The organism is Stenotrophomonas sp. NPDC077461, from assembly GCF_049545475.1.
Taxonomy (GTDB): Bacteria; Pseudomonadota; Gammaproteobacteria; order Xanthomonadales; family Xanthomonadaceae; genus Stenotrophomonas; species Stenotrophomonas nematodicola.
The window spans coordinates 57,311-112,294 of record NZ_JBMWDO010000010.1 but is presented as its reverse complement, the minus strand read 5'-3'; the positions used below and the strand labels follow the sequence as shown (position 1 = coordinate 112,294).

Sequence of the window (54,984 nt, the reverse complement as noted above, 5' to 3'; positions counted from 1 at the left end):
CGCGCCACCAGCCGCAGCACCGACAGTGCCACCAGCGTCAGCGCCACATCCACCAGGCTGTAGACCCCGTCGAACAGGATGGCCTGCGATCCCACCAGCAGGCCACCGCCGAAGCCGACGGCGCTGACGGCCATCGTCATCCCGATGGAGAGTTTGAGGACCCGCTGCTCGCGTGCTGTATCCATCGCTTGCCGAGGGTCCGTCGCGCGGGCGTCAGACCTTCAGCACCTCCACCTTGTAGCTCGGCGTATCACCGTCACGATCGATGATAAGCCCGTGCACGTCCGACTCGAAGCCCGGGAATCGCGCATTCTGTTCGCGGGCGATGCGCAGCGACTGGATGATCGGCTCGTCGGTGGCACCGAAACGCTCACCCGGCATGATCGTCGGGATGCCCGGCGGGTACGGCACCAGCATGGTGCCGGCGATGCGGCCGCTGATCGCCTCGATATCGACCCGCTCGATCTGCCCGCGCACCAGGTGGTCGTAGGCCTCGGCCGGCGTCAGCACCGGCTCGGGCAGGTCCACGTACATCTCGCGCATCACCTGTGGCACGGCGAACTCGCCATTGAAGGCATGCAACGCCTGGCACAGGTCGCGCAGTCCCCAGCCCGCGTACGCCTGCGGGTAGTCGGCGACCAACTGCGGCAGGGCGCGGCTGAGCGGCGCATTGCTGTCGTAGAGCTCCTTGAACGCCATCAGTTCGGTCACCAGCGTGCTCCACTTGCCCTTGGTGATGCCCATCGAGAACAGGAACAGCACCGAGTACAGGTTGGTCTTCTCCACCGTAATGCCGCGCGTCCACAGGAACTTGCTCAGCACCGCGGCCGGAATGCCGCGCTGCCCCATTTCGCCGTCCATCGACAACCCGGGGGTCAGCAACGTCACCTTGATCGGGTCGATCAGCACATAGTCCTCGACCAGGCCATCGAAGCCGTGCCAGTGCGCGCCAGGCTGCAGATACCACTCCTCGCGCTTGGCCACCATCGGCGCCGGGGCGTCGCCCTTGGCCAACGAACGCTCCAGCTTGTCCGGCTGCCACACACTGAACCACCAGTCGTCGCGACCGAGGTCTTCTCGCACGTGCAGCATGGCGCGCCGGAAGGCGATGGCCTCATCGTGCATTTCCTGCACCAGGGACTCGCCGGCCGCCCCTTCCATCATCTTCGAGGCCACGTCGCATGCGGCAATCACCCCGTAATGCGGGCTGGTGGTGGTGTGCATCATGAACGCTTCGTTGAAGCGCTCGGCGTCGAGTTCGCGGCTGGCCGCATTGCGGACATGGATCATTGACGCCTGTGAGAAGGCAGCCAGCAGCTTGTGCGTGGAATGCGTGGTGAAAATGATCGCATCCTGCTCGCGCGGCTTGCCCTTGGCCATGCCGTAATGGTTCTCGTAGAACGGATGGAACGCCGCATAGGCGTACCAGGCCTCATCGAAATGCAGGAAGTCCACCGCGCTGCCGATCTCCTCGGCAATCTTCTCGGCGTTGTAGCACAGCCCGTCGTAGGTGGAATTGGTAACCACCGCGATGCGCGGCTTGGAGCCGGCCTTGTAGGCCTTGCTCGCCAGCGGGTTGGCGGCAATCGACTGCTGCAGCGCTTCAGGCGTGAACTGGTCCAGGCTGATCGGCCCGATGATGCCGTGCGCATTGCGGCTGGGGGTGAAATAGACCGGGATGCCACCGGTCATGATCAGCGAGTGCAGCAACGACTTGTGGCAGTTGCGGTCCACGAACACCACGTCGCCCCGGCCAACGGTACCGTGCCAGACGATCTTGTTCGCGGTAGAGGTGCCATTGGTGACGAAGAACGTGTGGTCGGCGCCGAAGTTGCGCGCGGCCTCGTTCTCTGCGGCCTTGATCGGGCCGCTGTGATCGAGCAGCGAACCCAGTTCGGGAACCGAGATCGACAGATCGCTGCGCAGGGTGTTCTCACCATAGAACTGGTGGAAGGCCCGACCCACCGGCGACTTGGTGAAGGCCACGCCACCGGCATGGCCTGGCGTGTGCCAGGAGTAGTTCGACTCGGCGGCGTGGTGGATCAGCGCCTTGAAGAACGGCGGCAGCAGATTCTGCATGTAATCTTCGGCCGCGCGCATCACCTGCCGCGAGATGAAGCTCTTGGTGTCCTCGAACAGGAACACGTAGCCGTGCACATACTTGAGCAGCTTGCTGGGTACCTTCTCGATGGTGCGCCGCTCGCCATACAGGAACACCGGCAGGTTGCCGCGCCGCGCGCTCTGCTCGCGCAGGAAGCCGAGCAGCCGCTGGAACTGCTCGGGCTTGTCCTCGGTACCGTCAATGGAAATCAGCACCGCCGAAGCGGCCACATACGTGCGCGCACCGGCCTGTGCATCGGCCAGGGTCAGGCCGCACAGCACGCGCTGGTCGTTCTTGCGCAGCTCGTCAACCAGCGCGCGGATCAGGATGCCACCGATGCGTGGAGACTCGTAATCGTCGTCGATGACGATGATGGGGTAATCAAGCGACTTGAAGTACACAGGCATTCTCCTGGGGCAATGTCACGAAATCCTGGGGTTGCTCACCGCGTCCAGCGCCGGCAGCTGGCCGCGCTGGCGGCGGCGCTCCTCGCTGAAGAACGGATAGAACACGGTGATGAACAGCACGAACAGGAAGGCGTACTGCACGATGCTGCCCGACGAGCCGAAGATCGCCCACAGGCAGTACACGACGGTAATGCTGGTCAGCGCCCAGAACGCGCCGGTATGGACCAGCGTGTGCGAGCGCTCGACCACGAAATAGCAGGCCACGCAGGAATAGATGTAAGGCAGCAGGGTCAGCACGACGGCAGCGGAGGTGATCACATCGAACTGTGCCGATGCGGTGGCCGAAGTGGAGGTCACCAGCACCGCCAGGGTCATCAGCACTGCCACGATCAGCACGCCCTTGACCGGTACGTCATCCTTGTTGGTCCGGCTGAAGATACGGGGGAACAGGCCATCGTCCGATGCCGCCTTTGCGCTCTGCGCGGTCAGCAGGATCCAACCGCCGAGCGAACCGGCCGCGCCGATGAAGGCGCACAGGCTCACCGCCGCACCGCCCCACCCGCCCACCGCGTTGGCTGCGGCCAGCGCGAACGGCGCGTCGGACACCTGCAGTTCGCCGTTGGGCACCATGCCCATGATCACCGACGAGCTGGCGATATAGGCCACCGCCGCCAGGAACACGCCGGCCAGCGTGGCGCGGGCAACGTTCTTTTCCGGGTTCTCCACCACGCCGGCGGTGACCGACGCCGACTCCACGCCGATGAACGCCCACAGCGTCAACGCCGCCGCGCTGGACACCGCGCCGAAGTTGGACTCACCCGACACATTGTAGGCGCCCTTGAAAATGGCCGGATCGAAGAAGAACCAGCCGAAGATCGCGATGCCCAGAATCGGCACCAGCGCGAAACTGGTGGTCACGGTCTGCAACCGGCTGACAAAGGACGGCCCGATCACGTTGGCAAAGCTCAGCGCCCACACCAGTGCGAGTACCGCGATGCAACGCGGCAACGGCTCGGACAGGATCGGGAAGAAATAGCTGAAGTAGCCTACCGCCGCAATCGGAATGGCCACATTGCCGATCCAGTTGGCAAACCAGTAGATGGTGTTGGTCTGGAAGCCCATGTACGGGCCGAACCAGTCGCGCGCGTAGGCGTACGGACCGCCGGCCTTGGGCGCCAGCTTGCCGAGTTTGGCGAACACGAACGCCAGCAGCAGCGCGCCGGCGGTGGTGATCAGCCAGCCCCAGATCGACGCCGTGCCGATCTTGGCCAGGCTGGAGGGCAGCAGGAACACCCCCGAACCCATCATGTTGCCGGCCACCAGGAAGGTGGCGCCGACCACCCCGATTTTCTTCGCTTCTGCCATGACGGTTTCTCCTTTGCCAGGCATGGGCCCGGTCGCGCCGGGCATGAGGGTTTACTTGATGAAGTTGTATTGCAGGCTGCCCTGCAGCCGCACCGTGTCCGCGCGTTGTCCGTTCTGCTGTTCCAGTTGGCCGTACAGCAGCTCCATGCCCATCGTCCATGACGGAGCCGGGCTCCACAGCAGGTTGAAGACCCCGTAGCGGCTCTGCCGGAAGGCGTCGGCCGCCAGCGCGTCATTGCGACCGCTGGTGAGCTGGCCATAGATCAGGTTCGACCGCCACAGCGGGGTCCAGTAGTGCGTATAGCCGACGAAGCCGCCATAGAGCGACAGCGCCTCCAGGCGGCCATCGGCGGTGACCACGGCGTCCATGCCCGACCCGGTGAGGTCGGCGGTATAGCGTCCCAGGCCTTTGCCGCCCAATGCACCGAACAGCAGCAGATCCTGCTCGCCCACCGACGCCGATCCGCTCAACTGCACGCCACCGCCGAAACGACGCCCATCGCCGTCATCGCCGTCGTAGCCCAGGCTGCGCGCCACCGCGCCGAGCTGCAGATGGCCCCAGTCGCGCTCCATGCGGGCGGTGACGGTGACATCGGGCAGCCGGTCCACCGCCATCATCCCCTCTGCCGGCGCGCTGAGCTGTGTGTCCGGGTCTTCGGCGGCCACGGTCAGGGTATTGCCCTTGCCCATCGCGATGCTGTGGTGGATACCGGCTACCAGCAGATAGCCCGCGCCACCCGGCCCGGCGAAATCGAGGGTATCGGGCAGGCTGTCGGCGTCCATGAAGGTGGAATAGCCATACCCGGCGTAGGTGTTGCCCAGCTGGCCGTAGGCGTGGCGCAGCCGGAACTGGTAGCTGTCGCTGCTGCCGAAGAAGTCGTTCTCCAGGTAGAAGCGCAGATTGCCGTGCGTGGTGGGTCGCCGTGCTTCGAAGCTGAAACGGGTCTGCTTGGCGTGCAGCGTGAAGTTGGACACATCGCGGTGCGCGCTGCCCACCGGGATGGACGAGGTGACAAACTGTTCCTGGTCACCGGCCGCACGCGCATCGGCGATCGCATCCAGTTTGGCGTAGCCGCCAATGCGGATCAGCGTATCGGTGCCTGGTACCGCGAAGAAGCCTTTCAGATCGGGGTCCGTCGGTCCGGCCGCACTGTCCGGGCGCGAGGCGGCACTGGACGGATCGGCCACCGAATCGCGCTGCGGCAGAATCGCCTGCCCGCTGCCGGGGACATGCGTTGCGCCGCCGGTCGGCGCGGGCAACGAAGCCACCGTGCCTGCGTCAGGCACCACACGTGAGGATGTCACTGCGGCGGGGGCCGCCGGGGTCGGCGCCGACTCGATCGCATTCAGGCGCTTTTCCATCGCGTCCAGCGTCTGCCGCAGCGACCGGATCTCCTGGCGCAGCGTCTCGGCCGAATCCTGTGCGTGGGCCGGGACAGCCACCAGCGCGAGCGTACCTGCCAACGTCAACACACCCAGGCGCATTGCGTCCTCCATGAATCACAGACAGTGCTGCCCGTCGACGTCGCCAGGCGACGAAGCAGGGTCCGGCGCGGGATTCCCTCCTCATCCCGGATCGCGTGTCGCGTTCGGCACGAATGCCAGCGGCTTGAGTACCAGCCGCTGGGTGAGGAGCTCGTGAATGGTTGCCGACGCGTCGATGACAGTCGCGCCGTGCGACGCACAGCACGCAAAACGTCTGAGGAATACCGCATGCGCTACAGACTAGTGCGCGCCGGATTTTTTACCTTGATCCAGATCAACCGGCGCCGGCGATACCACGGCGCGGCGGTCCGGCGCGCCGGCATTGCACCGGCGCGCGATACGCAGTGGGCCTGGCGCGACTCAGCGCGGGCCCATCACCACGTCCATGTCCTGGCCCTGCGGCATGCCGGCACGACGCTGCAGCATGCCCTTGTCGTCCTTGAACAGAATGCCCGGCGTGCCCTGGAAACCCATCTCGATCATCAACACCTGGTTGGCATCGAGCTTGTTGGCCACCTCCGCGGTGAGATTCGCCGCTGGCTTGATGCCGCCCTGGTCAAATCGATGCTCGTTCTCCAGCAGCGCCGCACTTGGGTTCGGCGCGGTGAGGATCGCCGCCGCCTTGGCCGGGCTGTCCTCGCGGATCACGCCGACCATCACATGGCGCAGCTGCACCTTGCCACTGTCGACCCACGGCCGCGCCGCTTCCCAGAAGCGATGGCAGTACGGGCAGTTGGCGTCGCTGAAGGTGTACACCACCCGCGGCGCGTCGGCGCGGCCATCGCGCACCCAGGCGCTGGCATCGAGCTTGGCCCACTGCCGCGCGGACATCGGCGCGGCCACCAGACGCTCGACCGGCTCGGTACCGATATCCTTGCCCTGCGCGTCGAACAGGCTGCCGACCAGTACGTGCTTGCCATCGGCAGTGACGTACGCCGCGGCCGGCTGCTGCCCGCCGACCACCCCTGCGAACCCGCGCAGGCCACCGGGCGCGTCGAACTCGCCCATCACCTCGAAACCCTGCTGTTCGATGCTCTTGAGCACGGCCGGCCGCTCGCCCGTCTTGCCGGCGGTGGCGGTGGGTGCCTTCGGTGCCTGGGCCTGGCTGCAGCCGGACAGGCTCAACAGCAGCGCGGCGCTCAATACAGTACCCAGCGCAGGGAAGGATGTGGACAGCATGGCAACTCCCGGAATTGAAAGACAGAAGAACCCGCGCGGCTATCGCAGCCGCGCGAGCTTGGATTCCAGACTGGCGGCACTGAGTTCCCCCAGGTGCACCTCCTGCAGCCGCCCGTCACGATCGAAGAACAGGGTAGTCGGATACGCCTGTACATGCAGCGCCGCGGCAGCGTGCATGGGCTCGTCCAGCAGCACATTGTGCAGCGACAGCCTTTCGGCCGTGAGGAAGGCCTGAACCTCTTCAGCGGTCTCGCCCTGGTTGGCGAACACAAAGCGCAGGTCGGAATGGCGTTGCTGGGCACGGGCCAGCACCGGCATCTCGCGCCGGCACGGTCCGCACCAGGTGGCCCAGAGATTGACGATCGTCGGCTGCGCGTGTGCGCCGCCCAGCGTGTCGGGCACCCCGTCCAGACGGGTGAGTGCAAGTGTGGGCAGCGCGATGCGATCGCGCTGCAGCCAGCCACTGCCCAGCGACAGCGCGGCCCAGCACAGCACGCCGGCCAACGCGCCGGCCGCCACGGAGCGGCGCAGATGCGGCCAGCGCCGCAGGCGCCATGCGCCCCAGCCCAGGCCGACCAGGATGGCCACCCAAGGCAGGAACCCCCCATCACCCAGGCGCAACACAGCCCAGCCATCGTGGCGGTAGTCGGTCCAGTAGCGCAGGATGAACCCGAGTCGGCCGGCCAGCAGGCCGATCAGCAGCATGTCGAACAATACACTGCGCGGCGTGGGCGCCTTTTCTTTCGGCTCGGCACGCACCATGCGCGCCACCAGCATCGCCACACCCATCGCAACAAGCACCCACACCACCACCAACGGCACCGGGCCGACACTGCTTATCATCGTTTCGCTTTCGGTATCGGGCCTTCCCGCATGGTCCCAGCATGCACCGCTGCGATCAAGCCGCAGCGCCGCACGTCATGCCGCACGCATGCTCTCCACCGCGCGCACCGTAGTTGCCGCGGCACGCTCGCGACGCTGGCTGACGATCTGACGCCGATAGCGCGCCGGTGTCGTCCCGACGATGCGCAGGAACAGCCGTCGGAAGGCGCTCTGGTCTGAGTAGCCCACGTGGCAGGAGACTTCGTCGATCGCCCCGCCCGCCTGGAACAGCATCTGCGCTTTGGCGATGCGCAGCCGCTGGCAGTACTCGATGGGCCGCATCCCGGTCGCACGCAGGAAACGGCGCTGGAGGGTGCGCGGCTCCAATCCCGCCGAATCGCAGATGTCCTGCAAGCTCACTCCACGCGCAGCGATGCCGTGCAACCAGCGCTGCGCTTTAAGGATGCAGCGGTCGCCGTGCGCGAAGTTCGGGCTGAAGCGTTCCAGATCATCCTGCACGGTCCGCGGAATCACCAGTTGCAGCTGCTGGGACACAGACGACATCACGCTGTGCCCGTACACCCGGGCGAGCAGACGCAGGCTCAGGTACTTCCAGGCATCGGTGCCGGCGGCGGTGAGCAGGTCGCCATCGTCCACCAGCGTGCGCTCGCTCGGCAGCCAGCTGGGCACAACCGCCTTCAACGCGGCACAGCGGTCCAGGCTGGGCAGCCGCACCGGCCGCCCGGCCAGGACGCCGGCACGGGCCAGCAGCAGCGCGCCCTCCTCGCACCCGGCCAGCAGGCTGCCGGCGTCATGGCAGTCACGCAGCCATGCCAGCAGCGCCTCGCCGGCGACCGACATCGCCCAGCCCGGCTCGTTGCCGGGCAGCACCACGACCGCCGGCAATGCTTCGCCGAACAGTGTGGCACCGGCCATGCGCTGCATTCCGCCGCCGCGTGGGCACAGGGTCCAGCGGGTGACGAGCATGCGCGCGCCGGGCCGCCGACTGGCCGCCGCAACCCGGTTGGAGAGCTGCGCGAGCTCGGAAAGCACCGTCGCAGCGCCGCGGATGCTGCCGGCGTACTCGACCACGGCCACTTCCATCAGCGTTGGCGCAGCCGGCTTGCGCCGCGGCGGAAGGGAGTTCAACGAGGTGTTCATGCGACCTAGCTCCAGCAGCGTTACCCGTCATGGGGGGGGGCCGGGAGGCGCCTGCGCGCACGCCCGATCAACAGTTCGCTGGAGGTTACGGACGGCCTCGAGGGCCATCCATGAAACTAATTGCATCTTTGCAGCCAACCTTGCACAGGGCCGCCCAACGGCCAGACCCTTGACCCTCGACCCGGCTCCAGGGTTCACAATGAGGGCGATCTTCTTCCGAGGTGGTCATGAACATTGGACAGCTCGCGCGCCAGGCCGGCGTGCCCATCGACACCGTGCGCTACTACGAGCGGCAGCACCTGCTGCCGACCGCGCGCCGCAGCGCCGGGGGCTACCGGGTCTTCAGCGAAGACGATCTGACGCGGCTGCAGTTCATCCGTCGCGCCAAGGCGCTGGGTTTCAGCCTGGAGGAAATCGGCGAACTGCTGTCGCTCAGCGACCAGCATGGACAGGACATGGCGCAGGTCCGCAGTACCGCCGTGCAGAAACTGCAGGACATCCAACAGCGCATCGGCGAACTGCAGCGCATGCACGGTGCACTGAAGCAGCTGGTGGATGCGTGCCCCGGCCACGGCGAACGCGGCGAGTGCCCGATCCTGGCCGCGTTGACAGCACCGCACCGATAGCCACGCTGCCGTTGTGCACGACACAGGTCACGTATCGCGTTATCGACGCGGCCGCGTGAATGCAGTTGAGGCAATGGATGAGAAATTTCGTGCAGTTTTCTCTTGCCAATCGAAAACGCCGTCGCTATGATTTCGCTCCTCACGACGTGGGGCCATAGCTCAGCTGGGAGAGCGCCTGCATGGCATGCAGGAGGTCGGCGGTTCGATCCCGCCTGGCTCCACCACTTCAATCATTAGGCCGATTGAAGCAACGTGGGAAAAATTCGGTTTTCGTGCGTCCCCATCGTCTAGAGGCCTAGGACATCACCCTTTCACGGTGGCGACCGGGGTTCGAATCCCCGTGGGGACGCCAATTGAAACGCAGAACGCCCCGGTCTTGGCCGGGGCGTTTTGTTTGACACGGTCACTGTCCCGACCCGGTTTTTTTCAGGGTTGTGTCAGAGAAAAGACTTGGCGAATGCAACGCACACGCGTAGAATTCCGCCTCCAGCATCGTGGGGCCATAGCTCAGCTGGGAGAGCGCCTGCATGGCATGCAGGAGGTCGGCGGTTCGATCCCGCCTGGCTCCACCACTCCGGACATTAGGCCGTCAGGAGCGCTGAAAACATTGATGAGTTCATGCGTCCCCATCGTCTAGAGGCCTAGGACATCACCCTTTCACGGTGGCGACCGGGGTTCGAATCCCCGTGGGGACGCCACTCATCAACGAATACCGAGGCCCGGCACGCCGGGTCTTTTTATTCACCGCCCCCTGCGGGCTTCGAATGTGGTCTTCCACAAACGTGAACACGCAGGTATACTAGGCGGCTCGCGGTACAACGTGGGGCCATAGCTCAGCTGGGAGAGCGCCTGCATGGCATGCAGGAGGTCGGCGGTTCGATCCCGCCTGGCTCCACCACTTCTCCGGACACAGGCCGTCCGGCATAAGCAAAATCCGGTTCAACGCGTCCCCATCGTCTAGAGGCCTAGGACATCACCCTTTCACGGTGGCGACCGGGGTTCGAATCCCCGTGGGGACGCCAGCTTCAACAGACAGCCCTGACTTCGGTCGGGGCTTTTTGTTGGTGCCCCAGAAAAAGCTTCCCATCCAGCAAAAGCGCCGCTATGATAGGCGGCTAGCAGCATCAACGTGGGGCCATAGCTCAGCTGGGAGAGCGCCTGCATGGCATGCAGGAGGTCGGCGGTTCGATCCCGCCTGGCTCCACCACTTCTCCGGACACAGGCCGTCCGACAGAAGCAAAATCCGGTTCAACGCGTCCCCATCGTCTAGAGGCCTAGGACATCACCCTTTCACGGTGGCGACCGGGGTTCGAATCCCCGTGGGGACGCCAGCTTCAACAAACAGCCCTGACTCCGGTCGGGGCTTTTTGTTGGCGCTTCTTTCTCTGCGTGGTCAGCCCACCACCTTGGCCATGCCCACCGACTTCGGCGCGGTCTGGGCAAAACCGAACTGCGCGTACAGCCGATGCGCCTGGCCATCGGCGATCAGACTTACGTAAGCACCGACCGCGTTCGCGCGCAGCCAGACATCCAGCGCGCCCATCACCGCCTTGCCCAGTCCCTGCCCCTGGCGGTCGGGAACCACCGCAATGTCCACCACCTGCAGGAAGCAGCCGCGGTCGCCGACCAGCCTGCCCATCGCCACCAACCGTTCGCCGTGGCGGATGCTCACCCCGAACACCGTGTTGGGCAGGCCCAGCGTGGCTGCCTCCAGTGATTTGGGGCTCAGGCCGGCGAGCACGCGCAGCTGGCGGTACTCCTCGACAGTGGGCGGCACGGGGTAGAGCTGCAGGCTGGCAGGCAGGGGCATGGGGCTTTCTCGGAGTGAACGGGCCTGTAGCATGACGCAGGCCATGCGCACCCGGTGAGACCCACGCGTCCTATCCTGTTCCCCCTGCCCGCCGCCCCTGCCGCCATGTGCTACTCCGCCCAGATCCGTGCCGATTACACCAGGCTTGTCCGTGAGTACGGCGCGATCATGTCGCTGGAGGCGTTCGCGCAGCTCTATGCGCACGATCCTGGCAAGCCACGGCCCAAAACGCCCAAGGCGATGGATGACGGGTTCGCCGGCGCACGCACGCCGCAGGGGCAGGACATCGTGGCAAAGATCCAGCAGTGGCATGCCGAGGAAATGCGCGCACTCGACGAGGAGATCCGGCTGCAGTCCGCACGCCTGGCATCGGCTGAAAGCCAGCTCGCCGCACGCCCTTCGCAGAAGGCACGCAACGAACTACGTATCGCCGGCAACCGGATCGAGCGCGCGCAGGCGCGCCTGGACGACCTGCACCGCACCGGGCTGCTGCCGCGCGACAGCCGCATCTTTCCGGGCGTATACGCGCCGGTGATCGTTTCCGAGGGCGGCCAGCGCGTGATCAAGCCGATGCGCTACCAATGCCGGCTGCCGGATGTGCCGGCCCGCAACGACGTGCTCTACCCGGGCACCTACAATGCGCGCCGCGACAGCCTCGGTGGGTACTGGAAGCCCGCGTTCGGTCATCGACACGGCGTCGTGGTGGTGCAGTCGTTCTATGAGCACGTTCCGCGCCATGCACTCGAACACCGCGCGTTGGCACCTGGCGAGCGCGCGCAGAACGTGGTCCTGGAATTCCGCCCGCAGCCCGCACGCGACCTGCTGGTGGCCTGCCTGTGGTCGGAATGGGACGGGCCGGAAGGCCGGCTGCTGTCGTTCGCGGCGATCACCGACGAACCGCCGGTGGCGGTAGCCGCAGCCGGGCATGACCGCTGCATCGTGCCGATCCGCCCGGAACACCTGGACGCGTGGCTCAATCCTGACCCGGCCGATCTGGCCGCGCAGTACCGCATTCTCGACGACCGCGAACCGGTTGATCTTGTCTGTCAGGAAGCGGCCTGACACGCCCTCTGTCGCGGCATCAGCCGGCGACTGAATCGCCTTGGCGGGCACGCTCGAGTGCGGCCGTCAGTTCCGCGGTGAGATACGGCTTGCTGAGCACGACACCGCTGCGGAACGTCGCCGGCAGATGATCCGGCGCCATGCCGGTCGCCAGAACAAACGGAATGCCACGTGCGGAAAGTCCTTCGGCCACCGCCTCACTGGTTTCGTTGTTGGCCAGACGGTAATCGAGCAGCGCGACCTGCGGTGCGGTCTCGCCCAGGAGGTGCAATGCCTCGGACACCGAGGCCGCCAACCCCACGACGACCGCCCCGGACTGCACCAGCTGCATCTGCAGCAGGGCCGCACTCATCTCGTCGTTCTCCACCACCAGCACCCGTAGATCCTGCAGCGCGCTCATCCCCGGCTCCCTGTATGGTTCAGCGCGGTGATTATAGCGTCCCAACCCGATGAAGGCCGCCGTCACACTGAAGCGTTCAGGTCTCCCCACCGCCGCAGGTTTTGTATACACTACGCGGCCAGCCAGCCGAAGTGGCGGAATCGGTAGACGCAGCGGACTCAAAATCCGCCGCCCTTAAAAGCGTGTGGGTTCGAGTCCCACCTTCGGCACCAATGGAACGATACGCTCCGCAATCATCGGAGATGAAACCCCGCTTTGGCGGGGTTTTTCGTTTACGCCAGTCGACCCATGCAGCGGTGGCTGGGTGCACCCGGCAGCGCTGGACCCTGCTCTGGCGCGCACTTCGGCCGGCCCTGCGCCGGCACGATCTCACGCCAGGCGATGGCCAGCGCGCAGTCGTTCGGCCAGCGCCAGCATGGCCGCCCACATCCATCCCTGTTGCAACCGCGTACGCCCGTCCGTTGGATGCAGGCGTATCCCAGAGCCACGCGCAAGGGTGCAGCCGGTGCCGCCGCCCATCGCGCCTGCGCTCACACCAGGCGCAGTACCGGCTGGGCGCCCTGCATTGCCTGTCGCTGCGTCTGCGCCACTGCCGCATCCACTCGGAATCCGGCCACGGTCTGCAGCAACTGGGATGCCTGCTCCTCCATGCTGCGCGCCGCCGCCGACGCTTCCTCGACCAGCGCCGCATTCTGCTGGGTGCCTTCGTCGATATGCTCTACGGCACGGTTGATCTGCTGGATGCCCTCGCTCTGCTGCTGGGCGGCGGCGCTGATGTCGCTCATCAACGCGCTGACGCGCTTCACGTTGACCACGATGTCCGTCATCGTCCGTCCGGCGCTTTCGACCTGCGCGGTTCCCGCGCCGACCTTCTCCACCGAGTCGCCGATCAGTTGCTTGATCTCCTTGGCGGCGTCGGCCGAGCGCTGCGACAGCGAGCGGATCTCCGAGGCGACAACCGCGAAGCCACGGCCATGCTCGCCGGCACGCGCCGCCTCCACCGCTGCGTTGAGCGCCAGGATATTGGTCTGGAATGCGATGCCGTCGATGACTCCGATGATGTCGACGATGCGCCGCGAGGAGTCGTTGATCAGCGCCATCGTCGCCACCACTTCGTGCACCACGTGTCCGCCCTGGTCGGCGACATCGACCGCGCCGCTGGCAAGCACGCTGGCCTGGCGGGCGTTGTCGGCGGTGCGCTGCACGGTCGCGGTGAGCCCCTTCATCGACACCGCGGTTTCCTCCAGCGACGCCGCCTGCTGCTCGGTGCGCACCGACAGGTCGCTGTTGCCTTCGGCGATCTCGCTGGCACCGACCGCGATGGTGTCGGCCGCGAACTTGATCTGCCCGATGATCGAGGCCATCGCCTCGACCAGCGCGTTGATGCCCTCGCAGAGCTCGGCGATCGGGCCGCGCTTGTCGGTGGTCGGAATGTGGCCGGTAAGGTCCCCTCCCTGGGCCGCTGCCACCACTTCACGGGTCTGCGCCACCGCCAGCTCCAGGGCAAGACTGGCTTGCACCTGCGCGGTCACATCGGTGGCGTACTTGACCACTTTGAACGGCCGACCGTTCATGTCGAAGATCGGGTTGTACGACGCCTGGATCCACACCTCACGCCCATCGCGCCCCAGTCGCTTGTATTGGCCGGCGTCGAACTCGCCCCGCCCCAGCTTTTCCCAGAAGCGCTGGTACTCGGCACTCTGGCGGTAGGCGGGCTCGGCGAACATCGAATGGTGCTGGCCACGCACCTCCTCCAGGCGATAGCCCATCACCGCCAGGAAGTTGTCGTTGGCGGCAAGGATGCGTCCATCCATGCCAAACTCGATCACCGCCTGGGATTTGCTGATCGCCGCCAGTTGGCCGGCGAAATCGGCCGCCTGGAACTTCTGCGCGGTGATGTCGGTGGCAAATTTCACCACTTTGTAGGGCCGGCCATCGTTGTCGAACACGGGGTTGTAGGACGCCTGGATCCATATCTCCCGGCCGCCCTTGCCGACCCGGCGATACTGGCCGGCGTCGAACTCGCCGCGCCCCAGCTTGGCCCAGAACGCGCGGTACTCCTCGCTCTGCGCCTGCACCGGGTCGACGAACATCGCGTGGTGCCGCCCCTGGATCTCCGCCAGGGTGTAGCCCAGCGTCTGCAGGAAGTTGTCGTTGGCTTCCAGGATGGTGCCGTCAAGGTCGAACTCGATCACGGCATGCACGCGGTGCAGGGCCGCGACCTGCGCTTCCAGCGCCGCCTGGTGGCGTGCGGCCGCCCCGGCCCCCGCCTCGCCGGGGCTGCGGCGGGCGCGGAACAGGCCGCGCAGGGCGCGCCAGGGTGAATCGACGGCAGTGACCGACAGCGGTGCACGCACCGGCGTATGCAAGCCTGAAGTAAACATCGTATGACCTCGTGTCCGATAAGCGATGGCGACGCCGAACGGGATGTCCGGCGCGGGTGATCAGCTGGTTTGGGACGCACGAACATCGTCAGTTGAAATGACGCGACTTCCAGAGGCAGTGCACGACCGGAGCACGGTCGGGTGGATCTATCGATCAGACAGGCCGCCAGGTCCCCCTGCCACGCAGGGGGCAACTCCGACCGATATAGCGGCCCCTGGCAGGCAACCTTTAGGGCGGCCGATCAATCGATATGCAGGGCCGGCAGCGGCTTGGGCGGGAAGACCGGCCGATCCAGCCAGAGCCATCGCCAGGGCGGTCACGTCCCTCGCGATCCGGGGGGGCTCATCCGGCTGTTCCTGTCCATTCGCGTGGCCGGCGAGTATCCCGGACCGCCGTGGCGGCGGCCAGCCTGCGGCACCGCTCAGCCCTCCCCTGCCTCGCTGGTATCGCCGCTGTCGAGCGGATCGAACGGGCCCTCGCCCGGCGCCTCCACCTGCACGTTGTCGCGGCCGGCGGCCTTGGCCCGATAGCATTGCGCATCGGCGGCGGCCACAGCGTCATCCACGCTCATGGCGCCGCCCAGGGCGGCAATGCCGATGCTGGCCCCCACTGCCAGCCGCTGCTGGTCCCACGGAATGGACAGCGCGCGCAGCGCGTCGAGCAGATCGCTGGCGATGCGCCGCGCACGCTTGAGCGAACAGCCGGCCAGGATCACCGCGAACTCGTCGCCGCCGAGTCGGGCGACGATATCTGAATCGCGCACCCCATGCCGCAGCAGACTGGCCACCGCCCACAGCACGGCATCGCCGGCGAGGTGACCGTGCGTATCGTTGACGGGCTTGAAGTGGTCCAGATCGATGTACATCAGCGACGCCTGCTGCCCGGTGCGGGCCACGCGGGTGATCGCCTGCTGCAGGTGCGCTTCGAACCCGCGGCGGTTGCTCAGTTCGGTCAACGGATCGACCTCGGCCAGATGGCGCGCTTCGCGCTGGCGCGCGCGCTGCTGGGTGACATCGCGGATCACCCACACCGCACCACTGATGACGCCGTCCTCGCCACGCAGCCAGGCGCGCGTGAGGTCCACCGGCACCCGCTGGGCGCCCACCGCCAACAGCAGGTCCGAATGCAGATCCACCGCATTGCTGTCCGGATCCAGAAGCACGGACAGGTCCAGCGGCGAACGGGGCGCGTACTCGGTGGTCAGTTCCATCAGCTCGGCCAGCCGGCTGCCGGTGAGGCCGTCGGCGCCTGCCCCGGCCAACGCCCGGCTCGCGGCTGCGTTGGCGTACTGGACCGTGCCGTGCAGATCCAGGGTCACTACCATGTCGGCCACCGCATCCAGCGTAATCCGCGTGCGCTGTTCGGACTCGCGCAGCTGCTGCCCGCTCTGGCGCTGCGCGGTGACGTCCTGGATCTGCGACACGAAATGCAGCGGCTCGCCGTTGCCGGCGCGCACCAGCGACACCGACAGCCGCCCCCAGACAATATTGCCGGCCTTGCCCAGGTAGCGCTTGTCCATGTGGTAATGATCACGGCGGCCGGCGAGCAGGTCGCCGACCAGGGTCAGATCGGCGTGCAGGTCTTCGGGATGGGTCAAGGTCTGGAAGTCGATCTGCAGCAGTTCCGCACGGGTGTAGCCAAGGATGCCGCAGAGGGCATCGTTGACATCCAGCCAGCGCCCTTCCAGCGACACCAGCGCCATGCCAAGCGCGGCCGAGGAAAACGCGCCGGCGAACTTCTCCGCCGCCACATACGCCTGCTCGCGGATCGCCAGCAGCGGGGTGATGTCCACCGCCATGCCGACGTAGCCGATCCGCGAGCCGCTGGCGCAATCCAGCGGGCTGATCGACAGGCGCACCTGGCGGCGCTCGCCATCTTTGCGCACGAAGGTCCACTGGTGCGACCAGGTGCCCTGCGCGGCGCGAGCGGTCAGCGCCTGGAAGATGCTGGGCAGCGGCACACCGTCACCGACATCCTGCTGCAGGTACGCGCGCATTTCCTCGGCATCATGGAAAAGGCCGGGGTTGACCCGCCCGATCACTTCGTCCGCACTGTAGCCGAGCAGCTTCTGCGCGCCGGTGTTGAACAGGTTGACCACGCCATCGATGTCGGTGGCGATCACCGCCACTTCGTCGGACGCATCCACCACCGCCTGCAGGCGCTGGCGCATGTTGGCCGCATCCTGGCGGGCTGTCTGCAGGTCGGTGACATCGGCATGCGCACCGGCCATCCACACCGGCCGGCCCTGCGCATCCCATTCGTAGATGCGTCCGCGATCCTGTACCCAGATCCAGTGTCCGTCTTTGTGGCGCATCCGGCACAGGCTGTCGAACCGCAGCGAGCGTCCTTCCAGGTGCTCTTTCAGCAGTGCGTTGGAGCTCTCAAGATCGTCTGGATGCACCAGCCGGAAGAATGTCTCCGGGGTGATCGGAGCCAGTTCCTCGCGCGTGTAGCCGACAATGCCGGCCCAGCGCTCGTTGACCCGCATCTGGCCGGTCTGGATGTTCCACTCCCAGGTGCCGACGGCGATGCCATCGATGATTTTCTCCATGCGGCGAAGCTGGTCGGACAGATCGTCCGTCGGGGCGGGAACGCTGCCCGGCTCGCGGCTCATGACGGCCTCCGGCTGCCCGTCGCCGATGCGGCAGGCGCGTGCGCGGCCCGGGCGCATGCCCGGCCGAACGCCCTGTTCCTGGTGTCCGCCATGTCCCCTCCCCGCGACCGCGCGCCACGCCGTGCGGCCATTCAACGGGAAGTGTGCTTAAACCGGAGTCAAACCAGAAGTGCCCCGGCCCACCGCCCCCCCCGCGGCATGGCGGTGCAACGGCCCGCCACAGCCCCGGCGGCGGCGGGCAGCCCACGAAAACAGGCCCGTTCGCCGCCGGTACCCATGTCCCGTTGCGGCGAACGGCAGCGGTCGCACCGCGACCGCCGCCGGCTCCCAGGCCCTCAGCCGCCGCGTTTTGCGCGGGCGAAGGCGTCGGCCAGGGCATTGTTGGCCGGCGGGGCGCCACTGCCCGGGCGCGGACCAGACGGGCCACCCCGGCCGCCGGGACGCGGGCCCCCGCCGTCGCGGCGGCCACCGCCGGCCGGACGCGCGTCGCGCTCGCCCGGGGCCTTGGCCGGTGCCGGGGTGTCGTCCAGGCGACGGGTCAGCGCGATCCGCTTGCGGGCCACGTCGACCTCCAGCACCTTCACCTTGACGATGTCGCCGGCCTTGACCACGTCGCGCGGGTCCTTGACGTAGGTGTCCGACAGCGCCGAGATGTGGATGAGGCCGTCCTGATGCACACCGATGTCCACGAACGCGCCGAACGCGGCCACGTTGCTGACCACGCCTTCGAGGATCATGCCGACCTTGAGGTCCTTCAGCTCTTCCACCCCGTCGGCGAAGCGCGCCGCCTTGAACTCGGGGCGCGGGTCGCGGCCGGGCTTCTCCAGCTCCTTGAGGATGTCGCGCACCGTCGGCACACCGAAGGTGGCATCGGTGAACTGCTCGGCCTTCAGACTGCGCAGGAAGCTGCCGTCGCCGATCAGCGCCTTGATCGGGCGCGCGGTGGCCGCCACGATGCGCTCGACCACCGGATAGGCTTCCGGGTGCACCGACGAGGCATCCAGCGGCTGGTCGCCGTCGGCGATGCGCAGGAAGCCGGCGCACTGTTCAAAGGTCTTGTCGCCCAGGCGCGGCACCTTGAGCAGGTCCTTGCGGCGCTTGAACGGACCGTTGTCGTCACGGTGGCGCACGATGTTCTCGGCCACGGTGGAGGACAAGCCGGATACCCGCGAGAGCAGTGCGGCCGAGGCCGTATTGACCTCTACGCCAACCGCGTTGACGCAGTCTTCCACCCGCGCATCCAGCGCGCGCGCGAGGCGGTACTGGTCCACGTCGTGCTGGTACTGACCCACGCCGATCGCCTTGGGCTCGATCTTCACCAGCTCGGCCAGCGGGTCCTGCAGACGCCGCGCGATCGACACCGCACCGCGGATCGACACGTCCAGATCGGGGAACTCCCTGGCCGCCATTTCCGAGGCCGAGTACACCGATGCGCCGGCCTCGCTGACCACGATCTTCTGCAGCCGGGTGTCGCCCAGCGCCTTGATGACCTCGCCGGCCAGCTTGTCGGTCTCGCGGCTGGCGGTGCCGTTGCCGATCGCGATCAGCTCCACGTTGTGCGTGATGCACAGCTGCCGGATCGTGTGCAGCGACTGGTCCCACTGGCGACGCGGCTCGTGCGGGTAGATGGTGTCGGTGGCGACCAGCTTGCCGGTGGCATCGACCACGGCGATCTTGCACCCGGTACGGATGCCCGGGTCCAGGCCAAGCACGGTCTTCGGGCCCGCCGGGGCGGCCAGCAGCAGATCCTTGAGGTTGTCGCCGAACACCGCGATGGCGTCGGCTTCGGCCTTTTCGCGCGCCTGGTTGAACAGGTCCAGCAGCAGGTGCATGTGCAGCTTGGCGCGCCAGGTCAGCCGGCAGGCGTCAAGCAGCCAGCGGTCACCCGGGCGCCCGGCATCGCGGATGCCGGCGTTGTGCGCCACACGCCCCTCGGCGTACTGGTGGCCGGCCTCGGCATCGCTGCCCGGGTCCAGCTCCAAGAACAGAATTTCCTCGCGGCGCGCGCGGAACAGCGCCAGCAGGCGGTGCGACGGAATCTTCGCCAGCGGCTCGGCGTGCTCGAAATAATCCCGGTACTTGGCACCCTGCTCTTCCTTGCCCTCGGCAACACGGGCGCGGATGACGCCGTGCTCGCCGAGCCAGTTGCGCAGCTCGCCGACCAGCGCCGCGTCCTCGCCCCAGCGCTCCATCAGGATCGCCCGGGCGCCTTCGAGGGCGGCCTTGACGTCGGCCACGCCCTTGTCGCCATCGACGAAAGTGGCGCCGAACACCTGCGGGTCCAGACCAGGATCGGCCAGCAGGCCATCGGCCAAGGGTTCCAGCCCGGCCTCGCGCGCGATCTGGGCGCGGGTGCGGCGTTTGGGCTTGTAGGGTAGATACAGGTCTTCCAGGCGCGACTTGGTGTCCGCGGCCAGGATGTCCAGACGCAATTCGTCGCTGAGCTTGCCCTGTTCGTCGATGCTGGACAGCACCGCGGCGCGGCGGTCTTCCAGTTCACGCAGGTAGGTCAGGCGCGTCTCCAGGTTGCGCAGCTGGGTGTCGTCCAGGCCGCCGGTGACTTCCTTGCGGTAGCGGGCGATGAACGGAACGCTGGCGCCTTCGTCCAACAGGGCGATGGCGGCACGCGCCTGGGCAGCCTGGGCGCCGATTTCGTCGGCGATGGTCTGGGCGATCTGCTGGGCGAGCTTGATGTCAGGCATTGCTTCCGGCCGGAGCCACGTTACGGAAAACCCGATTGTGGCAACGCAGGGCGGCGGGGGAAACCCGTTGACAGCCGCCCTCCAACCTGTCGCCGATGGTCGGCGCTCAGCGGTAGTGCTGCGCCGCGCGGACCTTCACCGATTCATCCAGCAGGGATTCCAGGGCCATGACGCGCACCCGGCCCACGCCCTGCAGTTCCATGAACCGCTCGGTGTAGATCTCCGGCCCTTGGGCCGTCTCGGCGCGGGATTTGCTGAAGCCGTGGGGCACCAGGCCCTTGTCGCCATCCTTGCTACCACCGACATAAAGAACAATTGCCATGTGATGTACTCCTCCAAAAAGCATCGTGCATGTCCAACAGCGTGCAGCTTACCGCGCCCAACCTGACTGATGCGTCATTGAGGTTAATAACGTTTTTTTGCATGCAGATGACGTCGCGTTACCGACGTTTTGCTTACACGAAATTAACGCATCGCTAACACGTGGCCATTACGGCCACCAGCCGCGCCCGGTCATCGCATACACATCGGCCGCGCGCTCGAAGGGATTGCGCGCACTGACGCCGCCGCACAGCAGGTACACCGGCAGGTACAACGGGCCCAGCACCATGTACTGATAGACATGTGCGCGCTCATGGTCGTGCAGACCGATGACCGGCTCGGTGCAGTGGCCCGCCTGATGCGCGTACGTGCGGCACGGCACGTCCAGTACCGGGCCGGTGTGCAGAATCACGTTGCCCAGGGTGATCGCGCCGCCCGGCCCCCACGGCCAGTCACGGAACACGACCGCGCGGTCGCGTGCATTCCACGACGGACGCGCGCCCGCCACCATCCCCAGCAGGCCACCGAGCAGACCGATCAGGGTGTTGGGCGCGGTCCAAAGCGCGCCCAGCCCCTGCAGGACGCGCAGCGCCAATGGCGGCAGGATCAATCGGCCTCGTTGGGAATCAGCAGCCAGAGGATGAGGTACACCAGGATGCCGGGAAAGGCAGCCGACGCCAGGGAGACCACCACGAACACGATCCGCAGCAGCGTCGGGTTCCAGCCGAAGCGGTGCGCGATGCCGCCCATCACGCCGGCGATCATGCGGTCGTTGAGCGAGCGCGAGAGCGTGCGGGGTGTGGCGTTCATGGCAGGGTCCTCCAACGGTATGAGGGAAATGCTAGCGCGGACCGGTGTGTATGCGGCGCATGCGGCGCCAGGCGCTCAGCGTCCGCGCAAGGCCTTCAGGCGCGCACCGAACCACGCCGCCGCGGTCTGTTCGGGCTGGCCCGGGCAGGCGATCCGGTAGGGCTTGCCGCTCATGCTGCTCTGGCTGGCGGCCCGTTCGATGAACTGTTCGGCGGTATCCACCTTGTCCTTCCTGAGCAGGTAGTCGTACTTGCGCTGCAGGTGCGCGCGCGCTTCTGCGGCGTCGTGCCAGCTGCCGTTGCGCTGGAAGCGGCAGGACGAGCCGTCCAGTGCGCCGATCAGCGCGGCGATCTCGCGGCGCGCGGTGTCGCTGGGCGCGGCCGAGGCGCCACCGGCGGCCGCCAGCAGCGCCACGAGCAGCGTCGTCATCACGCGGAGGTGGGTCATGTTCGTTCCTTCAGCCACTGTGAGAGGGTCGCAGGCACTTCGCGCTGGGCGCGGCCGGAGACATAGATGCCGATGTGGCCGCCACGGAAGCTGCTTTCGGTGTAATCACTGCTGCCAATCCGGCCGCGCATCGCGCGCGAGGCATCCGGCGGGACAAGATGGTCCTGTTCGGCGTAGATGTTGAGCACCGGCAGCGTCACCTGGCGCAGGTCGACATGTTCCTCGCCGATCCGCACGCCGTCGTGCATCAGGCCGTTGCCCTGGTAGAACTGCTTGATGAAGTCGCGAAAGGCTTCGCCGGCGAGATCGGGCGAATCGAAGATCCACTTTTCCATGCGCAGGAAGTCCTCCAGCGCGGCCTTGTCGTCCAGGATGTCGAGCAGACCGACGTACTTCTGCACGTTGAGCCGGAACGGTTTGAGCATCAGGTAACTGGCATTCATCAGGTCGGCCGGGATGTTGCCCAGCGTGTCCACCAGCAGGTCCACGTCTACATGCCGTGCCCAGTGCGAAAGCATGTTGTCGGCGGTGTGGAAATCCACCGGCGTGACCATCGTGACCAGGTTGGCCAGCTTGTGCTGGCGCAGGGCCGCGTAGCACAGCGCGAACACCCCGCCCTGGCAGATGCCGAGCATGTCGATCGGGCCGCCGGACTGCGCGCGCAGGTAGTCCACCGCGCCGTCGATGAACCGCAGCAGGTAATCCTCCAGCGTCTGGTAGCGCTCGGAGCGGTCCGGGTAGCCCCAGTCCAGCACGTACACGTCGTGTCCGAGTGCCAGCAGCTTCTGCACCAGCGAACGGTCGGCCTGCAGATCAACCATGTACGGCCGGTTGACCAGCGCATACACGATCAGCAGCGGGGTCGAGTGCACCGGCGCTTCGGTGCCGATGAACCGATACAGCGCTACCTTGCCGTCCCGCCAGACCTCTTCGCGCGCGGTGACGCCGTAGTCCACGTCCTCCACCGACGGCAGCAGCGTCAGCCCGTCCATCAGCTTGCGCTGCATGGCCAGGGCTTCCTGCAGCAGGTCCTCTGCGTTGAATCCCAACGGGCCCTTCATCGGCTGCGCGTCCGCCGCGCGGGTGTGGCCGGAGCCGGCTTGGCAGGTTTAGCCGGCTTGGGGGTTCTGGTCGCCTTGGGGGCCTTGGGGGCCTTGGGGGCCTCGGCAGGGGTGGCGCGTGCTGTTGACCTGGCCGGCGCGGCCTTCGCCGGCGCCGCCTGCATCATCCGCCGCACCAGCCGCTCCAGTTCCGCGATGCGACGGTGTGCGGCATCCATCTCCGTGCGCGTGGGCAGACCCAGACTTTCGGTCACGCGCTCGATTTCATGCTGCGTGGCCGCGCGCAGGCGCATCTGCGCATTGCCCAGCGCCGCATACACCTGCTGGAACGGCTCGGACAGGGCGACCTTCGCATAGGCCTCTTCGGCCGCCTCGATCCACAGGTCGAACATCGCCCGGGCACTGGTGAGCTGATTGCCCGGCTGCTCGTGCTCGGCAAGGCGCTGCTCGAACAGGGCGAATGCATCGTCCAGCGCCTGTTTGATCTGGTCCACATAGGCGCTGGAGTGCGTCTGGAACTCCTGCTGCGCGCGCAGCAGGGCCTGCCAGCGTGCCTGGTGTTCGCGGCCAGGGCCGAACGCCGGGCTCTGCATCCACGGCCCGAGATCGCGCTGCAGCGATTCCAGCAGTTTGAGCAGGTCCGGACCGTCGGCACGGGTGTGGCCTCGCGCGGCCTGGAGCATCCACTGCAGCAGACCGTCGCCCTGCCCTTCCACCGCCGCACGCCAGGCCTGTGCCACGTCGGCGCTGCTGGCGTCGCGGCCGGCAAACTGCGCGGCCACCTGCTGCATGGTCCCGTACCAGCCGCCGGCCTGCTCGCGGAAGCGGCGCACGGCGTCGTCGGCCGGACCGCTGCCCGCGTCGGGCATCAACTGCGACCACGCCTCGATCGCCTGCTGCCAACCACCCGCGCGACCGGGATCGTGGCTGTCGCCAGGCACCCCGGCGGCATGGCGCAGGGCATCACCCCAGGCACCGAAATACTGGCGGGCGAGCGCTTCGATATCGCCCGCGCCACCACCACGGCCGGCGGTGCTCATCGGCGGGCTCCAGCCAGCAGGCGGTTCGACAGGGGCACGGTCGGGCTCACGGCTTGGGAATGCGCAGGGTCTTGCTGATCATCAGCGACCCGGACAGGGCGAACAGCAGCACCATCGGGTGCAGCTGCCACGGCCCCAACTGCCACTGACCCAGCCACAGGTCCGGTCCGATCGCCCCCATGCTGGCTGCGATCGCCAGTACCACCACCAGCGCCAGGCTGGTGGGAATCGGCGTGCCTTCGAAATACGGCACCTTGTCGCCCTCGCCGGCCAGCGATTCGGCGGTCACGTTATAGCGCGCCAGGCGGCTCACCCCGCAGCAGACGAAGTAGCTCAGCACCAGCCAGTCCCAACCGCCCTGCATGCCGCAGGCGTAGGCCAGCGCGGCCGGGGCGACACCGAAGGAGATGATGTCCGACAGCGAATCCAGCTCGCGGCCCAGCGTGGAACTGGACTTGCGCCAGCGCGCGATGCGTCCGTCCAGCGCATCGAAAATGAAGGCCAGCGGGATCAGGGCCATTCCGAACAGCAGATAGCGGTGCTCGCCGTCCTGCAGAAAACGCATCGCGGCAAACACCGCGCCGGTGCCGCAGAACGCATTGGCCAAGGTGAACCAGTCGGCCAGCTGGAATTCGCGCAGCATCGAGAAGTGACGTTTCATGGGGTATCGGTTGACGGCAGTGGCAAGAGAGTACCGCGAGCAGCCCGAACGGGGACAGAGCATCCGGGCCGGACCGGGCCTTCCCGCGCTGTTCACCGGCCCACGACGTGCGGTGAATTTTTGGCCACCCATCTTGACAGCCAACGTGGGCGGGGGCTGACGGCGCTTATCCACAAACTTGCGCACCAGTCATCCACACCCCCTGTGGACAAGTCGTTGTCAGCACGCCGCCCCGCGCGCGCGCTTGAGTTGGCATGCGCCCACCGCCGCCGACGCGCTATGCTGCCGGGTGGACTCGCCGCCGCCATGTCCTGCCCGCCCGCCGCGACAGGAGTCACGCGCTTGCTTTCCCCCGAACACCTGGCCGCGCAGCTGCGGCACCCGCATGGCGAGCACGCCCTGGCGATCGCCGAGTCAATGAACCGCATCAACGGCGCGCTCAACCGGGCCGCGATCGCGCTGCTGGCGGTCGGCCCTGCCGAGCGGGTGCTGGAGATAGGCCCCGGCAACGCCGCCTTCGCCGGCGACCTGCTGCATGCCGCGGGCAGCCGCTACCTGGGCATCGAGGTGTCCAGCGACATGGTGGAGGCCGCGCAGGCCAGGCTGCACGCCACCGGGCTGGAGGACCGCGCCGAGATACGCCTGGGCGATGCCCATGCCCTGGCGCTGCCCGAGGCGTGCATGGACGCGGCATTGGCGGTCAATACGCTGTACTTCTGGGAGGACCTGCGTACGCCGTTGGAGGAACTGGCGCGGGTACTGCGCCCCGGCGCACGGCTGTGCCTGGCCTTCGGCGACGCGGCGTTCATGCGCACCCTGCCCTTCGCCGCCCACGGCTTTCACCTGCACGCGCTGGCCGAGGTGGAGCTGGCCCTGCGCAGCGCCGGCCTGCGGGTCTGCGGGTGGCGCAGCCATCGAGAGACCGGCACCGGCAACGATGGCCGCCAGATCGACAAGCACTTCCATCTGCTGCTAGCACGACGCTAGCGCCGGCCGGCAGTGGTATCGCGTCCTGCCCTTACAGGCGGGTGTACGACCAGGACAGCATCGCGCCGTCCCGATAGGGCATCACGCCGTGGAAGGGGCGCGGGTCCTGGTCGAACACCAGCGGCAGGAACCGGCGATCACCTTCCCACAGCGGCAGATCTTCGATCTTGTCCACATCCACCCACTCCAGCGTGCCTTCCGGATTGGCGGTCAGGGGAGTGCCGGTGTAGTCCTCGATCACGAACACGAAGCCGAACCAGTCCTCACCCTGCTTGCCGAAACCGGGCCAGCTGATGGTGCCGCGCATGCGCATGGTGCCGCACTCGATGCCGGCTTCCTCGCGGATTTCGCGGCGCATGCCGGCGGCGACATCCTCGTCGCGTTCGACCTTGCCACCCAGGCCGTTGTACTTGCCCAGATGCTGATCGCCGGGACGGGCGTTGCGGTGGATCATCAGCGCTTGCTTGCCGTCCGCTGACAGCACGTAGCCCAGGGTGGCCACGATCGGGGTATAGGGCATCTCACACACGCTCGGGTTGCAGACCCCGATTATGCGGGATCGACCGCAACCGCGTCGCTTATGGCACCGCGCTGGCGCGTCGGGCGTCGCGCGCCGGGGCCGCGGCATCGCCGTCACGGCGCAGCGTGGCCACGCCATGCCCGCGCTCGGCCAGGTATTCCAGCCACTTGCCCAGGAAGGTGTTCATCCGCATGCGGTGGCTGATCAGCTCGGCCGGCGGCGGGTACATGCCCATGACATCCTGCCAGCGGCGGCCGACATAGCAATGGGTGGTCTCGGCCTGGCGGGCGTCACGGTACAGGCGCACATAGGCCGACGGGTCCGGCTGGCCGGTGACGGGGTCGGCGAAGTCGTAGGTGAGCCGCAGTTCGACGGTGTAGCGGTGGCATTCGATGACATCCAGGCGCACGTCCAGCCCGTCGCCGATCGAGGACACATAGCTGCCGGGTGCCAGCTCCGCCGGTGCGAACAGGCGCACCAGATGCTGGTAGTTCTCTGCGTACAGGCCCATCAGCCAGCTCAGGCGGCTGAGCCGGGGGATGCGTTCCAGTCGGGGTGATGCCTGGGCCATGTCTCGATCCTACACGTTGATCCTCCAACGTGGGGGCGGCAGCGGCCCGGCCAAAGGGCCGGCCGGGCACCAGGCGTCAGTACATCTCCCGCTGCAGCCCCAGCGTGGCCAGCACCTTGCTTGAGATTTCCTCGATGGAGGTGTGGGTGGTGCTCAGGGTCGGGATGCGCTCCATGCGAAACATGGTCTCCGCAGCCGCCACTTCGCGGCGGCAGGTCTCCAGGTTGGCGTAGCGCGAATTCGGGCGGCGCTCCTGGCGGATCTGCTGCAGACGGTCCGGGTCGATCGTCAGGCCGAACAGCTTCTTGCGGTAGGGGCGCAGCCGCGGCGGCAGCCGGTCCTGTTCCAGGTCCTCGTCGGTCAGCGGGTAGTTCGCCGCGCGCACCCCGTAGTGCAGCGCCAGGTAGATGCAGGTGGGGGTCTTGCCGGCCCGCGACACGGCCACCAGGATCACGTCGGCATCGTCGTAATTGATGGCAATGCCATCGTCGTGGGTCAACGCGAAGTTCATCGCGTTGATCCGCCGGTGATAGGTCTCGAAGTCCACCATGCCGTGGGCCTGGCCGACCCGGGAATGGCGGCTGACGGCCAGCTCGCGCTCCAGCGGCTCGATGAAGGGGGCGAACACGTCCAGCATCAACCCGCCGCTTTCCGCCAGGATCACGCTCAGCCCGCTGTCCACGCAGGAGCTGACCACGATCGGCCGGACCTGGTAGCGCTCGCCCGCCGCGCGGATCCGTTCACAGGCCTCCCGGGCCTTTTCGGGGTCATCGACAAAGGACATGCGGTCGGTAATGAAGCTGAACCCGGAGAACTGGGTCAGCAGGCTATGTCCAATGGTTTCAGCGGTGATACCGGTTCCATCGGACACGTAGAACACCGGACGGATCGTCGACATGCGCCTTTTACCCCCTCTGAAGCCTAAAAAGACCGTCGATACAAGCTTGTGCCGACGGCGGTCTGCCCGGCATCATATCGGCTTCTTCCTACGGACGTGGCCATTCCAGCCCGCCTCGGGCGATGGCCAAACGGAGCATCGCGCTTGAACGAGAATATCCTGTGGTTGCACGAACTGCGCCTGGCCGACCTGGCCCGCGTAGGCGGCAAGAATTCGTCGCTGGGCGAAATGATCGGCAATCTTGCCGGTCTGGGGGTTTCTGTCCCCGGCGGTTACGCAACCACCGCTGAAGCCTTCAAGGACTTCATCGCGCACAACGATCTGTCCAAGCGCATTTTCGATAGGCTGGCCACGCTGGACGTGGAAGATGTCGCCGCGCTCACCGCCGCCGGCAAGGAAATCCGCAGCTGGGTGATCGACGCGCCGCTGCAGCCGCAGCTGGACCAGGACATCCGCAGCGCCTACAGGCAGCTGTGCGATGAGAACGGCGGCGGCGACGTGGCCGTGGCCGTGCGCTCCTCGGCCACCGCCGAAGATCTGCCCGATGCCTCCTTCGCCGGCCAGCAGGAGACCTTCCTCAACGTGACCGGTGCCGACGACGTCGTGCACAAGGTCAAGGAAGTGTTCGCCTCGCTGTACAACGACCGCGCCATCGCCTACCGCGTCCACCACGGCTTCAAGCACGAAGACGTGTTCCTGTCCTCCGGCGTGCAGCTGATGGTGCGCTCGGGCGTCGGCTCGTCCGGCGTGCTGTTCACCCTGGATACCGAATCCGGTTTCCGCGACGTGGTGTTTGTCACCTCCAGCTTCGGTCTGGGCGAAATGGTCGTGCAGGGCGCGGTCAATCCCGACGAGTTCTACGTCTACAAGCCCACGCTCAACGCCGGCAAGCCGGCGATCCTGCGCCGTTCGCTCGGCAGCAAGGCGATCCGCATGGTGTATTCGGACGTCCCCGGTGAGCGCGTGCGCATCGAAGACACCCCGGTCGAGATCCGCAACACCTTCTCGATCAGCGACGAGGATGTGCAGGAACTGTCCAGGCAGGCACTGATCATCGAAAAGCACTACGGCCGCCCGATGGATATCGAGTGGGCCAAGGACGGCGTCAGCGGCAAGCTGTTCATCGTGCAGGCGCGTCCGGAAACGGTGAAGTCGCGTGGCCATGCCACCCAGATCGAACGGTTCACGCTGAACCAGAAGGACGGCAAGGTGCTGGCCGAAGGCCGCGCCGTGGGCGCCAAGATCGGCGCCGGGACCGCGCGCGTGGTCAAGTCGCTGGACGACATGGCGCGCGTGCAGCCCGGCGACGTGCTGATCGCCGACATGACCGACCCCGATTGGGAGCCGGTGATGAAGCGCGCCTCGGCCATCGTCACCAACCGTGGCGGCCGCACCTGCCACGCCGCGATCATCGCGCGTGAACTGGGCGTGCCGGCCGTGGTCGGCTCGGGCAACGCCACCCAGGTCATCGCCGATGGCCAGGAAGTCACCGTCAGCTGCGCTGAAGGCGATACCGGCTTCATCTACGAAGGCAAGCTCGACTTCGAGCGCACCACCACGGACCTGGGCAACATGCCGCCGGCGCCGCTGAAGATCATGATGAACGTGGCCAACCCGGAGCGTGCGTTCGACTTCGGCCAGCTGCCCAACGCCGGCATCGGCCTGGCCCGCCTGGAGATGATCATTGCCAGCCACATCGGCATCCATCCCAACGCGCTGCTGGAGTACGACCGCCAGGACGCGGCCACGAAGAAGAAGATCGACGAGAAGATCGCCGGTTATGCCGATCCGGTCAGCTTCTACGTCAACCGTCTGGCCGAAGGCATCGCCACCCTGACGGCATCGGTGGCACCGAATCCGGTGATCGTGCGTCTGTCGGACTTCAAGTCCAACGAGTACGCCAACCTGATCGGCGGCAGCAACTACGAGCCGCACGAAGAGAACCCGATGATCGGCGTCCGCGGCGCCAGCCGTTATGTCGACCCGAGCTTCTCGGCCGCCTTCGCCCTGGAATGCAAGGCCGTGCTGCGCGTGCGCAACGAGATGGGCCTGGACAACCTGTGGGTGATGATTCCGTTCGTGCGTACGCTGGAAGAAGGCCGCAAGGTCGTCCAGGTGCTGGAACAGAACGGCCTCAAGCAGGGCGAGAACGGCCTGAAGATCATCATGATGTGCGAAGTGCCGTCCAACGCACTGCTCGCCGATGAATTCCTGGACATCTTCGACGGCTTCTCGATCGGCTCCAACGACCTGACCCAGCTCACCCTGGGCCTGGATCGCGATTCCTCGATCGTCGCGCACCTGTTCGACGAGCGGAACCCGGCGGTGAAGAAGCTGCTGTCGATGGCGATCAAATCGGCACGCGCCAAGGGCAAGTACGTCGGCATCTGCGGCCAGGGCCCGTCGGATCATCCGGACCTGGCCGAATGGCTGATGCAGGAAGGCATCGAGTCGGTGTCGCTGAATCCGGACACCGTCGTCGACACCTGGCTGCGCCTGGCCAAGCTGAAAGCCAACGGCTGATCCAGCCGTTCCGGTAGACGACAGAACCCCGCGCAAGCGGGGTTCTGCTTTTATGGGCCAGGGGCACGCGATGCCGGACGTGAACGCAGCGCCGCTGACCCACGGTCGGCTCTACCGGTGAGGGGCCACGATCAGCCGACCGTTGGTCGGCTGCCGCGCGCACGCGCAGCGAACCACCGGTGGTTACGAATTGTCGGCCTGGCCGGCGAGCAACGCGTACGCGGCGCGGACCGTGTCGTACCCGTAGGTGCGCTCCAGCCGGCGCACGATGAAATGGCCGCGCGCCATGTCCTGGTAATAGTCGGTGAACATGGTGTTGAGCGTCGCCCCGGCCACGGCCCCGACGATCGGGACGGCCTGTGCGGCGAACTTCTCGGTCACCACCACACCGAAGCGCGCGGCAACCTTCTCCACGATCTTGGCCAGCCACTTGCCGGCTTCCTTCGGGGTCAGCCCGATCATCACCGGGGTGCCGCCCACGGCGCGCCCGGCCAACTCGGCCGACAGGTGGCGCATCACTTCCGCGGTAAACCCGCGGGTGATGTAGTAACCGGTCTCGCTGGCGTCGTCCTTGCCGGAGTTTCCCCCGAGCGCAAACACCTCCAGGCAGGCATGGCGCGTGGCCATGTCACGCAGGTCGAACCCTTCGCTGCGGGCCACATCGGCCACCGAGCGCATCATGATCGTGGTCGACACCGGCAACTCAATGAACAGTGTGGTGAAGCCGAAGGCCCCGCCGACCGCGCCGGAGGTCGCCGCCGCCAGCTTGTGCCAGCGCGTCGATGCGGCCTTGCCAGGCGTGTTGTCCATCGTCCACAGGGCGGCCTGCGCGGACTTGAACAGTGCCGCTTCGACCGCACCGTGGATGCGCCGGGACACCGACTGCGGCAGTTTCTTCACCGCGAACTCCAGCGGCGAGCCGATCAGGTTGGCCATCTTGGCGGTCAGCGTAGGCGACTCCAGCAGCACGACGGCGCGCTGCAGGTCGGCCCAGTCCTGCGACGTGGGCAGGATCTGCGTTTCCAGCGGGGGTGGCGTGCTGCGGACGAGGTCGTTCATGCCGCGGATCATAGCGCCGCAGGCTTGAACGGCGCGTTCATCACGCCTGCCCGGGCAACCCCGCCAGCGCGCCCATGAACTGGCGGTAGTGGCGCAGTTCGGCGATCGAGTCGTGCACGTCGCTCAGCGCGGTGTGGCTGGACGTCTTGCCGACCCCCGCAGCAATTGCCGGGGCCCAGCGCCGGGCCAGTTCCTTCACCGTGGACACGTCCAGGTTGCGGTAGTGGAAGTACTTTTCCAGGCGGGGCATCTCGCGGTGCAGGAAGCGACGGTCCTGGCAGATGGAATTGCCGCACATCGGCGAGGCGCCGGCCTTGATCCATTGCGCCAGGAAGTTCACCGTCTGCGCTTCCGCCTGGCCCAGCGTGACGGTGCTCTCGACCACCCGCTGCCACAAGCCGGAGCGACGGTGCTGGTTGCGGTTCCACTCGTCCATCGCTTCCAGCCGCTCCACCGGATGGTGGATGGCGAACTCGGGCCCTTCGGCCAGCACGTTCAACTGCGCGTCGGTCACGACCGTGGCGATCTCGATGATCGCATCGTTGTCGGTGTCCAGACCGGTCATTTCCAGGTCGATCCAGATCAGTCGTTCGCCTTCTGCGCCGTTGTCCGCCATGTCTACGCCTTGTGCTGGGGTCGTCGCGACAGCGCCGACCGGGGATGGAAAGGGCGCCATGATACCGCCATCGCGTCGACGCTCCGTCGCCGGCGCAGCCAGGAGGTCACTCCAGCAGCAGTGGCGGCTTGCCGCGCTTGGCGCGGAAGTAGTTGGTCAGGCGCGTGCTCGCCTCCTTGGCCAGCACGCCGCCGTGAACCTCCACGCGGTGGTTGTGCCGCGCGTCGCCGATGAGGTCGAACACGCTGCCGCAGGCACCGGTCTTCGGATCACTGGCGCCGTACACCAGCCGCGCCACGCGCGCATGCACAATCGCCATCGCGCACATCGCGCAGGGCTCCAGCGTGACGTACAACGTGCTGCCAAGCAGGCGATGGTTGCCGATCGCCCGGCCCGCGTGACGCATCGCCACGATCTCGGCATGCGCACTGGGATCGTGGTCGGCGATGTTGAGATTCCAGCCCTCACCCAGCACCTCGCCCTGCGCACCCACCAGCACCGCGCCGACGGGAATCTCGTCGAACTCGCGCTCGGCGCGGCCCGCCAGGACCAGGGCGTGCTGCATCCAGTGTTCGTCGCGGTCGTGGACCGGAACGCCCAGCGGCGGTGGCGGCGGCAGGCGCTCAACCACGGCGTTCGGCCTTGCGCAGGAAGGCCTCGAAGGCAGCCAGCGTAGCCTCGCTGACGTGATGCTCGATGCCCTCGGCATCGCGCCGCGCCGAATCGGCATCCACCCCCAGCGCCAGCAGGAAGCGCTCCACCGTCTGGTGGCGCGCCCGCATTTCAACTGCGAGCTGCTCGCCGGCCGGGGTCAGGAACACCCCCCGGTACGGCCGCTGTATCGCCCAGCCCTCCTTGACCAGCCGCTTGAGCGCCTTGGCCACCGTGGGCTGGGCGACGCCCAGGCGCGTGGCGATGTCCACCTGCCGCGCTTCGCGACCATCGGCGATGAGATCGGCAATCAGCTCCACGTAGTCTTCCACCAGCTCCGACCGGCGCGCCTCGCGCACCTGCACGAACCCTTCCACGTGCATGTGGGCATCGATCAGCGGGGACGGCGGTTTGCGGGTGGTCGGGGTCATGCAGGCTCCTGCGGGCGGCCGCGGGCAGAAGACGCTGGCGGCTGGAGGCGCAGTTTACCGCAGCCGTTCCGCATCCCCCTCACGGCTGGCTGCGGTGGCGGTCCACCGCGCCATAATGGACACCGCTCATCCACGCCCTCCGCCCATGTCCGACCTGCCTGCCCTGCCCACCCTGCCACTGGGCCATTACCGTCACTTCAAGGGCGGCAACTACGAGGTGCTCGGCATCGTCCGGCACAGCGAAACCCTCGAGCCGATGGTGCTGTACCGCCCCCTCGATGCCGACATCGGCGTCTGGGTCCGACCGTATGCGATGTTCATCGCCCAGGTCGACGTGGACGGACAGCCGCGCGCGCGATTCGCACGCGTCACGGACTGATTCCCGCGCGTTGCCCGCCGCGGCGCGCCTCAGGCGGCCACTGCAGGCAGCAGCGCACGCAGCCGCGCCAGCACCGTCTGCACGGCCGGGTCGGCGGAAGGCTCAAGCGCCTGCAACCGTGTGGCCAACGTACCCAGGACGTCGGCGACCGACGGCGCAGCCACGTTCGATGCGCCTTCGTCGAGATCCAGATGCGCGCCGATGGCCGCACCCATCACCTCGAAACAGGCGACCCCCGCCGCATCCAGGCGCGAGGGCAACGGATCCAGTGCGCACAGCGTGCCGAAGAAACTGCCGTCACGCCGTCGCACCGGTACCGAGATGTAACTCTCAAAGCCGTACATCGCCGGCGTGTGGTGCCGAGAGAATACCGGGTGCTCGCTGGCCTGGTTGAACTGCACCGTCATCTGGTGCTGCCGGATTTCATGGCAGATCGTGGTTTCGAGCACCAGATCCTGCCCCGGTGCGAGGCCGAAGCCCAGCAGGTCGTGCACCGCGCAGGTGGTCCAGCGGTCGCTGGTCACCCGCGCCACGGCAACGAAGCGCATCGCGGTGAGGTCGCTGGCCAGCGCCAGGATGGCCGGTACCGCCGGCATCGCCTGCAACTGCGCCACGTCGAGCATGCGCGGGTCGCTGGGCGGAGTGTCGTCGTTTCCTGCGCTCGGCCCCCAGTTGGACTCATCGACGAGGTTGTCCAGCACGGCGAGACGGCGATCAAGCACCTGCGCCGTCACCCGCTCGACCAGACCACGCACCGCCGCCGACAGACCGCGCGCATCGGTGATGGCGCCGACGAAGTGCAGCCCCTCGCCCACCAGACGGATCTGCTCGACGGCAAAGGTCTCGCGCAGGCCGCGGCCCGCCTCACGGTGGAAGGCAAGCATCCAATCGTCGGGCGGTACGCCGTCGAGGATCGCGGTGATGATGACCCGCGACCCGCCTGGCGCGTCCTGCTGGCCGGGCAGATCGAAACCGATCACTGTTGGAAAACGCGTGCCGGTAGTCATAGCCCCCCTGTCGGCGCGTCTGCGCGCCTGTCCACCATTGTCGCACGAATGCCGGAGATGCCCGTACCGTGCGGGCCCGGCGTCGGGTGTCGCCGCGTGAGGCGCAGGAAGCATCCATGCGCCGGTCGTTTCCGTGCCACACGCGATCGGTGACATCGGTGGGTCGGGGACGGAACGTCATGCGCTGCCCCGGCGCAGCCACGAACGGTTTCCCCGCGTGATACCTGCCGCACGACCTGCGACCCCGGAACGGCAGCCCTTCCATCGGCATCGCCATCGCCGCGCCCTGTCCTGCAGGCGGAAAGCTGCGTCCCGTATCGGCGGAGGACCGCCGGCCGTTGCCGCCCCGTTGACCCACGAACGCGGCGATCGCGGCCTGCGCGGCACTTTTGCCGGCTGCCGGCCGATATGGCCCGGTGCTGAACCGGGCGCCGCCGTCGTTCCTGACCGGGCTGGATGTTGCGGCGCAGCAGTACAATTACGGACCGTATCGCATTGCCTCCCGCTGCCCAATGAGCTCTCCCGCCCTTTCCCTCGCTGCGCGCCTGACCCCGCGCGAGCGCACCTTCATCCTGCTTGCGCTGTCGCTGGGCGGCTTTGCGATCGGTACCAGCGAGTTCGCGAGCATGGGCCTGATGCTGGAGATCAGCCGCGGGCTGTCGATCAGCGAAACGCAGGTCGGCCACCTGATCAGTGCGTACGCCATCGGCGTGGTGGTGGGCGCGCCGGTGCTGGCCTTCGCCGGTGCCGGATTTGCGCGACGCTCCCTGCTGCTGGCGCTGATGGGCTTCTATGCGGTGGGCAACCTGGCCAGCGCGCTGGCGCCCAACTACGGCACGATGCTGCTGGCGCGCTTTGTCGCCGGCCTGCCGCACGGCGCCTACTTCGGTGTGGCGATGCTGGTGGCAGCCGCGATCAGCCCGCCGTCCCAGCGTGGATCGGCGATGTCCAAGGTGCTGCTCGGCCTGTCGGTCGCGATCCTGGTGGGCAACCCGCTTACCACCTGGCTGGGCCAGATGCTCAGCTGGCGCACCGCGTTCGCGCTGGTCAGCGTGCTGGCCATCGCCACGGTGGCGATGATCGCCCGCTTCCTGCTGCCCGATCCGGACGAGCAGCGCACCTCGCCGATGCGCGAGCTGCGCGCCTTCAACCGCCCGCAGGTGTGGCTGGCGCTGGCGATCGGCTCCATCGGCTTTGCCGGCATGTTCTGCGTCTTCACCTACCTGGCGCCGACGCTGGTGCAGGTCACCGGCCTGGCCGAATCCTGGATGCCGGTCGCGGTGGGCATCTTCGGCATCGGCGCGATCATCGGCAACGTCGCCGGTGGCTGGCTCGTGGACCGGTTCCACTTCCGTGCAGCTGCCGTGGTGCTGGTGTGGTCGGTGATCGTGCTGCTGCTCTACCCGCTGGCGGCGCGCTCGGTGTGGAGCATCTTCCCGATGATCGTCGCGGTGGGCACGATGGGCGCGCTGGCAGCGGTGCTGCAGACCCGTCTGATGGACGTGGCCGGAGAAGCACAGACGCTGGCGGCCGCCTCCAACCATGCCGCCTTCAACACCGCCAACGCGCTGGGGCCGTGGTTTGGCGGCATGGCCATCGGTGCCGGCCTCAGTCCGGCCACCACCGGCTATGTCGGCGCTGCCACGGCGTTGGGCGGTCTGCTGCTGTGGGGCGTGGCAATGCTGGTCGAGCGCCAGTCACGCGCGCTCGCCGTGCCCTGCGAGCGCTGAGCGGCACGGCGATCAGGCGACCGGCCTGCTCCGCGCCTGATCGATCTGCGCCAGCAGTTGCCTGCGGTCCGTCACGCCCGGCATGACCCGCACCAGGTTCCGCAGCATGCGCAGGTCCTGCTGCCAGCCCAGCTGAGTGCTGAGCTGGTGCAGGGCCTTGGCTTCACCGCCTCCGCCGCGCACATGCGGCACCTTCAACAGGTGCGCGTCCAGGTGGGGCATGGCTTCCACCTGCATGCGCAGGCGCCGCACTTTGCGCCGCCAGCGGTGCAGCCGTTCCGGCTCCGGATGTCGATGGGCCCGACGCTCCGCCTTGCGCACGCGGTTGGCACTGCGCGCAAGGCCGGCCCGTATCTGCGACAGGGTGATCGCGGCCCAGGGCTGGGCATCCAGCAGCGCGCCGACCCGCCGGACCCGATCACGCCGGCGACCGAATGCCGGATCGCCGGCCAGCGCGCGCCGCAACCAGGCATCGCGACGCGCCTGCAGGCGCCCGATCACATACGGCCACGGCGCAGTGGGTGCGCGGGCGGCGAGCAGCGCCGCCGTCTCCACGGCCACGTGCGCGTCACGCAGTCCGGAAAGGCCATCCCCCAGCCGGCGCAGCATGGCATCGGCGTCACCCAGCGCAAGGTCGGTACGTTCCAGCAGCGCCAGCAACGCCCGCAGGCGCCGGATCGCCTTGCGTGCGGCGTGCACGGATTCATGCGCGTCCCCGCCCGGCGACAACGCCTGCTCGATATCGCGGCACGCCTGGCGGGCAAGCGCATGGGCAGCGCTTCCGGGAACAACCGACTGCATGGCACCCCACCGGAATCGTCACGGAACCGGCAGTGTAGCGGTCGATCCGCCCGCCGGATTCACGCCCGCCAGGCGGGGTGTGCCCCCGTGTCGGTACCGGGACCGCCCCGGTACCGATCAGGCCGTCGCCGGGGGCGACCGGTACTTGACCTTCATCGTCACCGTCCCGGACTTGCCCATCGTCAATTTGATGGGTACCTCCGGATGCGCCGACTTGATGTGCAGCCCTGCTTCTTCGCTGAGCGTGATCTCCATTTCGTCCACGTTGTTCTCGGCGCCCGCCTTGATCAGGTCCGCTGCGGATTGCGCCTGTACCTCCACGCTGGGCTTGAAGAACTTCCGTGCCAGCGCGGCCGCTGCCACCAGCGGCCCGAGCGGTGTCAATACGCTCAGCGCCATGCCGGCGGCGGCAATACCCGCAGCCGTGGTCAGGTCATACGATGGAGCGGATGCGTTGTCGGCCATGTTTCCCCCTTGTAAGGGGGCACTATATGAGCGCCTTGCGCGCCCAACAAGGCACCTGTTCGCGCTACGTCGGCCGGTACCAGGACCACACGTGCGGCGGCACACGCCCCTCCAGATCAATCCCCAGCGCCACGTGGGCATCCAGGGCGTCGCGCAGCAGCACCTGCGCGCGTACGGACAAGGCATCGCGCGCGACCGGTTCCTCCGGCAGCACCGCAGCCGACCAGTCGAACAACCCGTCGGCGCGCGCCAGCATCGCGGCGGCGAGCCAAGCGCGCAGCGGGTGGATCCGGTGACCGCCCTCGGCCAGCACCTGCACGGCGGGTCGCAGGAGATCGTTGGCACCCCGTACCCACTCGGTCCTGCCGCCGGCCTTGTCCTGCACGGTGAGCGGTGCCGGCGCGCGATGCGCCTTCAGCGGGCGGCGCAGCGCCAGCTCTACATCGCGCGCGTCGCGCTGGGTCTCGGTTTCAATCAACACGCCGGCGTCGAGATCGAAGAACTCGAACCAGCGATGGTGGAGCGCGCCGATGCGCGCCAGCGGATCGCGCGAGAACCCGATCTTGCCGTAGTCCTCCCACGCGCAGGGGAACACATAGGCGAAACAGCGCCCATCGAGCGCGATCGGGGCGTTCTGGTCCTGCATCGGTTTCATCATCGGTGGTTTGCTCCCGTTCTGGACCGCCGCCAGATTGACGGGACATCGACTCATGAGCTGCGAACGCAGCGCGAGCGCAACGTGACGACCGGCAGCTTGATACCCTGTCGACGCTCCGACGCGCATGCTGCGACCCAGGCCACCGAGGAGACCTCCAATGCGGAATCGGACCGTCGCGCAGCGGGGGCCGCATGATTGAGTGGACACCCCTGCCCCGCGCGTTCTACCAGCGTCACCCCACCGAGGTGGCACCGGACCTGCTCAACACGATACTGCTGCGCGACGACGGACGTGCCGGGCGCATCGTGGAAGTGGAGGCCTACGCCGGCGACCAGGATCCGGCCGCGCATTCGTTCCGCGGCATGACCCCGCGTACGCGCACGATGTTCGGGGAGGCCGGGCATCTGTATGTCTACTTCACCTATGGCATGCACTGGGGCGCCAATGCGGTCTGCGGCGACATCGGCCAGGGCTGGGGCGTACTGCTGCGGGCGCTGGCGCCGCTGGCGGGGATCGATCGGATGCGCCAGGCCCGGGTCGCCGCCCGGCGCGATCGTGACCTGGCCAGTGGGCCGGGTCGCCTGTCGCAGGCGCTGGGCATCACCGGCGCACTGGACGGCACCGATCTGACCGACAGCGCCGGGCCCATCCGGATCGTCAGCGATGGCATGCCGCCGCCCTCGCAGCCTGGTGTCGGCCCGCGCATCGGCATCCGCCGCGCCACGACGTTCCCCTGGCGCTGGCATGTTCCCGGCAATGACCATGTGTCCGGCCGCCGGCGTCCGATTTGACGACCGGTGCGACAGATCCACGCGCGTATTGCCGGGTCGCGCTACAGGACCGGGTAAACTGACGTCTTCTTTCACGGTGGATCACGATGGGCCCGTTCGACCGCACTGCCCGTCTTCGTTGGCAAGCCGCGTCGCTGCTCGCTGCAGCGCCCGTGGCCGCCTTCGCGACAGGCGGCTCGCCGGCCTCGCCGGCCGCCACAGCGTCCTTGGCCTCGCGCACGGCCTTGGTGCAGGCGCTGCACGCGCGGTTGCTGGCGGGACACAGCGCGACCAGCACGCTGGAGACCTGGTGCGCCGAACAGGGCCTCGCCGACACGGCGAAGGTACGGGCGGTGCGCGTTGAGGGTGTCGTGCGCGATGCACCGCCCGAAGTGCGCGAAGCGCTGCAGGTCGAAGCCGATGTGCCGCTGCGCTACCGCCGTGTGCGCCTGGTCTGCGGCACCCGCGTGCTGTCCGAAGCGGACAACTGGTATGTCCCCGACCTGCTCACGTCCGCCATGAATGCCACGCTGGATGGCAGCGACGAACCATTTGGACGCGTGGTGAAGCCGCTTGGCTTCCAGCGCCAGACGCTGGGTGATGCCACCTGCTGGCCCGACTGCGGCGAAGGCCCGCAGGCCACTGTGCTGGAGGTGCGCGCCGTGCTGCGCGACCACCGGCAGCGTCCTTTCAGTTACGTGATTGAACGCTACCTGCAGGGCGTTTTGCCCTGATTTCTGGTGGGCAACCTTACCCGTGCCGGAGTGCCTTCGTCGGCACCAGCACCGCCCCCGCCCCCCTCACTTCCCGCTCCAGCGCGCGCAGGAATCCACTGAACCCCTGCGGCGCTTTCGACACCCGGCGTGCGCTGGTGGCCACCACGGGCCGTGCCAGCCAGGCGATGGTCGCGCCGGTGTTGCCGAGCATGTGGATGAGCGCAACGTCCTCGCCGGTGCGCAGCGGCGCGAACCCGCCGGCTGCCGTGTAGGCGGTGGCGCGCATGCCCAGGTTGGCGCCGTGGATATGCGCGTGTCCGTCCCTGGCCAGCTCGCGGCAGGCGAAGGCCCTGCGCACGGCATCGGGATAGTCCAGCCAGTCCACCACGTCCACCACGCCGCAGAACACATCCGCGCCGCAGCGGGTCTGCTGCCAGAGCCAATCCGCAGGCACGACCGAATCGGCGTCGGTACTGGCGATCCAGCGCGCGCCGTGGGAGAGCGCCACGGTCGCTGCCGCCGCCCGTGCCGCGCCGACGCAGCGGGCGTCCACCACCACCGTTGCAACCCCCTGGTCGGCGCAGATCGAGGCGGTGTCGTCGCTGCAGTCATCCAGTGCCACCACCGTGAGCACCGCCTCGCCGCGCAGGCCAGGGTGGGCGGCCGCAAGCCGGACCGAGGCCAGGCAACGTGCAATGACCGGCGCCTCGTTGTGTGCCGGTACGATCACGGCGATCACCGCAGCCCCTCCCACGCAGCAACGCTGGTGGCGCGTGCACTCCACCCCTGCAGCAGCAGATCGGCGTCCTGATAGGTAAACGCTTCCACCAGGTGTTCCGAGAGCGCGCCGTGCACGTCTTCGGTGATGCTGCGTGCCGCGTCGAACGGTGGCCGCCAGTGGCAGGCCAGCAACAGGCCATCGTCGGTGAGGCTGTGGCGCAGCTGCCGCGCCATCTGCTGCAGCGCCGATGACGGCAGGTAGTAGCCGACTTCGCTGACCACGATCAGGTCGAAGCGGCCGGAAGGCCAGTCCTGCGGATGGGTGGCCCGCTCCAGGCGCACCTGCGGCCATGCCCGCGTCGATACCGCCGCGTCGGCCAGCGCATCGGCACTGATGTCTGTCCCCAGCAGCGCGTCGCACCGCGCCGCCAGCGCTGCCGTAAGCACGCCGTTGGAGCAGCCCAGCTCCCACGCACAGGCGTATCGCCTTCGCGGCAGGCAGGCCAGCGTAAGCGCGCGCTTGCGGGCCTCGTACCACCGGCTGCGGTAGTGGAACGGGTCCGGCTGCTGGTACAACGCATCGAAATACGCCGCCGTGCTCATCCGATCAACACCTCGAAAGGACGGCGGAAGCGCGCCGTGACGTGTTCGGGAAGAATGGGTGCACAGGCCAGTCCGTCAACGGCGCCGGTCTGGGTGGCGAACGCGTCCAACGCGCGCTGCTTGCGGCGCAGCAAGGTGGCGCTGAGCGGAATGCGGGCGGCTGCCGACCACGGCGCCGTCATCGCGTGCGGGTCGAGCCAGTGCCACGCCCAGACCGGGTACTGCAGCACGTTGACGGCACGGGATGCTGCTGCCGCCAGCGCGGCCCGTCCGGTCGCGTCATGGTCCGGATGTGCATCGTGGATCCACGGCGCCACCAGCAGATCGCCAGCCACAAGGTGCGCGGCCAGCGCCGCGGCCAGGTCCGCCTCATGTGTGGCAACAGCCCCGTCGGGTAGCGCCAGCGTGGTGACATGCGTGGCATCCATGCCCAGCAGCCGCATGGCATCGGCCAGCTCACGCCGGCGTGCATCGCGGAGTCGCGCGGCGGGCCACAAGGGCTGGTCGGTATAGCAGGCCTCGCCATCGGTGACCGACACCACGTGCACATCGATGTCCTGGTCCAGCGCCGCCTGCATCAGGCCGCCGCAACCAAGCACTTCATCGTCCGGATGGGGCGACACCACCACCAGCCGGCGTATGTCGGCCAGGACCGCGCCGGCCTCCCTGTCGGGCAGCGCGCGCAGCCAGCCGCTGCGGTCCCAGTCGACCTCGCGGTTGCCCGGCCCGCTGATGGGCACGGTCACAGTGTCCACGGTCCCTCCTGGGCGTGGACGGCTCGCCCCAGTTCGGCCCAGTCACGATCGCCGTGGCTTTGTCGAATGAAGACCGTCAGGTCGCTCCAGCGCGCGGCGTGCCCGGCCTCCAGGCACATCGGTGCCGGTCCGAGCGCGCGGCCCACCGCATCCAGCACCTGTACGCAGGTACGCTCCACCACGCTGCGCACACGGATCACATCGGCCTGGTGCGGCTGGGAAGGCATGGCATCGATCCATGTCGCCAGCTCACGCAGCAGCGCCGCTGACGCCTGCAGGCCCATGTCGACCCGACCGAGCAGCGCGGCGATCTGCGCATCGCCGCTCACACGCGGCGAGCGCTGCAGCGGTGCAGCCAGCGCCACCGCCGCGCCGTACCAGCACGCCGCGATGCCCGCGCCACCGTGCCAGAAGCCCGGCCGGGACAGGTACGTGCCCGGTTTGCCGACCGGCTCGGCGGGGACGGCGGCGAACTGCACGGTACCGCTGGGAATGCCGCCCATGCCGGTTGCGTGCCAGGTCAGCGGTTGCGGGTGCATGCCTTTCGCATCGGCGCGCACGCGGACCAGCTGCGTGCCTTCTTGGCAGCGCGCCGTCACCAGCGCCTCATCCACCAAGCCGGCACCGGAGCACCACGGCTTGCTGCCACTGACGGTGCCCGTGGCGGGATCGAACGACAACGTCGCCTGCGGCCCTTCGGCAGCCCACACCGCCGCCAGCGTGCCTTCCGTCAACGGCGGCGCGTGCAGGTCGGCCAGAATCGCCTGCGCGTCGTAGTGGGCCTCCATCACCTTGGCCACGCACAGATCGCGCGCAGCAATGGCCCCCAGGGCGCGCCAGCGCTCCAGCGTGTGGCCGCGCCCGGGCAGCGGCAGCGACGGTTGGCGCGCGAGCACGTCGCGGGCATCAGCCTCCAGCGCGGGGGCTGCGTGTCCAGCGCGCCGATCCATGTCAACAGGGGCAGTCGCGATGGCGGGGGCCTGCATGGTCGAACACCGTTGAGGGTGGAGCGTCCATAGATACCGGCGCGTGCGTGGCAGATCAGTGACCGGTATGTGCGCGTCGCGTGTTTGGCCCCTCGGGTGCCGTACGGTTCATGAACGCTGGCACACGGCCGGTCATTCCCGCAGTCCATCTATCGAAACAAGCGTGCACACAAGGCCTGCTCTATCATGGAGCCCGATAGAGGCCCGCTCTGGGCCAGTACCCCACGCACGCAGGCAGTATCAAGGATGGCAATCGATTGGCGCCCCTCTGGTTGGGGCAGGCTTCTGACTCGATCCCCGCATTGGTGGCTTCGCCTGGACGGCGACCACGTCGAGCTCAGCATCGATGGGCAGCGTCACCGGGAGTTCCTCACGGATGCGCATCGGGTGCAGGTGATGCCGGGTGTGCTCTGGTCGCGCGTGGCCGTGGAGCGCGATGCGGGCCCCTGGCTGTCCGTCGATGGCCTGCCGAACGCCCACGGTGTCCAGCTCGCCTCGGCCATCGACGTAGTGCTTCACGAACGCCGCAGGCGTGAGCGCAAAGCGCTGTTCGACACGGTGCTGGGCCAGATCCTCACCTGGTTGGGCGCTGCCCGCGCCCTGATCGACGCGGGCGACCGCGGCCGTCGGTGGATTACCCACGAAGAGCAGGCCGCCCTCCTTGACGCCCGGCCCGTCCTGCCCGTGGCCGCGCCGGATCTGGAACCGCTGTTCCTCGACGCGGAGATACACGGCGACCTGCAGTCCCCACCCCATCAGCGCGCCTTGTCTGCCCTGCACGACTGGACACTGGACTGGCCGGCGGTGATCGCCCACGCCAACGAGGGCATGACCACCCGCGAACTGGTCCTGGCCAAAGACCTCCTGGACAAGGTCGAAAGCCAGCCGCTCACCGAAGAGCAGGCCCGTGCGGTGATCTGCTTTGACAACCGGGTACAGGTCGTCGCATCGGCCGGCTCGGGAAAGACGTCCACGATGGTCGCCAAGGCCGCCTATGCGATTGACCGCGGTTTCGTCGCGCCCGAACGGATCGTCATGCTGGCGTTCAACAAGGATGCCGCCAACGAACTGCAGGAACGTGCGCAGCGCTCCTTCGCCCGTCTGGGCATGGCCGACACCGTGGTCGAAGCCCGCACATTCCATGCACTGGGCCTGGCCATCATTGCCAAGGCCACCGGTCGCAAGCCGGACATTCCCGCCTGGGCCGTCGACGCCGCGCAGGGCTTTCACAAGCTCACCGAGCTGGTGGACGACCTCAAGGACCGCTCCACCCGTTTCCGCACCCAGTGGGACATGTTCCGGCTGGTGTTCGGCCGCGACCTTCCGCCGTTGGGCGAGGACATGCTGGCCGATGGCTACGACCGCGAAGGCAAGCCCTACATCCGCACGCTGCAGGGCGAGCGGGTCAAGAGCATGGAAGAGTGCGTCATTGCCGACTGGCTGTTCTACAACGGCGTGAGCTACGAGTACGAACGTCCGTACGAGTTCGATACCGCCACCGACGCCCACCGCCAGTACCGGCCGGACTTCTACTATCCCGACGCCGCCCTGTATCACGAGCATTTCGCGCTGGATGCCAATGGCCAACCGCCCCGGCACTTCGCCGGTTACATGGACGGCATGGTCTGGAAACGCGAGGAACATGCCCGGCGCGGTACCGCACTGGCCGAAACCACGTCCTTCGGGCTTCGCAGTGGCCATGCCCTGGACTACCTTACCGACCGGCTCAGCGCCTCCCGCGTGGCGCTTGACCCCAATCCGGATCGCGAGCTGCCCGACGACGGCGCCAAGCCGATGCCCGATTCGGATCTGATTGGCCTGATGCGCACGTTCATCGCCCATGCCAAGAGCAACTGCCTGTCGCTCGATGACATGGCCGCCCGCCTGCAGCAGATGCCCGAGGACCACTTCAAGGAACGCCACCGCCGCTTCCTGGAGATCGCCGGCCCGGTAATGCAAGCGTGGGACAACGCCCTGACCGACGAGAAAAGCATCGACTTCGAGGACATGCTGAACATGGCGGCCAGCCTGCTGGAGCAGGACCGGTATGCGTCGCCCTACGACCTGGTGATGGCCGACGAGTTCCAGGACGCGTCCCGCGCACGTGCCCGCCTCTGCCGCGCGCTGGTGAAGCAGCCCGGCAGGTTCCTGTTTGCGGTCGGCGACGACTGGCAGTCGATCAACCGCTTCGCCGGCGCCGACGTCTCGGTCATGACCGGCTTCCGCGACTGGATGGGGCAAGGCCAGGTGCTCAAACTCGAGCAGACCTTCCGCTGCCCGCAAGCCCTGTGCGACATCTCAAGCCGCTTCATCGGCAGGAATCCAGCCCAGATCGACAAGGTCGTCCGCTCGGTTACCCCGGCGCACGGGCCGGTACTGCTGGCCTTCCAGCTCGCCAAGCGCGACGAGGTGCCTGACGGGGTGCGGCAGTACCTGGCGGCTCTGCACCAGCAGTTGCTCGCCGGCGAGATTCCCCGCGGTCGAAACGGCCGCGTCTCGGTGTTCGTGCTCGGCCGCTACCGGTCCGACCGCAGCGTCGTGCCTGCCGATTGGAAGAGCGCCTTCGGCAGCACGATGGACATCGAGTTTCTCACCGCCCATCGCTCCAAGGGCAGGGAAGCCGAATACGTGATCCTGCCGGGCATGGTCAACCGTGGCTTCCCCAGCCTGCGTTCGGACGATCCGGTGCTGTCGCTGGCGATGCCCACCGGCGACACCTACCCGCTGAGCGAAGAGCGCCGACTGTTCTATGTCGCCCTCACCCGCGCCCGGCGCACCGTTGCGCTGTTCACGCTGTTGGGAAAGAACTCACCCTTCCTGGACGAACTGGTCAAGGACGGCGCCGTCAAAATCACCGGCGTCACCGGCATTCCCGTCACGGAAGAGCGCTGCCCGGTGTGCAAGGTCGGCGTATTCGTGGACCGGACCGGGCCGCACGGGCCGTTCAAGTCCTGCTCCAGTTATCCGGCGTGTCACAACAAGCCGACGTCAATGCGGCGGCGGTGATGAGCAAGGGATAAGCGCTACAAAGATCTTGGTCCCTCGCGGAAGAGACGCCCGCATCTTTCCCTCCATCACGCCCTTCTTAAGGTCAAACCAAGGATCCATGTAGCCGCCCGGCACCTTGAGCAGGTAGTGGTAGTCACGGTATCGAACCGGGCTGTGGATGCACACAATGCTCCCTTCGGGAGGCGGGCTTGGTGGATGCCAATCGGCGATCACCTTGACGCCCTGCTTGAACAGCGCATTGGCAATCTCGTCGATCTCAAAACCCCGGGGCCGAGCGCCCACCGGCTTACCCTTTTCCTTCTCGAGCCAGCGCTTGGCGCGCGCGTATGGAACGGCCATCAACGACGCCACACACGCTGCGGCGCAACCCCATGTGTGTTCCTGAGAAACTTCGCCATACTTCTGCATTGACGCTCCAAACGCACTCTTATGTGGCAGCCGTCGGAAAGGTCCACAGCACCGTCATCACACCGGGCTAGATCGGATCGAGAGAGCTCTGCGGGAACACTGACACGACACGCCAGCCTGTTGCGTAGCGTTGGGAAACGGTGACAGAGCCGGCTGCCTTGCAGCGGAATACCGTGGCGTCATCGAATGGTTTCATCACGCCCGCCGGCGTGGTCTGGGCTTCAGCCAAGCAGACTTCGCCCTGACCGGCCCACGCAGTACTGGAAGCTGCGAGCAGAGCACCGGCCAACCAGATACCGTTGAGATTCATGTGACGTTCCCCGTAAGCCACCATCCTGGCGGCCATCCAAATCTAGCGCATCCGTATCGGGGCCGCCAGCGTGTCGCCCGAAGGATTTGCACACCAACGTCTTGATCCCACGAACGCTATCCGTGATACCCAGAGATGGGATGGAAACGCCTACAGCAGGAGCTCGGATTCAAGGTCATCCAGAAGGCCGTGAACCTCTTTAATGGTCGGGCGCCCTTTCAATCGACTCTCGACGTCTCTCATGGCTTTATCATCATAGTCCAAATCACTTGCAATCCTCTTGATTCTTTCATCGAAATCAACGAGATGCGCGATCTCGACTACCCGCCCCGCGCCTTTCGCCTCCTCTTGGCTGCGAAGCGCCAAACATGCGTAGAGCGCTTCGACATAGTCGATGAACTTGGCGGGAAACAACGGCACGTGATCTGGCTTGTGACCATCAAGCAGATGGCCGAATGGAGCGTCGTACGCGACCTCTTTGGAGTCGACAATTTTTGTGTGAGCAAAGCTATCTGCAAACGCGTGAATCACCACGCCGATCTTCCAGTCCTCGATGCCATTCTTGAGCATCTGAGCAACATATCTCGCCAAACCAGCCCTTCGCTTTGCCACGTCCGATCCGTGCAGCGAATGAAGCACTCTCATGATCTGCCGCGGGCGGTCGCCGTTGAACCACTCAATTGCGTTGTGCGTTGCCTTCAGGTCGTCGAACTCATCAGGCAGCTGTGATCCCCATGCGAGTTCAAGCGCAGAGTTGACGCGCCAACCTGCCAAGCGGGCCACAACAAATGTCGTATATCTATGTCCGTCTTCGTTGTACTGAATCTGCATTACGGCCATGCGCTTTCTCCCTGTCGTGAGATACACACTGCCAAGTGGGCTGCCGGTTTCAGCAGCCCGCCCCGTCGTACTAATTGAGCGCGAACGTGACCGGCACGCTCACCCGTCCTGCCATGCCAACCCCGTTCTCCTGCGCCGGGTTGAACCGCCATTTCCGCGCGGCTTCCATTGCCGCCCTGTCCAGGTCACGGTTGCCCGACGTTTTTGCGATGGCCACGCTGGTGACCGCGCCGTCGGCGGAGACATCCACGGTCAGCGTCACTTGGCCTTCTATCCCGGCACGGAACGCGGCAGGCGGATACCGCGGGGGATTCATGCTCTTGGACGTCGCGTCCACCGTGGCTTCACTGCGGGACCGGGTCGGCTGGGATGCCTCCTCGGCGGAAGGAGAGGCCGATGCCGCCGGCGCGGAGGCCGTCGCAGGCGCCTGGGCCGGCTCGCCCCGGTCTCGCCGCATCTGCGCGCGGGCCTCGGCGACCACGTCCGACGGACACCCCTTCTGCGCCGCTTCTTTTGCCGCCTTGCCAAGGAACTCGCACGCGCTCTGGTCGCCCTTGCCGCCCATGCAATAGTCGTTGGCCAGCAACGACGATTTGGCAAGCGACAGGCATTCCTCGTGAAGCGCCTCTGCCGGCGTCCTCGTGGTCACGGCACACCCTTCCATGACCTTGTTGGCCACCCAGCCGGCGATATCGCGGCAGGCAGCAAAGTTGCCCGACTTGCAGTTGGAACGCGCCTCTTCCTCGCCCTTCGCAATCACTTCGCACGTGCCACCGGCCGCGGCCGGCGCCTCCTGCGGCGGCTCGCCGGCCACCTCGGCAACATCTGCGGCCGCACTGGCGGCGATGCCGCTGGCAGGCGCCTCTTGCTCGAGCGGCGCACCGGATTCGATCATGTCCGCCAGAAGAATGTGATTGAGCCTGCCACCCACAGTGGCGATACCGAAGCCGCACACCGGCACGCCGCGCGTACCGAACATGGGCGACTCCCTGCCACCGGTCACCAGCTGACCCTCGGCGATGCGCCGGTTGATGACGGCGCTGCTGTTCGGCGACCACACCTCGTAGGCCGATGCGCCGACGTTGACCGTGCCCACCGAAAGGCTGTCGCCATTTACCCGGACGGTACGGCCAAACTGCGTTGCGACGCCGTCGAAGAACACCGCCTCGCCGGCCTTCAGCGGCCCGGGTTCGCTGGCGAGATCACGTCGGCCCACCGATGCGTCCAGCGCACCGGAGGTGGTCGCGCTGACGAAGTGGATCTTCATCTCCAGGCAGGTCTTGCTGGCACCGTCGTTGGCGTTGGGATACGCCTCCAGGTACGCATCCAGATGCTGCTCGATCGCGGCGAGGTCCGGATTCTCTTCAAGCCCCTTCTTCTGCGCGCACCCGACAGCCAGCATTGCAACAGCGAAAACAACCACATTCCGCATGGACCGCATGAAACCCCCTGTTGTACTGATGACCAACGCTCATGTGCGCGCCAATCATCCACATCGCATTGCAGCGCAATGCTTCCTTTGAACCCTCCAACGCACGCATGTCCTCTGGGCTCGAGACGGCCCCACGGGTCCATGAATGCCCCTCCCGCACTACGTCGTCCTTACGGGCAGAGGATTCTACTTCGGAATGTTCACGTTGCTGACGGCCCCCTGTGCAACCGCCGACGTACGCCATCCCCGGCTGGCGGCGCTGGACATGCGTCACCCGTCATGGCCACGCCACCCACGCCCCCGGCTGCACTGGCTGGACAGTCAGGGTGCTCGTTCTGGCCTGCACGCCCAGCGTGCGCAGCGGCGCCTCCACTTCCTGGTACTCCGCAATGCCCGAGATGCCGTAGTGGATGGGCACGATGGACCGCGCGCCAAGGACGGTGGCGGCAGCAATGGCCTGTTCGGGGGTAAGCACGCCCGGCTGTCCGCTGACCGGTTTGCGCCAGCCGAACCGGGCACCGTTGATCGGCAGAAAGGCCATGTCGAAAGGACCCAACTGTCGCGCGATCTTCCACCAGTGCCCGTGCCACATCGTGTCACCGCCGTGGAAGATCCGTCGCCCGCCCGCCGACACCACCCACGACACCTGCGGGTCGCCGTAGCCGTCCGACGCGGGTACTGCGGTGGCGGTGAAGTCGCCCAGCAACTGCGGCTCCCACAGCGTTGCAGGACGCGCCCGGGCTTTCGGGGGAATCGGGAGCGGATGGGTTCCGGCGGGATGGATCACGCTGCCCCCCGCGTGCAGCGCCTGCGCCACGGCACCCGCATCGAAATGGTCCGAGTGCACATGGGTGAGCAGGACGCTGGTCTCCCCGACCGCATCCGCGACCGGGATCAACACGTCCGGCAGCGCCGCGCCCCACTCGGCGGCATTGGTCAACGGATCGATGAACAGGGTCGAGCCGGGGAGCTGGAGACGGATGCCTGCCCAAGCCAGCCGCTGGATGCGCAGGCCGCCCTGTGTCGGCACCTGCGCGGCAGCGAGCGATGCGGGCAGCAGCAGCGCCGTCGCTCCGGCCGCACAGCCGGACAGGAAGGCCCGTCGCCCCACCCGGACACCGCCCGATGCAGGCGCGCTCATGCGACCTCCGTCGGACGCGCCAGATAGGTATCCAGCTCGAAAATGCCCTGGGCCTCGATCGCCTCCAGATTGCGCTGGTGCCAGATCCGCTCGAAGTCGGTGGGTTCAACGCCCGGCGCGAGGCACGCGTCCATCGGGATGGCCGCAATCCTCTCTCCCAGCGGCCCCGCGTCTGCCTGCGCGCGCAGGGTTACCACGGTGCGCCGTAGGTGCTCCAGATAGTGCAGCGCGTTATCGAGCACCGTGGCATCGAACGCGCCGATGTGTCCGCCGACCACGGTGCCGCGCCCAAACTGCCTGGCCCGCCCAATCGCCGTCCGGATCTGTGCCGGGTCCGCCTTGGAGAGATAGACGATATTGCCCACGATGTTGTCGCCGACGCAGACCAGATCGGCGGTGGGGACATCCACGCTGAGGTGGTCCAGGGTCTTGCCCGGGTTATGCAGCAGGCGAAGCTCATGGCGACCCCAGCCGATGCGCATCGCGCTGTCGAACACCACCTGCGGCTCACGGTAGAACGCATCCACGCGGCGGTTCTGCGACAGGAAGGTGTGGCGATAGTTGCGATGCGCCACCGTCATCGCCTCGGGAAACACGGTGAGCCCGGCGATGTGATCGCTCATGAAATGGGTGAAGACCATCATGCGTACGGTCTTCCCCATCTGCCGGCACAGCAGATCGCGCAACCGCCGGGCATCCGCCGCACTGCCCAGGGCGTCGACCAGCAACACGTCGCTCCCGTAGAAGAACACGGTCGCGACGGACGCATGTTCGTCGCCTACGCATAGCGAGACGTCCGGACCCAATGGTGTCAGATGCACGGCGGCTTCCCTTGAGGTGGAGGCCGCCATGATTGCCAGCAGCCCCGAGGCTGACAAACGACATGATTTGACCTTCAGGTTAGAAAACCTAACCTGATAGGATCGATCATCGGTGGTGGTTGGAGCCCTGGATGAAACCGCGTCACGCCCCTCCTCTCAACGCCCTGCGCGCATTTGAAACCGCTGCACGTTGCCTGAGCTTCCAGAAGGCCGCGGCCCGGCTTTTTGTCACGCCGGCGGCCGTGAGCCATCAGGTCAAACGGCTCGAGGACCATCTGGGCATCGCGTTGTTCGAGCGCGGCCATCGGACCGTCACGCTGACCAGCGAAGGCGCCGCCCTCGCCACCTCGCTGAGCGATATCTTCGAGATGCTGGACCTCGCTCTGGACCGCGCTTCGCCTGCAGCCACCGCCGACCTGCGCGTCAGCACGATGGAGTCCTTTGCCGCCAAATGGCTGGCTCCGCGGCTGCCCCGCTTTCACGCCCGTCACCCTGATATCCAGGTGCGGATCGTCACCTCCGACCAGTTGGCGGACCTCGGCCGCGACGGTATCGATATCGCCCTCCGCTATGGTCCCGGAGCCGGTTACGGCAACCCGGCCGACCTGCTGATGGAGGCACCGGTGTTCCCCGTCTGCGCGCCAGGGACCCTGCGTGCCGACGGCCTGCCTCTGACCTCGCCCGCCGATCTCGCCCACGTCACCCTGATCCATGACCAGAGCGCGGAGGGCCGGCCGGGTGTGCCCGACTGGGCCGCGTGGCTGGCGTTCGCCGGCGTGCCGGCGGTGCGTGCGGATACCGGCCCGGTGTACCCCAGCATCTACCTGGCCCAGGAAGCGGCCCTCCACGGGCACGGCGTGGCATTGGGCGTGGGACCGCTGGTGGAGGAAGACCTCCGCGCAGGACGGTTGATCCGCCCCTTCGAAGCGCAGCTGCCCAACGCGTATGCCTTCTGGACGGTCTGTCCGGCTGCGGGGCGGAAGGTGGAAGCGACGGATGCGTTTCGACGGTGGTTGGAGGTGGAGAGCAGGGCATCGCGCTCTCTTGATGATCGACCAACCTAGTATTTGCACGAGGCCATCAGTTGTTGCAGAAGCAGGCTACATGCCTGCCTATGAGGCCACAGTGTTGTTCTGCCTCGGTTGAATCGCCAAGCGTTGCAACTCGTTGCATGTCGCTCCTGTCCGTCAGCCCCTATCTTTTCCCGTCAACTCTCGACGGTTCCGAGCCCAGAATGTTGTGGGATTGCGTTCGTGAGGTCGCGGGCGCGCCCTGGTTGACTTCTGCCGGGAAGGGCTGGCTGTGCGGGATTCCGGAGATATCGCAGGAACGCGACTCAGCGCCCCTTCAGACGTGAGTTACAGATGATCGTGAGAAAGTACGATGACATTGACTGGCACACCGGCGGAGACTTTCCAGCCGACCTCAATGCTTCCCATGCCCGCACCCATATCGCCCTCTTCCTGGAGTGGGCCATCCGTCGCGGGCATGAAAGCGACACGCTTCGCTCCTTGCATCCTGATGCGCTGCATTCAATTCGCCAAGGAAAGCTGAGCGGAAAGGACCTGCTTGCCCAATGCTGCGATGACAAGCTTACGAGCGACGACTTGTCAGAAACGGGAAATGGCTTCGCGCAGGCGTACTACGAAGCATCCTACCTGGAGGATTACGTGGATCTTTCTGACGATGATCTGCCGACCCTTTACCACGAACCCTACGACCAGAAAAAAGCACGAGACATATGCGAAAAGCTCGATGCGCGATTTCACCAATGGTCGAAACAACTCGACCATGAATGACGTTTCGCTGGGCGTGGTGGCGCTCACCCTCGTCCCGCCCTTATGTCAACGTGGAGTTCCGCCACTGTTCCGCGCGAGAGTCGCGTCACGCGACCAGCCAGACTACGGCTGACATCTTCGAAGTAGTTGCATGGTCGACACAGACGGTCTTTGCCAGGATTTCCGGTTTCATCCTGGCGTCGGGGCTGCACACGCCCGCCACGCCCGTCTCCCCCATCCGAGCACTACATGCCTATTTCCATCAAACACTTGCTGCGCTCAGCGCTGCTTCTTCTGCAGGCCACCGTTGCCCTTGGGTGCGCCAAGCCGCCCCACCCCGCGCAGCTTGTACCTGGAACGTCCGTCAGTCTGGCTCCCCCGTCGGGATTCTCGCCCGCCTCCACCTTCACTGGCTTCATGAGTGAGGATGGCCGGGCAAGCATTCTGGTCGCCGAGTTGCCCGCCCACGCCAGCGAGGCAGTGGCAACGCTGTTCGTCGATGAACAAACCGCCCGTCGTCAGTTCGCCACGCGCGGCGTCCTGGTCAAGCATCTGGAGTCGCTTGACGTCGAGGGGCGCGCGGTTCCCGTCGCGATCGGCACCCAGAACGCTCATGGGCAGACGTTCAACAAGTGGATTGCGCTGTTCCCCGGTTTTCCTACGGTAATGATCACGGTCCAGGCACCCACGGATCACGCAATGAAGCACAAGTCCGCAATGATGACCCTGACCTCCGTCAAGGTGAGCCCGCCGGCGTCCCTGGAGGAGCAACTTGCAGCCCTCCCCTTCACCGTGACGCCGGAACCGCCGTTCCGGATTGTCGATACGCTGGCAGGCGCCTCGGCCGTCCTGACCGCGGGCGAACTGGATACCGACCCGGAGGGTCGCCAACCTCTGCTGATCGTCGCGTCCCAACTGTCACTCCCCTTCGGTTCGGATGACCTTGCAGACGTCTCCGATCAACTGATCGCCGGCACACGCGAGATCCAGCACGGTACGGTTGTGTCGAGGCACGATGTCATGTTCGCAGGCATCGCCGGACATCGCGTCAGCGGCCACATGCCTGATGGCGGCACGTTCCACCACTATCTGGCGCTCTGGCCGGGCCAGCGCTTCGTTCGCCTGGCCGCCATTCTGCCTGCGGGGAGCAGCCATGATGTGCAGGACGCTGTCACCGCTGTGGCCGCTTCGATCCGATTCCGGGAGTGAGTTCCGCCCGAACTGTCCGTGCTGAAAGCGCTCTTCAGGCAACGTCATAACGGTTCTCCCTACGGATGGGCGGCCGGTGTCAGGCCGCCCAGGATCGTCTTCGGTCGTTCCTCGTTGTATTCCCGTCGCAAGGTTTCGATCTCGCTGCGGGCATGCAGCCGTGTGGGAAACCCTTGCTCGTTGAGGCATTCGTCGCGCAGGTGGGCGTTGAAAATCTGGATGCACGCGTTCTGATTCGGGGGTTCACCCCCGATTTCACGGACGCTTACAAGAAGGCCGATCAAAGCCATGAGGAGTGTTCATGTCAAAGCGTAGGAAGTTCAGTGCCGAGTTCAAGCGTGGTATCAACGGGGACGCGCTGGACGAAGGACCAGCGACCGGTCGAGGACCGGCTCAAGTGATGTGGGATGCGCATGCGAGCGTTTCCTCGGCATGCTTCCTGCTTTCCCACTGACCCCAATCAAGATTTCAATTTCAAATCAATGATTTAAGGTTCATTGGCGGAGAGAGTGGGATTCGAACCCACGGAAGGTTTGACCCTTCGCCGGTTTTCAAGACCGGTGCCTTAAACCGCTCGGCCATCTCTCCGTATGTCGCGCGCCGGCCTTGCGCCGGGCGCGTATTCTCGCATGAGCGGCCGGGTTTTCCCAAGGCCGCCCGTGATGCGGCTCAGCCGGCATCCACCGCCAGCGCACCCAGCGCGCTGGCCTTGATCTTCTCCTTGGCGCGCTCGCAGGCGCCGCCGCAGTCCAGGCGCGAGGCTTCGAGCTGGGGCGGCAGGTGTTCGGCGAGGAAGTCGATGAACACGCGCACTGCCGGCAGCAGGCCGCGGCGGGAGGCGAACACGGCGTGGCAGATGCCCTGCGGCAGCGACCAGTCCGGCAGCACCACTTCCAGCTCGCCATTGCGCACGGCTTCGGCGCACACGGTTTCCGGCAGCATGGTGATGCCGAAACCGTCCTTGACCATGCTCTGCAGCAGCGGGAAATCGAAGCCGGCCACACGCGGCTGCAGGTCAACGCGGCGCACCGCGCCTTCCGGGCCGTGCAGCTCCCAGCGCTGGCGGGCTTCGTCTTCGCTGATGCTCAGGGTGACGTGGTTGGCCAGTTCGTCCGGGTCCTTGGGGCGCCCGGCGCGGTCGAGGTATTTGGGACTGGCGACCAGTAGTTCCTGCACCTGGCCGAAACTGCGCATGACCAGGCTGCCGTCGTCATCCAGACGCGAGCGCACGCGCAGGGCGACGTCGTAGCCTTCGTTGATGATGTCCACGCGGCGGTTGCTGATGTTCAGTTGCAGCCGCACTTTCGGGTACTGCGCCAGGAACTTGGGCAGCAGCTTGGGCAGCTGCATCTGCGCCAGCGACACCGGGACGCTGGCGCGCACGACGCCGCGCGGCTCGGCGCTGAGGCGGTCCACCACCTCGCGTGCGGCCTGGGCCTCGGCAAGCATGGTCTGGGCATGGCGATGGACGCTGGTGCCGACGTCGGTGACCGCAAACCGGCGCGTGGAGCGCTGCAGCAGGCGGACGCCCAGGTCGGTTTCCAGCTGGCTGATACGGCGGCTCAGGCGGGATTTGGGGATGCCCAGCGCGCGTTCGGCCGCGGCAAAGCCCCCGTGGTCCACCACCATCGCGAAGTAGTAGAGATCGTTGAGGTCGTGCATTCCGAAGTTCCAGATTTAGAACAATACGTGGCATTCAACCACCTTTATCCCAAACTAGCAACAACCTAT

The 54,984-nt window shown here is 66.8% G+C and carries 53 protein-coding genes, 10 tRNA genes and 1 pseudogene (1 of these 64 running past the window's edge); 21 read left to right on the top strand and 43 right to left on the bottom strand.

What is annotated here, in order from left to right; translation table 11 throughout:
* From ACPEH8_RS16520 to ACPEH8_RS16490, 7 genes are all read right to left on the bottom strand, one after another.
* Positions 1–185 carry the 5' portion of a cation diffusion facilitator family transporter gene (locus ACPEH8_RS16520; protein WP_017357147.1) on the bottom strand. 718 nt of this gene lie to the left of the window's left edge, so the window shows 185 of its 903 coding nt (coding positions 1–185); the start codon lies at positions 183–185; the stop codon falls past the left edge of the window.
* A gap of 28 nt (positions 186–213) precedes the next feature.
* On the bottom strand, positions 214–2,502 hold the full coding sequence (locus tag ACPEH8_RS16515; protein ID WP_017357146.1) for an Orn/Lys/Arg decarboxylase N-terminal domain-containing protein: 2,289 nt from the start codon (positions 2,500–2,502) through the stop codon (positions 214–216).
* Positions 2,503–2,523: 21 nt separating this feature from the next.
* Positions 2,524–3,873 (bottom strand): arginine/agmatine antiporter, encoded by a 1,350-nt coding sequence (gene adiC / locus ACPEH8_RS16510; RefSeq protein ID WP_017357145.1) that lies wholly within the window; start codon positions 3,871–3,873, stop codon positions 2,524–2,526.
* A 51-nt stretch (positions 3,874–3,924) separates the two neighbouring features.
* Positions 3,925–5,358, bottom strand: a complete 1,434-nt coding sequence (locus ACPEH8_RS16505; protein WP_017357144.1) for a DcaP family trimeric outer membrane transporter — start codon at positions 5,356–5,358, stop codon at positions 3,925–3,927.
* A gap of 360 nt (positions 5,359–5,718) precedes the next feature.
* Positions 5,719–6,537: a thiol:disulfide interchange protein DsbG gene (gene dsbG, locus ACPEH8_RS16500; RefSeq protein WP_026070942.1), complete on the bottom strand. Its 819-nt coding sequence runs from the start codon at positions 6,535–6,537 to the stop codon at positions 5,719–5,721.
* 39 nt (positions 6,538–6,576) lie between these two features.
* Positions 6,577–7,380 (bottom strand): TlpA family protein disulfide reductase, encoded by an 804-nt coding sequence (locus ACPEH8_RS16495; protein ID WP_017357142.1) that lies wholly within the window; start codon positions 7,378–7,380, stop codon positions 6,577–6,579.
* 75 nt (positions 7,381–7,455) lie between these two features.
* Positions 7,456–8,520, bottom strand: coding sequence for a GlxA family transcriptional regulator (locus ACPEH8_RS16490; protein ID WP_136006956.1), 1,065 nt, complete (start codon positions 8,518–8,520; stop codon positions 7,456–7,458).
* Between the two features lie 227 nt (positions 8,521–8,747).
* On the opposite strand from ACPEH8_RS16490, the gene ACPEH8_RS16485 reads away from it, so the two are divergent.
* The 9 genes from ACPEH8_RS16485 to ACPEH8_RS16445 all read left to right on the top strand — a co-directional run bounded on the left by ACPEH8_RS16485 (position 8,748) and on the right by ACPEH8_RS16445 (position 10,477).
* The gene (locus ACPEH8_RS16485; RefSeq protein ID WP_136006959.1) at positions 8,748–9,146 is read left to right on the top strand and encodes a heavy metal-responsive transcriptional regulator; all 399 of its coding nucleotides are present in this window, start codon (positions 8,748–8,750) and stop codon (positions 9,144–9,146) included.
* A gap of 148 nt (positions 9,147–9,294) precedes the next feature.
* Positions 9,295–9,370 (top strand) — tRNA-Ala (locus ACPEH8_RS16480).
* Positions 9,371–9,422: 52 nt separating this feature from the next.
* Positions 9,423–9,498, top strand: a tRNA-Glu gene (locus ACPEH8_RS16475).
* 144 nt (positions 9,499–9,642) lie between these two features.
* A tRNA-Ala gene (locus ACPEH8_RS16470) sits at positions 9,643–9,718 on the top strand.
* Between the two features lie 50 nt (positions 9,719–9,768).
* Positions 9,769–9,844: transfer RNA gene (locus ACPEH8_RS16465), tRNA-Glu, on the top strand.
* A gap of 124 nt (positions 9,845–9,968) precedes the next feature.
* A tRNA-Ala gene (locus ACPEH8_RS16460) sits at positions 9,969–10,044 on the top strand.
* A 48-nt stretch (positions 10,045–10,092) separates the two neighbouring features.
* A tRNA-Glu gene (locus ACPEH8_RS16455) sits at positions 10,093–10,168 on the top strand.
* Between the two features lie 109 nt (positions 10,169–10,277).
* Positions 10,278–10,353: transfer RNA gene (locus ACPEH8_RS16450), tRNA-Ala, on the top strand.
* A gap of 48 nt (positions 10,354–10,401) precedes the next feature.
* Positions 10,402–10,477: transfer RNA gene (locus ACPEH8_RS16445), tRNA-Glu, on the top strand.
* A 62-nt stretch (positions 10,478–10,539) separates the two neighbouring features.
* Here the strand turns inward: ACPEH8_RS16445 and ACPEH8_RS16440 are convergent.
* Positions 10,540–10,956 (bottom strand): GNAT family N-acetyltransferase, encoded by a 417-nt coding sequence (locus ACPEH8_RS16440; RefSeq protein ID WP_423667522.1) that lies wholly within the window; start codon positions 10,954–10,956, stop codon positions 10,540–10,542.
* A 105-nt stretch (positions 10,957–11,061) separates the two neighbouring features.
* On the opposite strand from ACPEH8_RS16440, the gene ACPEH8_RS16435 reads away from it, so the two are divergent.
* Positions 11,062–12,018: an SOS response-associated peptidase family protein gene (locus ACPEH8_RS16435; RefSeq protein ID WP_423667520.1), complete on the top strand. Its 957-nt coding sequence runs from the start codon at positions 11,062–11,064 to the stop codon at positions 12,016–12,018.
* A gap of 19 nt (positions 12,019–12,037) precedes the next feature.
* Here ACPEH8_RS16435 and ACPEH8_RS16430 read toward each other — a convergent pair whose 3' ends face one another.
* Positions 12,038–12,418: a response regulator gene (locus tag ACPEH8_RS16430; RefSeq protein ID WP_017357138.1), complete on the bottom strand. Its 381-nt coding sequence runs from the start codon at positions 12,416–12,418 to the stop codon at positions 12,038–12,040.
* Between the two features lie 125 nt (positions 12,419–12,543).
* On the opposite strand from ACPEH8_RS16430, the gene ACPEH8_RS16425 reads away from it, so the two are divergent.
* Positions 12,544–12,630 (top strand) — tRNA-Leu (locus ACPEH8_RS16425).
* 318 nt (positions 12,631–12,948) lie between these two features.
* Here the strand turns inward: ACPEH8_RS16425 and ACPEH8_RS16420 are convergent.
* The 10 genes from ACPEH8_RS16420 to ACPEH8_RS16375 all read right to left on the bottom strand — a co-directional run bounded on the left by ACPEH8_RS16420 (position 12,949) and on the right by ACPEH8_RS16375 (position 24,459).
* Positions 12,949–14,802 (bottom strand): methyl-accepting chemotaxis protein, encoded by a 1,854-nt coding sequence (locus ACPEH8_RS16420; RefSeq protein WP_423667517.1) that lies wholly within the window; start codon positions 14,800–14,802, stop codon positions 12,949–12,951.
* A gap of 422 nt (positions 14,803–15,224) precedes the next feature.
* Complete coding sequence (locus tag ACPEH8_RS16415; protein WP_153165268.1) at positions 15,225–17,417, bottom strand: PAS domain-containing protein; 2,193 nt, start codon at positions 17,415–17,417, stop codon at positions 15,225–15,227.
* 335 nt (positions 17,418–17,752) lie between these two features.
* Positions 17,753–20,119 (bottom strand): Tex family protein, encoded by a 2,367-nt coding sequence (locus ACPEH8_RS16410; RefSeq protein WP_423667514.1) that lies wholly within the window; start codon positions 20,117–20,119, stop codon positions 17,753–17,755.
* 106 nt (positions 20,120–20,225) lie between these two features.
* Positions 20,226–20,441, bottom strand: a complete 216-nt coding sequence (locus ACPEH8_RS16405) for a hypothetical protein (protein WP_017356979.1) — start codon at positions 20,439–20,441, stop codon at positions 20,226–20,228.
* A 168-nt stretch (positions 20,442–20,609) separates the two neighbouring features.
* On the bottom strand, positions 20,610–21,050 hold the full coding sequence (locus ACPEH8_RS16400) for a hypothetical protein (protein WP_017356978.1): 441 nt from the start codon (positions 21,048–21,050) through the stop codon (positions 20,610–20,612).
* The gene (locus ACPEH8_RS16395) at positions 21,047–21,250 is read right to left on the bottom strand and encodes a PspC domain-containing protein (protein WP_017356977.1); all 204 of its coding nucleotides are present in this window, start codon (positions 21,248–21,250) and stop codon (positions 21,047–21,049) included. The genes ACPEH8_RS16400 and ACPEH8_RS16395 overlap by 4 nt, the downstream gene beginning before the upstream one ends.
* Positions 21,251–21,325: 75 nt before the next feature.
* A complete protein-coding gene (locus ACPEH8_RS16390; RefSeq protein WP_026070911.1) occupies positions 21,326–21,697 on the bottom strand; it encodes a DUF5329 domain-containing protein in 372 nt (123 codons plus the stop codon).
* A complete protein-coding gene (gene phaC / locus ACPEH8_RS16385; protein ID WP_423667511.1) occupies positions 21,694–22,758 on the bottom strand; it encodes a class III poly(R)-hydroxyalkanoic acid synthase subunit PhaC in 1,065 nt (354 codons plus the stop codon). The genes ACPEH8_RS16390 and phaC overlap by 4 nt, the downstream gene beginning before the upstream one ends.
* Complete coding sequence (gene phaE / locus ACPEH8_RS16380) at positions 22,755–23,798, bottom strand: class III poly(R)-hydroxyalkanoic acid synthase subunit PhaE (RefSeq protein ID WP_423667508.1); 1,044 nt, start codon at positions 23,796–23,798, stop codon at positions 22,755–22,757. The genes phaC and phaE overlap by 4 nt, the downstream gene beginning before the upstream one ends.
* Positions 23,799–23,844: 46 nt before the next feature.
* Positions 23,845–24,459 carry a CDP-alcohol phosphatidyltransferase family protein gene (locus tag ACPEH8_RS16375; protein ID WP_136005366.1) on the bottom strand — a complete coding sequence of 205 codons (615 nt, stop codon included), beginning with the start codon at positions 24,457–24,459 and terminating at the stop codon, positions 23,845–23,847.
* A gap of 306 nt (positions 24,460–24,765) precedes the next feature.
* On the opposite strand from ACPEH8_RS16375, the gene ACPEH8_RS16370 reads away from it, so the two are divergent.
* Positions 24,766–25,446, top strand: a complete 681-nt coding sequence (locus tag ACPEH8_RS16370; RefSeq protein WP_423667505.1) for a class I SAM-dependent methyltransferase — start codon at positions 24,766–24,768, stop codon at positions 25,444–25,446.
* A gap of 31 nt (positions 25,447–25,477) precedes the next feature.
* Here ACPEH8_RS16370 and ACPEH8_RS16365 read toward each other — a convergent pair whose 3' ends face one another.
* From ACPEH8_RS16365 to ppsR, 3 genes are all read right to left on the bottom strand, one after another.
* The gene (locus ACPEH8_RS16365; protein ID WP_017356902.1) at positions 25,478–25,966 is read right to left on the bottom strand and encodes an NUDIX hydrolase; all 489 of its coding nucleotides are present in this window, start codon (positions 25,964–25,966) and stop codon (positions 25,478–25,480) included.
* A 58-nt stretch (positions 25,967–26,024) separates the two neighbouring features.
* Positions 26,025–26,537 carry a DUF1249 domain-containing protein gene (locus ACPEH8_RS16360; protein ID WP_136005372.1) on the bottom strand — a complete coding sequence of 171 codons (513 nt, stop codon included), beginning with the start codon at positions 26,535–26,537 and terminating at the stop codon, positions 26,025–26,027.
* A 76-nt stretch (positions 26,538–26,613) separates the two neighbouring features.
* Positions 26,614–27,435, bottom strand: a complete 822-nt coding sequence (ppsR, locus tag ACPEH8_RS16355) for a posphoenolpyruvate synthetase regulatory kinase/phosphorylase PpsR (RefSeq protein ID WP_017356904.1) — start codon at positions 27,433–27,435, stop codon at positions 26,614–26,616.
* 144 nt (positions 27,436–27,579) lie between these two features.
* Between ppsR and ppsA the strand changes: the two genes are divergently transcribed.
* Positions 27,580–29,958 (top strand): phosphoenolpyruvate synthase, encoded by a 2,379-nt coding sequence (gene ppsA, locus ACPEH8_RS16350; protein ID WP_423667502.1) that lies wholly within the window; start codon positions 27,580–27,582, stop codon positions 29,956–29,958.
* A 183-nt stretch (positions 29,959–30,141) separates the two neighbouring features.
* Here ppsA and ACPEH8_RS16345 read toward each other — a convergent pair whose 3' ends face one another.
* The 4 genes from ACPEH8_RS16345 to mntR form a co-directional block, all read right to left on the bottom strand.
* Positions 30,142–31,017, bottom strand: coding sequence for an EcsC family protein (locus ACPEH8_RS16345; protein ID WP_423667499.1), 876 nt, complete (start codon positions 31,015–31,017; stop codon positions 30,142–30,144).
* A gap of 40 nt (positions 31,018–31,057) precedes the next feature.
* On the bottom strand, positions 31,058–31,633 hold the full coding sequence (orn, locus tag ACPEH8_RS16340) for an oligoribonuclease (protein ID WP_017356907.1): 576 nt from the start codon (positions 31,631–31,633) through the stop codon (positions 31,058–31,060).
* 106 nt (positions 31,634–31,739) lie between these two features.
* Positions 31,740–32,264: a tRNA adenosine(34) deaminase TadA gene (gene tadA, locus ACPEH8_RS16335; RefSeq protein WP_017356908.1), complete on the bottom strand. Its 525-nt coding sequence runs from the start codon at positions 32,262–32,264 to the stop codon at positions 31,740–31,742.
* Positions 32,257–32,715, bottom strand: coding sequence for a manganese-binding transcriptional regulator MntR (gene mntR / locus ACPEH8_RS16330; protein ID WP_017356909.1), 459 nt, complete (start codon positions 32,713–32,715; stop codon positions 32,257–32,259). The genes tadA and mntR overlap by 8 nt, the downstream gene beginning before the upstream one ends.
* A gap of 145 nt (positions 32,716–32,860) precedes the next feature.
* Here mntR and ACPEH8_RS16325 point away from each other — a divergent pair, with 145 nt between their 5' ends.
* Positions 32,861–33,094: a DUF1653 domain-containing protein gene (locus ACPEH8_RS16325; RefSeq protein ID WP_017356910.1), complete on the top strand. Its 234-nt coding sequence runs from the start codon at positions 32,861–32,863 to the stop codon at positions 33,092–33,094.
* A 29-nt stretch (positions 33,095–33,123) separates the two neighbouring features.
* On the opposite strand, the gene ACPEH8_RS16320 is transcribed toward ACPEH8_RS16325, so the two are convergent.
* Positions 33,124–34,101 (bottom strand): GAF domain-containing protein, encoded by a 978-nt coding sequence (locus ACPEH8_RS16320; protein ID WP_423667496.1) that lies wholly within the window; start codon positions 34,099–34,101, stop codon positions 33,124–33,126.
* 512 nt (positions 34,102–34,613) lie between these two features.
* Between ACPEH8_RS16320 and ACPEH8_RS16315 the strand changes: the two genes are divergently transcribed.
* A complete protein-coding gene (locus tag ACPEH8_RS16315; RefSeq protein ID WP_026070905.1) occupies positions 34,614–35,831 on the top strand; it encodes an MFS transporter in 1,218 nt (405 codons plus the stop codon).
* 12 nt (positions 35,832–35,843) lie between these two features.
* Here ACPEH8_RS16315 and ACPEH8_RS16310 read toward each other — a convergent pair whose 3' ends face one another.
* The 3 genes from ACPEH8_RS16310 to ACPEH8_RS16300 all read right to left on the bottom strand — a co-directional run bounded on the left by ACPEH8_RS16310 (position 35,844) and on the right by ACPEH8_RS16300 (position 37,755).
* A complete protein-coding gene (locus ACPEH8_RS16310) occupies positions 35,844–36,632 on the bottom strand; it encodes a CHAD domain-containing protein (protein ID WP_262072228.1) in 789 nt (262 codons plus the stop codon).
* A 117-nt stretch (positions 36,633–36,749) separates the two neighbouring features.
* Entirely contained in the window at positions 36,750–37,097 is a 348-nt protein-coding gene (locus ACPEH8_RS16305) for a hypothetical protein (RefSeq protein WP_287255081.1), read from the bottom strand.
* 64 nt (positions 37,098–37,161) lie between these two features.
* Entirely contained in the window at positions 37,162–37,755 is a 594-nt protein-coding gene (locus tag ACPEH8_RS16300) for a GIY-YIG nuclease family protein (RefSeq protein WP_423667493.1), read from the bottom strand.
* Between the two features lie 191 nt (positions 37,756–37,946).
* Here ACPEH8_RS16300 and ACPEH8_RS16295 point away from each other — a divergent pair, with 191 nt between their 5' ends.
* On the top strand, positions 37,947–38,546 hold the full coding sequence (locus ACPEH8_RS16295; RefSeq protein WP_423667490.1) for a DNA-3-methyladenine glycosylase: 600 nt from the start codon (positions 37,947–37,949) through the stop codon (positions 38,544–38,546).
* Positions 38,547–38,632: 86 nt separating this feature from the next.
* Positions 38,633–39,259 carry a hypothetical protein gene (locus ACPEH8_RS16290; protein WP_017357647.1) on the top strand — a complete coding sequence of 209 codons (627 nt, stop codon included), beginning with the start codon at positions 38,633–38,635 and terminating at the stop codon, positions 39,257–39,259.
* Positions 39,260–39,275: 16 nt separating this feature from the next.
* Here ACPEH8_RS16290 and ACPEH8_RS16285 read toward each other — a convergent pair whose 3' ends face one another.
* The 4 genes from ACPEH8_RS16285 to ACPEH8_RS16270 are packed head-to-tail and all read right to left on the bottom strand — an operon-like array spanning position 39,276 to position 42,215.
* Positions 39,276–39,980, bottom strand: a complete 705-nt coding sequence (locus ACPEH8_RS16285) for a glycosyltransferase (RefSeq protein ID WP_423667487.1) — start codon at positions 39,978–39,980, stop codon at positions 39,276–39,278.
* Positions 39,977–40,564 carry a class I SAM-dependent DNA methyltransferase gene (locus ACPEH8_RS16280; RefSeq protein ID WP_423667484.1) on the bottom strand — a complete coding sequence of 196 codons (588 nt, stop codon included), beginning with the start codon at positions 40,562–40,564 and terminating at the stop codon, positions 39,977–39,979. The genes ACPEH8_RS16285 and ACPEH8_RS16280 overlap by 4 nt, the downstream gene beginning before the upstream one ends.
* Positions 40,561–41,319, bottom strand: coding sequence for a PIG-L family deacetylase (locus tag ACPEH8_RS16275; RefSeq protein ID WP_313217874.1), 759 nt, complete (start codon positions 41,317–41,319; stop codon positions 40,561–40,563). The genes ACPEH8_RS16280 and ACPEH8_RS16275 overlap by 4 nt, the downstream gene beginning before the upstream one ends.
* Entirely contained in the window at positions 41,307–42,215 is a 909-nt protein-coding gene (locus ACPEH8_RS16270; RefSeq protein ID WP_423667480.1) for an acyl-CoA dehydrogenase, read from the bottom strand. Before ACPEH8_RS16270 ends, ACPEH8_RS16275 begins: the two co-directional genes overlap by 13 nt.
* A 342-nt stretch (positions 42,216–42,557) precedes the next feature.
* On the opposite strand from ACPEH8_RS16270, the gene ACPEH8_RS16265 reads away from it, so the two are divergent.
* Positions 42,558–45,311: a UvrD-helicase domain-containing protein gene (locus tag ACPEH8_RS16265; protein WP_423667543.1), complete on the top strand. Its 2,754-nt coding sequence runs from the start codon at positions 42,558–42,560 to the stop codon at positions 45,309–45,311.
* Here the strand turns inward: ACPEH8_RS16265 and ACPEH8_RS16260 are convergent.
* From ACPEH8_RS16260 to ACPEH8_RS16235, 6 genes are all read right to left on the bottom strand, one after another.
* Complete coding sequence (locus tag ACPEH8_RS16260) at positions 45,294–45,722, bottom strand: hypothetical protein (protein WP_166473116.1); 429 nt, start codon at positions 45,720–45,722, stop codon at positions 45,294–45,296. The two genes, ACPEH8_RS16265 and ACPEH8_RS16260, sit on opposite strands and share 18 nt — an antisense overlap.
* Before the next feature lie 67 nt (positions 45,723–45,789).
* Positions 45,790–46,032 (bottom strand): hypothetical protein, encoded by a 243-nt coding sequence (locus tag ACPEH8_RS16255; RefSeq protein WP_423667477.1) that lies wholly within the window; start codon positions 46,030–46,032, stop codon positions 45,790–45,792.
* A gap of 150 nt (positions 46,033–46,182) precedes the next feature.
* Complete coding sequence (locus tag ACPEH8_RS16250; protein WP_166473118.1) at positions 46,183–46,872, bottom strand: hypothetical protein; 690 nt, start codon at positions 46,870–46,872, stop codon at positions 46,183–46,185.
* A gap of 70 nt (positions 46,873–46,942) precedes the next feature.
* The gene (locus tag ACPEH8_RS16245) at positions 46,943–48,304 is read right to left on the bottom strand and encodes an energy transducer TonB (protein WP_423667475.1); all 1,362 of its coding nucleotides are present in this window, start codon (positions 48,302–48,304) and stop codon (positions 46,943–46,945) included.
* Between the two features lie 277 nt (positions 48,305–48,581).
* Positions 48,582–49,445 carry an MBL fold metallo-hydrolase gene (locus ACPEH8_RS16240; RefSeq protein ID WP_136005396.1) on the bottom strand — a complete coding sequence of 288 codons (864 nt, stop codon included), beginning with the start codon at positions 49,443–49,445 and terminating at the stop codon, positions 48,582–48,584.
* Positions 49,442–50,296 (bottom strand): MBL fold metallo-hydrolase, encoded by an 855-nt coding sequence (locus ACPEH8_RS16235; RefSeq protein ID WP_423667472.1) that lies wholly within the window; start codon positions 50,294–50,296, stop codon positions 49,442–49,444. Before ACPEH8_RS16235 ends, ACPEH8_RS16240 begins: the two co-directional genes overlap by 4 nt.
* Positions 50,297–50,397: 101 nt before the next feature.
* Between ACPEH8_RS16235 and gcvA the strand changes: the two genes are divergently transcribed.
* From gcvA to ACPEH8_RS16220, 3 genes are all read left to right on the top strand, one after another.
* Positions 50,398–51,330 (top strand): transcriptional regulator GcvA, encoded by a 933-nt coding sequence (gene gcvA, locus ACPEH8_RS16230; RefSeq protein ID WP_136005399.1) that lies wholly within the window; start codon positions 50,398–50,400, stop codon positions 51,328–51,330.
* A 300-nt stretch (positions 51,331–51,630) separates the two neighbouring features.
* Positions 51,631–52,065 carry a hypothetical protein gene (locus ACPEH8_RS16225; RefSeq protein ID WP_136005401.1) on the top strand — a complete coding sequence of 145 codons (435 nt, stop codon included), beginning with the start codon at positions 51,631–51,633 and terminating at the stop codon, positions 52,063–52,065.
* Between the two features lie 228 nt (positions 52,066–52,293).
* Positions 52,294–53,253 (top strand): hypothetical protein, encoded by a 960-nt coding sequence (locus ACPEH8_RS16220; RefSeq protein ID WP_423667469.1) that lies wholly within the window; start codon positions 52,294–52,296, stop codon positions 53,251–53,253.
* Positions 53,254–53,312: 59 nt separating this feature from the next.
* Here ACPEH8_RS16220 and ACPEH8_RS16215 read toward each other — a convergent pair.
* The 3 genes and pseudogenes from ACPEH8_RS16215 to ACPEH8_RS16205 form a co-directional block, all read right to left on the bottom strand.
* Positions 53,313–53,522, bottom strand: a pseudogene (locus ACPEH8_RS16215) (integrase core domain-containing protein); the annotation flags it as partial.
* Positions 53,523–53,751: 229 nt separating this feature from the next.
* Positions 53,752–53,841 (bottom strand) — tRNA-Ser (locus tag ACPEH8_RS16210).
* An 81-nt stretch (positions 53,842–53,922) separates the two neighbouring features.
* On the bottom strand, positions 53,923–54,915 hold the full coding sequence (locus ACPEH8_RS16205) for a LysR family transcriptional regulator (RefSeq protein ID WP_017357441.1): 993 nt from the start codon (positions 54,913–54,915) through the stop codon (positions 53,923–53,925).
* Between the last annotated feature and the right edge of the window lie 69 nt (positions 54,916–54,984).

Bases quoted from the DNA above. Each gene is read 5' to 3' on its own strand.
- adiC (WP_017357145.1), bottom strand. From the start codon at position 3,873: ATGGCAGAAGCGAAGAAAATCGGGGTGGTCGGCGCCACCTTCCTGGTG.
- ACPEH8_RS16505 (WP_017357144.1), bottom strand. From the start codon at position 5,358: ATGCGCCTGGGTGTGTTGACGTTGGCAGGTACGCTCGCGCTGGTGGCT.
- dsbG (WP_026070942.1), bottom strand. From the start codon at position 6,537: ATGCTGTCCACATCCTTCCCTGCGCTGGGTACTGTATTGAGCGCCGCG.
- ACPEH8_RS16495 (WP_017357142.1), bottom strand. From the start codon at position 7,380: ATGATAAGCAGTGTCGGCCCGGTGCCGTTGGTGGTGGTGTGGGTGCTT.
- ACPEH8_RS16490 (WP_136006956.1), bottom strand. From the start codon at position 8,520: ATGAACACCTCGTTGAACTCCCTTCCGCCGCGGCGCAAGCCGGCTGCG.
- ACPEH8_RS16485 (WP_136006959.1), top strand. From the start codon at position 8,748: ATGAACATTGGACAGCTCGCGCGCCAGGCCGGCGTGCCCATCGACACC.
- ACPEH8_RS16440 (WP_423667522.1), bottom strand. From the start codon at position 10,956: ATGCCCCTGCCTGCCAGCCTGCAGCTCTACCCCGTGCCGCCCACTGTC.
- ACPEH8_RS16435 (WP_423667520.1), top strand. From the start codon at position 11,062: ATGTGCTACTCCGCCCAGATCCGTGCCGATTACACCAGGCTTGTCCGT.
- ACPEH8_RS16430 (WP_017357138.1), bottom strand. From the start codon at position 12,418: ATGAGCGCGCTGCAGGATCTACGGGTGCTGGTGGTGGAGAACGACGAG.
- ACPEH8_RS16420 (WP_423667517.1), bottom strand. From the start codon at position 14,802: ATGTTTACTTCAGGCTTGCATACGCCGGTGCGTGCACCGCTGTCGGTC.
- ACPEH8_RS16415 (WP_153165268.1), bottom strand. From the start codon at position 17,417: ATGAGCCGCGAGCCGGGCAGCGTTCCCGCCCCGACGGACGATCTGTCC.
- ACPEH8_RS16410 (WP_423667514.1), bottom strand. From the start codon at position 20,119: ATGCCTGACATCAAGCTCGCCCAGCAGATCGCCCAGACCATCGCCGAC.
- ACPEH8_RS16405 (WP_017356979.1), bottom strand. From the start codon at position 20,441: ATGGCAATTGTTCTTTATGTCGGTGGTAGCAAGGATGGCGACAAGGGC.
- ACPEH8_RS16395 (WP_017356977.1), bottom strand. From the start codon at position 21,250: ATGAACGCCACACCCCGCACGCTCTCGCGCTCGCTCAACGACCGCATG.
- ACPEH8_RS16390 (WP_026070911.1), bottom strand. From the start codon at position 21,697: ATGACCCACCTCCGCGTGATGACGACGCTGCTCGTGGCGCTGCTGGCG.
- phaC (WP_423667511.1), bottom strand. From the start codon at position 22,758: ATGAAGGGCCCGTTGGGATTCAACGCAGAGGACCTGCTGCAGGAAGCC.
- phaE (WP_423667508.1), bottom strand. From the start codon at position 23,798: ATGAGCACCGCCGGCCGTGGTGGTGGCGCGGGCGATATCGAAGCGCTC.
- ACPEH8_RS16375 (WP_136005366.1), bottom strand. From the start codon at position 24,459: ATGAAACGTCACTTCTCGATGCTGCGCGAATTCCAGCTGGCCGACTGG.
- ACPEH8_RS16370 (WP_423667505.1), top strand. From the start codon at position 24,766: ATGTCCTGCCCGCCCGCCGCGACAGGAGTCACGCGCTTGCTTTCCCCC.
- ACPEH8_RS16365 (WP_017356902.1), bottom strand. From the start codon at position 25,966: ATGCCCTATACCCCGATCGTGGCCACCCTGGGCTACGTGCTGTCAGCG.
- ACPEH8_RS16360 (WP_136005372.1), bottom strand. From the start codon at position 26,537: ATGGCCCAGGCATCACCCCGACTGGAACGCATCCCCCGGCTCAGCCGC.
- ppsR (WP_017356904.1), bottom strand. From the start codon at position 27,435: ATGTCGACGATCCGTCCGGTGTTCTACGTGTCCGATGGAACCGGTATC.
- ACPEH8_RS16345 (WP_423667499.1), bottom strand. From the start codon at position 31,017: ATGAACGACCTCGTCCGCAGCACGCCACCCCCGCTGGAAACGCAGATC.
- orn (WP_017356907.1), bottom strand. From the start codon at position 31,633: ATGGCGGACAACGGCGCAGAAGGCGAACGACTGATCTGGATCGACCTG.
- mntR (WP_017356909.1), bottom strand. From the start codon at position 32,715: ATGACCCCGACCACCCGCAAACCGCCGTCCCCGCTGATCGATGCCCAC.
- ACPEH8_RS16325 (WP_017356910.1), top strand. From the start codon at position 32,861: ATGTCCGACCTGCCTGCCCTGCCCACCCTGCCACTGGGCCATTACCGT.
- ACPEH8_RS16320 (WP_423667496.1), bottom strand. From the start codon at position 34,101: ATGACTACCGGCACGCGTTTTCCAACAGTGATCGGTTTCGATCTGCCC.
- ACPEH8_RS16315 (WP_026070905.1), top strand. From the start codon at position 34,614: ATGAGCTCTCCCGCCCTTTCCCTCGCTGCGCGCCTGACCCCGCGCGAG.
- ACPEH8_RS16310 (WP_262072228.1), bottom strand. From the start codon at position 36,632: ATGCAGTCGGTTGTTCCCGGAAGCGCTGCCCATGCGCTTGCCCGCCAG.
- ACPEH8_RS16305 (WP_287255081.1), bottom strand. From the start codon at position 37,097: ATGGCCGACAACGCATCCGCTCCATCGTATGACCTGACCACGGCTGCG.
- ACPEH8_RS16300 (WP_423667493.1), bottom strand. From the start codon at position 37,755: ATGATGAAACCGATGCAGGACCAGAACGCCCCGATCGCGCTCGATGGG.
- ACPEH8_RS16295 (WP_423667490.1), top strand. From the start codon at position 37,947: ATGATTGAGTGGACACCCCTGCCCCGCGCGTTCTACCAGCGTCACCCC.
- ACPEH8_RS16290 (WP_017357647.1), top strand. From the start codon at position 38,633: ATGGGCCCGTTCGACCGCACTGCCCGTCTTCGTTGGCAAGCCGCGTCG.
- ACPEH8_RS16280 (WP_423667484.1), bottom strand. From the start codon at position 40,564: ATGAGCACGGCGGCGTATTTCGATGCGTTGTACCAGCAGCCGGACCCG.
- ACPEH8_RS16260 (WP_166473116.1), bottom strand. From the start codon at position 45,722: ATGCAGAAGTATGGCGAAGTTTCTCAGGAACACACATGGGGTTGCGCC.
- ACPEH8_RS16255 (WP_423667477.1), bottom strand. From the start codon at position 46,032: ATGAATCTCAACGGTATCTGGTTGGCCGGTGCTCTGCTCGCAGCTTCC.
- ACPEH8_RS16250 (WP_166473118.1), bottom strand. From the start codon at position 46,872: ATGGCCGTAATGCAGATTCAGTACAACGAAGACGGACATAGATATACG.
- ACPEH8_RS16245 (WP_423667475.1), bottom strand. From the start codon at position 48,304: ATGCGGAATGTGGTTGTTTTCGCTGTTGCAATGCTGGCTGTCGGGTGC.
- ACPEH8_RS16240 (WP_136005396.1), bottom strand. From the start codon at position 49,445: ATGAGCGCGCCTGCATCGGGCGGTGTCCGGGTGGGGCGACGGGCCTTC.
- ACPEH8_RS16235 (WP_423667472.1), bottom strand. From the start codon at position 50,296: ATGGCGGCCTCCACCTCAAGGGAAGCCGCCGTGCATCTGACACCATTG.
- gcvA (WP_136005399.1), top strand. From the start codon at position 50,398: ATGAAACCGCGTCACGCCCCTCCTCTCAACGCCCTGCGCGCATTTGAA.
- ACPEH8_RS16225 (WP_136005401.1), top strand. From the start codon at position 51,631: ATGATCGTGAGAAAGTACGATGACATTGACTGGCACACCGGCGGAGAC.
- ACPEH8_RS16220 (WP_423667469.1), top strand. From the start codon at position 52,294: ATGCCTATTTCCATCAAACACTTGCTGCGCTCAGCGCTGCTTCTTCTG.
- ACPEH8_RS16205 (WP_017357441.1), bottom strand. From the start codon at position 54,915: ATGCACGACCTCAACGATCTCTACTACTTCGCGATGGTGGTGGACCAC.